This is a genomic window from Terribacillus halophilus, from assembly GCF_900101385.1.
Classification (GTDB): domain Bacteria; phylum Bacillota; class Bacilli; order Bacillales; family Amphibacillaceae; genus Terribacillus; species Terribacillus halophilus.
Genome location: NZ_FMZB01000016.1, coordinates 1 through 54,223, shown reverse-complemented (window position 1 = coordinate 54,223; position 54,223 = coordinate 1). Strand labels below are relative to the sequence as shown.

Below are 54,223 nucleotides of genomic sequence, written 5' to 3'. Positions count from 1 at the left end.
AGAAAAAACACCTCCAAGTATTATTTCGGATAACAATCATCCGTTTTCAACCTTGAAGGTGTTTTTTATTTGTCTCAGCCTATGGGGTCAGTCCCATGTCAGTTGGTTTTTTTTGCATGTTCTTTTATGATTTCAATTACACGTTGTTTTGCTTCTTGGCTTTCATAATGACTCATTGCACGCAAGATTTCATTTTTATGTTCTTTGAGATCCTGCAAATGCTGAATCAAGGACGCACTTGTCAAATCTTCTTCTTCCAAGACATCCGCATAACCTTGTTTCTTGAAGGAGCTCGCATTAAGCAGCTGATCTCCACGGCTGGCTTTCTTGGATAATGGCACCAGCAGCATCGGCTTGCGCAGCGCCAAGAATTCGAAAATAGCATTGGACCCAGCACGCGACAGTACAAAATCAGAAGCTGCGAACAAATCATTCAAACCTTCGTTCACATATTCGAATTGCACGTAGCCATCTTTTTTGATTGCCTCATCCAGCTGATCCTTACCGCAAATGTGGATGATCTGAAATTCTTGGAGTAAGGTGTCCAAACTGGAGCGGACTGCTTCGTTGATCACTTGAGATCCACCGCTTCCTCCCATGATCAGCAAAACAGCTTTATCAGGTGAAAAGCCCAGATTCTCCAAACCAACTCGTCGATTCCCTTGAATCAGCTCATCACGGACGACCGCTCCGACCCATTCTGCTTTCTTGGCAGAGACATGGGATACCGTTTCTGCAAATGTCGTCACTATTTTCTTGGCAAATGGCATCGCCAGCTTATTCGCCAATCCCGGTGTAATGTCCGATTCATGGATGACAGCAGGAATATGGCGCAGCCAAGACGCAAACAGCACCGGCACCGAAACGAATCCGCCCTTGGAGAAGATGACATCCGGCTTCACTTTTCCTATAATCCGATAAGCCTGCATGGTCCCTTTCATTACTTTGAAAGGATCCTTGAAGTTCTCCTTGGACATATAACGTCTTAATTTACCGGTAGAAATGCTGTGATATGTCACGCCTTCCATCGGCTCAATCAGATCACGCTCTATTCCTTTCTTTGAACCAATGTAATCGATCTTCCACCCTTCCTGTCTGAATACAGGAATCAAGGCCACGTTCACGATTACATGGCCGGCAGTGCCGCCCCCCGTAAATAGAATCCGTTTTTCCTTCATGTTGTAAATCCTTCCCTTTCCCATTAAAAGCACTTCTCTATTTAATATATCTGTAATTTATTTGTAATATAAACGAAACATTTTATCGCCTTCTCTATCCTAAAGGATATCTTAGAAAAAAGAAAGGGCTTTTTGGCATATGACCAATATATGCTTTTTTGGTTACATTATTTCCAGAAACCAAAAAAGAACAGCAGTGGAATCACTGCTGTTTCAGACAGAAACTTCGGTTTCCTCATTCGAGAAAAAGCGCTGCATGGCATAAAATACATCGGTTTTTTTACGCAGGACATAATATCTGAATTTGGGGTGTTCCATCTTGCGGAATATTTGCATCAGTGTGGAATGGCGATTATATTGGTTCACTTCCCCGTATCCGAACATACTTGATTTCTCAAGCAGCTGATTGATGAGACCGACACAGCGGCCATTATCAGAAGTGAGGTTATCCCCGTCCGAAAAATGGAAGGGGTAAATATTGTATGCCGATGGCGGGTATTTTTCATCGATCAGCTGTAATGCTTTTTTATAGGCTGAGGAACAGATGGTACCCCCACTTTCCCCTTTCGAGAAAAAGGATTCTTCGTCAACGACATTTGCTTCGGTATGATGAGCTATGAATTCAATATCTACCGTCTCATATTTTGTCCGGAGAAAGCGTGTCATCCAAAAGAAAAAACTTCTTGCGACGTATTTTTCCCAATTTCCCATACTGCCGCTAGTATCGAGCATTGCAAGAACGACGGCTTTCGAATCAGGTTTTTCAATTGTGTCCCAAGTCTTATAGCGTACATCTTCAGGATAGATTGGAGCGAATGCAGCAGTACCGCCAAGCGCATTTCGTTTGAATGCCTCGAGCATCGTTCTTTTTTTGTCGATATTCCCGACAAGCCCTGTCTTGCGGATATCGTGGAACGCAATATCCGTCACGATCATCTGCTTTTCATCTTTTTGTTCCAGGTTCGGCAGCTCCAGCTGACTGTAGAAATTCTCTTCCAGTTCTTCAAAAGATACTTCAGCTTCGTAATAGTCCTGACCAGGCTGATCTCCAGCTTCACCTTGACCTTTTCCGGGTGCTTTCTGCTGACCGCCGGCACGACCGAGGACATCACCGACTTTACTGCCGCCCTTTCCTTGGCCTGCATGCTTATTCTTGTCCTGACTATAACGGATTTTGTATTCATCCAATGATCTGATCGGTATCTTGATCAGATCCTTCCCATTTGACATGATAATATTTTCTTCCGTGATCAAATCGGGCAGCTTGTTCTTCAATACTTCCTGGACCTTCTCCTGATGCCGCTTTTGATCATCATATCCTTTTCGGTGGAGGGACCAGTCTTCTTCCGACACTGCAAAATGATTGGAATCGCTCATCTGCCAGCCTCCCTTAAGATAATTAGTCTATCTTATGCGGAAGTGCTGGCATTGATTAAACAAACTATAGAAAAGCGATAAATTATCTGAAAATTCCGCGAGAACGGATGTTTACACGAATATGCGGCTCAATTTTTATATTTTTGAAATCCTGCTCCCAATCAAGTTTCTTCCAATAGTCAGGATAGTGACCATAGATACTGCGACCAATTCCGAATACATCGCTATTTGCCTCTTGAATAATGCGGATAGTTTCCTTGGCCTGATCAGTCAATGCCTGTTCCAGGTTCTTTTTGACTTCAGGCAATTTACTTAAACTGAGATGATCCTGTGGGTATTCTTGGATCATTACCGTTACATCCATTGTAATGTCCGCTCTGACTTTGTTCTGTTTATCTGGTTTGGTTTTAATTTTACTCGAATAGTCCTCGATATTTATGGTTGTATTGTTATTCGTTTCAGGTTTCTCCCCATCAAATATTTTCACTGTGATTCGTGCCACCTTCCCCTTCACCCTCTTCATCAGCAAGAAGAGTGTCGTATGACCGAACGGGATATCCTTACCGGTATAACTTGATCCATGGAAAAGCGCCAATCCTTCATAAGATACTGTCTTGCCTCCGTCCCCGACTTGCAAGAGCGGTAAGGCAAAATCTTCCCCTTCCTCATAAAGCTCCGAACCTATCGCCTGCAAACTGGTCTCGAGCGTGTTCGTTGTCTCGACTTCCGATTCAATTATTCCTTCTATATATTCACTCGGACGTATCTCCGATTTAGGAACCACTTTTAGCGCTTGTTCTGCATTCCCCTTGACCACCACGGGTACTACATCGAGATGCATTCTTGGATCGCGGTAATAAGCATCCACATACGGATAAATATCCTGACGGGCAAGCTTATCTCCAAAAAGTAACACATCAAGCTGGGCCGGGCTGTAAGTAGAGGATAATCTCCTGTCGATATTCGTTCGTGCTTCGGAGGCTGTACTTCCGGTTGCCGTCAGGAATTGGGTTGATTCCTGCCCGGGTCCTTGGGCACTGTTCTGTACATTCGGTATGAGTATCGTATTCGTATAGACACCATCATCCGTCAGATCATAAGCAGCTGTAATGCCCAGTTTCACTTCCTTAAACTCCCTCATATCCCAGCAACCTGATAATATAAGCGTACAGCTTATCAGTATGATCGTCAGCTTTTTCATTGGGCTGCCTCCTTTTTCTTATCCTTGCGGCGCAAGAAAGATAGAAGGAATAATAAAATCGGAATATATATTGTGAAGTATTCCGTGATCACATCCTGGAAATCAATGATACTTCTGATATTCTCTTCATTAAGTCCTCCCCAAAAAGATACGGCAAGGACGATGATGGAAGCCGTATAAATATTCAGCATCTTCTTTTTAGACTTCGGAATTTGAGCAAAAGCCCTTTCTGCACCATACAGATAAGCTGCAAAAGCTGTCATGGCAAAAACGGTCCACAAGGAAAGGACAAAGATATCGATCCTTGTGATAATGACGGAATCAGCTGTCCGAAGCATATAAAGAACGGGCTGTGACACATGCTCAATCTGGTCTGAACCGAAATGTGCATAGGAAACGATGACTGTATACAAGTAGAAAAAGATAACGATCAAGTTGGTTCCGATCAGTGTTTTAGTTTTCTGCTTGATGCTGCCCTGTGTATACGGAAGGAACAGCAACAACAGCACATAACTGCTCAAAGAGTAGATGGTAACACGGATTCCTTCTATGTAAGCTGATAAGGAAGCCTGACCGATCGGCAGCAAGTAAATGAACTTCGCTTCCACGAAACCGAATAGAAACAACACGGAAATAACGAATAAAATCACCGCAAAGAAGGTGAATACCTTGGCAATAACGGTAAGACCACCTGAAATAGTATAGAGCGCACTAATGAGCAAGAGCAGGTAAAGTACCATGATCGGTGTTTCCGGAAGTAGCCATTGGTTGATCAACTCACCATAAGACGTGAGAAGGTATATAGCCACCACGAGAAAATATACATAATAGCCAAACCCCGCTACATTGCCCAGCGTTTTCCCAAAACTGCTTCTGAGAACATCGAACAGACCTTCACCTGGGTAGCATTTGTTTATATGCACCATCATCAGGACAAAGACAATGGAAATAGCTCCGCCAATCAATAGGGAAATCCATCCATCCGCTCCCACCTCTTTATGCAGGACAGTAGAAAGGTTCAGGATATCGACACCGACCTGACTTTGGATAAATATATAAGAAAGCTGCGATAAGGTGATTTTCGGATTCGTATCACTTTTTGCCATCGTCATCACTCAGTTCATTGGACTTGTATGGACGCGGTGATTGTAATTGCTCTGGCCGACGCTTCATCAAAAATTGCGGAACTCGTATGACAGTATCTTTTAAATCCCGGAACTGGATTGGTGTAAAATAGCTAAGTCCCAATGATTCCATCCGGCACAGATGAATGAGAACCATCAGTAAACCAAAAGCAATACCGATGAAACCAAGGATGGAGCTCAGGATGATCAATGGGAAAGTCAATAGCCTTAATGAATCACTCATTTCGTTCGATGGCACAACAAATGAGGCCAGAGATGTGAGGGCAATGACGATTACCATCAGATTGGACACTAATCCCGCTGTCACAATCGCATCGCCGATAACAAGACCTCCCACTATACCAATCGTGGATCCAATCGGGGACGGCAGCCGAATACCAGATTCCCGTATTAATTCGATGACGACCACCATCATGACTGCCTCGATGATAGGTGGATAAGCAATATCCCGTATGGCCCCCAATACCGGAGAAATAAGATCTTCCGGAATCACTTCGAAATGGAAGCCTACAACAGCAATATAAAACGACGGCAATGTTATCGCCAGGATGAAACTGAACAAACGAATCAAACGAATATAAGTTGCTACGAGCCATCGTGTATTATAATCATCCGGTGACTGATAAAAAGCAAAAAAGGTAACCGGTGCAATAAGACATGTAGGGTTATTGGCAAACAAGATTGCTATTCTGCCTTCCATCAATTGTGCGACAGTTTTATCCGGCCTTTCTGTGCTCAGGAACTGTGGAAAGATGCTATAAGTGCGATCCTCTATATATTCACTGAACGCCCCTGCGCTTAATAATGCATCATTGCTGATATTTTTCACCCTTGTTTCAAGTTCCTTCACCACATCCGGATTGACTACGCCTTCCACATAAATCAAGGCAATTTCAGACTCTGTATAATCCCCGACTGTCTGCTTCTTTATCGTCAAGCTCCGATGCTGGATGCGCCGGCGTATGAGGTTGATATTTTGCTTGATATCCTCATTGAATCCATCATGTGAGCCTTTGATGACCTTTTCATTCATCGGCTCCGTGATAGCCCGAGTCACATTCTGCTGGACATTGAAGAAATAACAGGTAGATTGACCTTCTATCAAATAAAGAGCCTTGCCTTCCAGAAGGGAAGATACGGCCTCGTTTAGATCCTTGCTTTCTTCTCGATCTTTAATTTTGGTTATATCCCCTTCCGTCTTCAGTAAGGGTTCGAAAATATAACGCTGGATCTTGTCCGGATCCGTTATATCATCCAAATAGACCAATGCTTGTTTATTACCTGGAAGCAGACGTATTTTAAGATCAGTCGAATTCCGTAATTCCTGTTGTAAATATTGAATATTCTTTTCCAGGGATGCTGTGGATCGATGCGGCGGCATCTTGTCTTCCCGTATAACTTTTTCCTGTACCGGCTGGTGTTTCTTTTGCTTGAAAAAACCCATGGCGACGCACCCCTCCAGTAATTCGATTTACATTAGTTTGTACAGCAGCAATAAAGATATGTGGAAAAAGAACATAAAAAAACCACCCTCCATCAAGAGGGTGGTCCAATGAATTTAACCTTCCAATAGTAGATCATATGGATCTTCAAGCAATTGCTTGATGCGTACAAGGAACTGTACTGCATCTTTTCCATCGACGATACGGTGATCATAAGACAATGCAAGATACATCATCGGGCGGATCTGAATCGTATCATCCGGCATCGCTATCGGACGTTTTTGGATAGCATGCATTCCAAGGATACCAACTTGCGGTGTGTTCAGGATCGGTGTGGAAACAAGCGATCCAAAGATACCGCCGTTTGTGATGGTGAAGGAACCTCCGTTCAATTCATCCAAGCTAAGCTCTTTGTTTCGAGCTTTCTTGCCCAATCGGGAAATCTCGCTTTCAATGCCAGCAAAGTCGAGTCGGTCAGCATCCCGTACGACCGGCACAACCAGTCCATCGTCAGTAGATACGGCAATACCCACATCATAAAATTTCTTGAGGACGATTTCATTATCCTGGATTTCTGCATTGATGTATGGGAATTCCTTCAACGCGCCAACGACTGCTTTTGTAAAGAAGGACATAAATCCAAGCTTCACATCGTGCTTTTCAAGAAACTTATCTTTGCGTTCACTGCGCAGCTGCATGACAGCTGTCATATCCACTTCATTGAATGTGGTCAGCATTGCAGATGTATGCTGTGCTTCCACAAGCCTGTTGGCGATTGTCTGGCGGCGCCGGGTCATTTTCACACGCTCGACAGGCTTATCGAATTCCGTTTTTTCCGACTGCTTCGGTTTATCAGCTTTTGCCTGTTTGGCAGGCTTTTCTTTCGGCTTTGCTGCCTCTTCGACATCTTCTGGACGAATCCTGCCAAATGGATCCCGTGCTGAAATCTCTTCCAAACTGATACCCAATTCACGTGCACGTTTACGAGCTGCAGGAGTGGCGAGTGTATTTTTGTTGGAAGCAGCAGGCTCAGCAGCTTCGACTTTCGTTTCTGCTTTTTTCTCATCAGCTGGAGCTTCTGCAACAGCTGCTGTTTCTGCTTTTGTCTCTTCGGCTGCAGAAACAGCAGCTTCACCGCCAGCTTCGCCATTCTCATCAACCGTTGCAATAATATCGCCTACTTCGACATCATCGCCAGCGTCCTTCAGCAATTCCTTGACCACACCGCCATACTCTGCGTTCACTTCCACATTTACCTTATCTGTTTCCAACTCCAGGACAGGGTCCCCTTTTTCAACGTGGTCACCCGGGTTGACCAACCACTCAGAAATTGTTCCTTCTGTAATTGATTCTGCCAGCTCTGGTACTTTTAGTTCCTTCATACGCTAACTCCTCCCTTGGACAGCTTTAAGGCTTGGTTAATGATCTGCTTTTGTTCTGTTTTATGGACAGCAGGCTTTCCGACTGCTGGTGATGCCCGATCCGGACGTCCGATATATTCAAGCGTTTGATCCTCTGACAGAATTACTTCGATTCTATCGCGAACAAATGTCCACGCCCCCATATTACGCGGTTCTTCCTGAACCCATCTCACTTCACTGATGGACGGGTAGTCTTTCAGGATTTGTTTGATCTTTTGGGCTGGGAATGGATAAACCTGTTCCAGACGGACGATGTGGAGCTCTTCGAATGAACCCGCTTCATTTTCCATTGCCTCTTCCAAGTCCACCATCACTTTTCCACTGCCTAATACGAGAGTTCTCGCTGTTTCGGATGTTGCCTCATTGTTAGGCTGAACGCGTAAGGAAGAAAAACTTCCTTCCGTGAATTCTTCCAGCTTACTTGCCAAACGCGCACTTCGCATTAAGCTTTTCGGCGTCATGAGTACGAGCGGTCTTGCCTCTTCCCTCCCGCCAAGTTTCGCTTGTCTGCGCAGAAGATGGAAGAGCTGAGCGGCACTTGTCACATTCGCGATGATCAAGTTGTTCTCTGCTGCCAGCTGCAGGAATCTTTCGACCCGCCCGCTTGAATGCTCCGGTCCTTGTCCTTCGTAACCATGCGGCAGCAGCATGGCCATATTCGACTTTTCTCCCCATTTAGCACGTCCTGCGGCAATGAACTGATCGAAAAGCACCTGCCCTGTATTGGCAAAGTCACCGAATTGTGCTTCCCATAGGACAAAAGCATCCGGATTATGCACGCTGTAGCCATATTCAAAGCCGATGACCCCAGCTTCTGATAATGGACTATTATGCAGCGCAAACGATTTCGCTTCGTCCAATCCATGTAGCGGGGAATAGGTCGCATCCGTTTCGACATCATGCAGTACCGCGTGCCGGTGGGCGAATGTACCGCGCTCTGAATCCTGACCTGTCAGTCTGATAGGAGTACCTTCCTGCAAAATGCTGGCATAAGCAAGTATTTCGCCGACAGCCCAATCTGCTTTCCCTTCTTCTTCAAAAGCCTGATGCCGTTTGGATAAGATTTTGATCAGCTTTTTAAAGACTTGGAATTCTTCCGGCCGTTTCTGAAGCTGTCTATTGAGCGAGAACAATGTATCCGCCGGGACACTGGTCTTGATCTCAGGCAGGTCACATTTCAATGCTTCCGGTTCCGGTTTCGGCATTTTTTCCTTCGCCTCTTCTTCCTTCATATTTTGGAAGATATCCTTCAAATGTTCACCGACTTGTTCGCTCAGCACTTCGTAACCTTCCTGCTCATTGATGACGTTCTCTTTTGCAAGCTTTGCAGAAAAGATTTTGGCTACGGTATCATGTGCATCGATATCTTGATAGAGGATCGGCTGTGTCGAACGCGGTTCATCCATCTCGTTATGACCGTAACGGCGATATCCGACAAGATCAATCAAGAAGTCCTTATGGAAACGCTGGCGGTATTGAAAAGCAAGCGATGCAGCCGCAACACAAGCCAGCGGATCATCAGCATTCACATGCACGACGGGAATTTCGAAACCTTTCGCTAAATCACTTGCGTATCGAGTGGAACGTCCATCCCTGCGATTCGTCGTGAAGCCAACCTGATTGTTAGCGATGATATGAACCGATCCTGCTGTACTATACCCTGGAAGAACTCCGAGGTTAAGCGTTTCAGCTACAATGCCTTCCCCGATAAAAGCAGCATCACCATGGATGAGGATACTAAGTGCCTTGGAAGGATCTTGTTCCGGATATCCTGGCTTGGAAGTATCATCCTGAGCCGCTCGAGTAAAACCTTCGACAACCGGATTTACGAATTCCAGGTGGGAAGGGTTATTTGCCAATGTGATTGTCGTGTGCTTCTCTTGTCCTTCATGGTGTTCTGCAACCGCACCGAAATGATACTTTACATCACCTGTCCACCCGCCATGCAGCCCTTTTGATCCTTCAGACGGGAGCAGTTCTTTCTCACCCGTGTGATTGAATTCAGAGAAAATGAGATCGAATGGCTTGCCTAAAACATGTGCAAGAACAGAGAGCCTTCCCCTATGCGCCATGCCCAGCATCACATCATTCGTATCAGCAAGGCATGCTTCCTTGATGATTGCATCAAGCATCGGCACCATCGCTTCAAGACCCTCGATGGAGAAACGTTTCTGCCCAACGAATGTACGGGATAGGAAGGATTCAAAGCCTTCCACATCTGTAAGCCGTTTCAAAATTTCCTTCTTATCAGCTTCGCTCCACTTCGGAATATAAGAGGCAGTCTCAATTTGTTCCTGAAGCCATTTACGTTCTTCGTTATTAGCCACATGATCATACTCGAAGGAAGTAGTTCCTGCATATCTTTCCTTCAATTGCTGTACGGCATCCCATGCCGTATGTACATCTTTTGGAGCGTCTTCCCAAACAAAGCTTGCCGGAATATCCTTTAAGTCCGATTCACCAAGCTGGAAATCCTCCATTTTCGTTAGTACTGCTGCTTCTTCGTGTTCCCCGCCTACTGGATAGATATCTGCTTCCAGATGCCCATAACGGCGAATAGCCTCCACAAGCTGAATTGCTGACGTAATTTTTTTAATTGATGTTTCGGAAAGTCCTGCGGATGGAACGCCTTCCCCTTGACGCTGTGACAACCGCGGCTCTCCATGTGTATCGAACAACTCTTTCAATGAAGCTTCCACTGATTCCGGATCTTGCCTGTATTTGTCGTATTGCTCCTCCACATAACCCATATTCGGTCCATGGAAGTTCTCCCAGAATCTTTCGCTAGATTCCTTTTGTCCCACGACTGTTCCCCCCAATAGAAGTAACTTTTTTAAATTAAGAAAAGACTAGGAAATTGGAAATTTATTTAAGTAGCTTGATGCGTTTTTACACTCTCAATATACCGTAACGAGACAAAAGTTACAACTAAAACAAGAAATTTTTTGAAACGCTTTCTTTATTGATATATAAGGGTTTATGCTAACGTATTTCATAAATATCATTATTTTGAAAGCGTTTTTACATTTTAGTTTCAGGAAGAAAAATTCTTTGCTTTTTTAAATTAAAAAAAGAGGATAATTGGAAAGTCTTTTTCCAATTATCCTCCAACTTCATTTGTTGCTTGTTCTTCTTTTATTGAACCAATACAATGCTCCCCCTAGAGCCAGAAGTACTGCACCAGCCAAAAGGTAGTTATATAGATGACTGGCTGTATCAGGCAGGATTCCGCCGAATGGTGTCGTTTTTTTGGAATCCCCAGGTACATTTGAAACATTTCCGGCAGTCGGTGTAATCGTATTACCCCCCTGCCCATTGCTGCCGTTATTTGTTGGTGGATTCTTACCGTTATTGGCAGGTGGATTTTCCTCATTGTCGCCAGGAGGGTTCTCTCCATCGTCGATGATTGGATCCTCTTGCCCGTTATCATCTCCGCCTGGCGGGTTTTCCGCCGGTGGTTCATTGCCATTGTCTCCAGGATCAGGAGCTCCCCCTTCCGTAGTGAAGGTCCAAAGGTCGGATTTTGTTTTTCCGCCATGTGCATCCTCTGCTATGGCATACCAAGCATACTCATGATCGGAAGTTAGTCCATCCCATGTTACAGAAGCACTTTCACCACTTTTCACATCTTCAGCTTTCCCAATTTCTTTTGTTCCGAAGACATTCACTTCGACATAGTTGGTTGCCACACGTTTTTTCTGAGCATCCAATTCCAAACCGATAGAGAATTCGTCTACACCAGGGAATTCCTCTTCGTCGTAGTAGTTGTAATCATCCATATACGGAGAGTAAGTTTTAACTTTTATTTGATCCGTTTCGGCATCAAATAAAAGAATACGCATATAACCTTGACCACCTTCAGGACCTGCCTGATAATCAGCCAGCATTTGGTATACTTTGCGATCTGTCACACCATCGCCATCATCATCGATTTCATCAACAAGCATGTCGGCAGCATGATAGTGACCGCAAAGAACCGCAAATACATTTTCATTATCCAGGACAAGCTCCTGATAGAGTTGTTCACCTATCGGATGACGGTTGCCTGATGACAGCAGATACTCGTGGAAGTTCAGAATAGCTTTTCTATCTGGATGTGCTTTCAGTACTGCATCGGCCCATGCAATACCTTCTTCCTCGATGCCCCAGCCAAGATAGACCATGATATAGTCATTGCCATTCGAGGAAATCAAATCATAATGTCCCCTGTTATTTTTGTATGAACCACCATACCAAGGCTTATCTTCGAAGCGGTCCGCTCCGAAATATTTGTAGTACTCTGTATAGTCGTTACTTTTCTGTTCCACATCATGGTTACCAGCAAGAACGCCGTAAGGAATGCCTGCATCATCTAATACCTGCATTGCTTTATCCGCAACTTCCCACTGGTACGGCTGGTCTGAGAAGTTCACCAAATCACCTGTATGGATGACATAGTCGATATTGTACTTGTCCTTATTTTCCGCAATCCAGTTCACTTGATCGTTGTAAATGTGCGGATAGCTTTCAGAATAATACTGCGTATCGGACATCCAGACGAAGGAATAATCATAATCTTCATCTTCGATCGCAATTTCATCCTGAATCAGGATATTGATCTTGTAATCCTTCACAAAGGCATCAACATTTACAGAACCTTGTAAATCAAAGTCCTCGTCCCCTGCCACTTTGTAATCGATTAGCTGCCAATCTTCTTCTTGGTGGTTCCATGCATACATGGAAACCTTTCGTCCTGGCAGGGAATTACCGCTCCAATTGACTTCAACGACATTTTTGTCGTCAACATCCTTGGAAACAGGAACCTCGAATCGATGATAAGGGAACTGCGTTTCACTGTCATTGATGAGATATTTGTCATCTACATCCGCAACCTTATCGATATCCTCGCTGCTGAATGCTTCTTCCCCTTCCGGCGCATAGTCGGATGGCGGTTCATAATCTGCAGCATTCTTGTAGGCTTTGATTTCACTATCCTGGCTTACTTTATATTTATGTCCTTGGTAGAAAGTAACGTCCATATCATCTCCGGTTGGATCCGTTACTTTCACTTCAAGCTCTGGATTCTTCCCTACATTGCCCGCTTCATCTTCCGGTTGGATCAGTTCGGGTGCAACAGGATGCTCGTCCGGAGTTGAGAAATTAATTGTGTGCACTTCCTCATTCCCAGCTTTATCAACAGCCCGTAGCACGAGCTTATGGTCACCCGCTGATAAAGTCGCAGAAGAAGTCTCATATGGAAGCTGGATTTCTTCCCCATCCAATTCGGCCGTAAGGCTATCCAGTCCGCTCAATGCATCTTCTGCACTTGCCTCGATCGTGAATGGCCCTTTGTAAGATTGCCCGTCTTCCATTGCCGTCTCAATAACAGGAACAGTGTTATCAACCGTCACAGATACTTTGTCGGATGCTTCTCCATCTTTTGCCTCAATCGTATGTGTACCGTCTTCGGTTTTCGTTGTATCCCAATCGTAGGCTTTCGCTTTGAATTTCTCCGGATCGATAGTAAATGTAAAGTCTTGAACCGGACGATAATTTCCGTTATCACCAATGTCAATCACTTGGTTAGGATCAGCAAATGCCGGATCGTACAAGACTGTGCCATCCCCCAGAACCAGACGAACATTTTTCGCATCGAAGTCATCCCTGTTCTCCGGGGATTCCAATTGAAATGGGGAAGCTTTATTTCCGGAATGGATACTGATTGTGTTTTCCCCAGCCTTCAGTGTATCCGGATCCACAGGAACTGTAATGGTTGTATACGTATCGATCCAATCATCAAATATGTGCAGAACTTCTCCGTCCTGTACAACTGCATTTTGGAAATACGTATTGATGCCATTCACATCAAAAGCAAAATACGCCTTTGTTTCCAATGCTTTGTCTGTCTGCGCAACTTCTTTTCCATCGATCAGCAGTGTAGTTTCCTGTTCGGTATCCGAGGTTGCTTTCAGCTTGTATGTTCCAGAAAGAAGCTGCCCTTCCTCCACATTCAATCGCGGACTTGTTTCCTTTTGGTCACGCTCAATATTGACTCGTTTTGTCTTGGTCTTTGTTTGATTGAATCCATCCGTTGCCGTTACATAGTACTCCACATAGTCCTTTGCGATCAGCTCCGGCGTGTAAACAGAATGGTGGTAATAGCCTGTCTGCTCATTCTTCGTGAGATCGACTTGCTTGAACTCGCCGTTTTCGTCAGTTCGATAATAAACCGTTACACGTTTCACACCTTTATCATCAGAAGCTTCGACCGTAAGCTGCAAATCTTCTGTTTGGTTGATGGTGTCTATTTCCGTCAGATCCTTCACTTCCGGTGCGACTGTGTCTTCTTCCACTTGTATAGGCTCACCTGGCACTTGGTCAGAGGTGACACTTCCAGGGGTACCGACAATGGTACCAGCGTTCAGCTTCAGCATATTTGTCGAACCATCAAGTGGATACTTGTAGTTGATTCCCATATTGGCAACCGTATCCTTGACACCGGTCACCTCGTTATATGTTGCCATCGCAATCGTATTGCCTGTCTTGGTAGCAACACCAACCCCACGCTGGCTGCCATTGGCCATACCGCCGGTTTGAACTTTGAACAAGTTTTCACCAAGTGTCAGATTCGTGCCATAATTTGCGTTGAAATCATCAGCTGTCAAATCATTATTGGAACCGTTGATAACCCAGAATACAGCTGTTTCACCAGGCTGGATGATTGGACTTTCATCAGGTCTCCAAGCAGTCACTCTCGTATCCGGATACACATATGCCAAATCATAGTCCTGCATATCGACCGGTGCTGTCGTATTGTTATAGACTTCGATGAATTCATAACCATCTGCACCGTTCACATTGGTGGAATCAGGAACCAACTCCGTGACCAGCAGGGAAGGAAGGGCTGTATAATCCGTATCCGGTTGCTTCACTTCCACCTTGAACGTATCTGTTTTGGAGCTGTTGAAACCATCAGATGTTTCGATGTAATATTCCAGTGTCCCTGCTTCCAGTTCAGCAGTCGGGATCTCCGCTTGATAGGATTCTCCAGTTTGCTGCATACTGAACTGCTCAAAGTCATTTGCGCCTTCTTTCTTGATGTAAAGTGTGACGTGCTGAATGAAATTCTCTTCGTTTATTTGCGCTTCAATGCGAAGCGGTGCGGGAATGGTGACGGTATTCACTGGCTCGTGTGTAATTTCCGGCGCAGTTTCATCCTTTTCCATCTTCACCGTTTCCGATGGAACTTGTCCTGCAATCAAACTGCCTGGAGAAGCTTTTAGCTGTAGCCCCACCTTTGTCATTTGTGCCGAACCCGAAGCTTTGTAAGTAATACCCTGATTCGGATACGTGTCATCGATTCCTTCTGCGTCATTGTAGCTGGCTGCTACAAGCTGCGCTCCACTGTCAGTTTGGAACGCAATCGTTCGGGCTGATCCATTTGCCATCCCGTCATTATGAATTTCAATAACTTGATTTTCTGTCAGATCAGTCTGATAATGGCTGTTGAAATCAGTTAATCCAAGTGATTGATTGGCACCATTCTTGATCCAGATTACGACTTTACCTTTAGGCTCCAGCGTGACAGCACGATCGATATCCCAATCTGTCTGCCTGCCATCAGGATATTGATAGGATAACTTGTAATCCTTGAGATCCATCGGCTGATCGGAGTTGTTATACACTTCGATAAACTCATATGCATCCGAACCATTGACGTTATCACTATCAGGAACTATTTCCGTGATGAGGACCGGCGGCTGCGTCTGCGAATCAGCTTCAACTATCGCTATATCCGTTTGCTGCAAACCACTTTCAGGAAAACGTAATGCGGAATCTCCGCTAACCGCCTCAATGCTGTATTGGAACGACGGGCTCCAAAGCACTTCTTTAGGAACGACGGCTTCCCAAGTTCCATCGCCTTTGTCTGTCATATCCACTTTCTGTTCCGCCATGCCTGGGGCTGTAATATAAGTAAGCACAGCGGAATCTGCGTTCCCGTTCTCTATGGAAGCACGAATTGTAAGATCACTGCTTCCATCAGCACTGGTGATCGCTTCATGGATTAGAGAGCGTTGTCCCTCTTGTGCCGTTTCTTTATTTGCTTCGGTTTCTTCTGTTGTTTGCTTTTCATCTTCGCCTTCATTTTCTGCAGCCTGCTGTTTTTCATCTGAAGCCTCGGCTTGCTCTTGCTGTTCTTGATCTTTTGTCTTGGCATCTGCTGCTTGCTCGTCCTCATCCGAAGGATCGTCCTTCACGTCCTGCTCCGGTGCATCCGGCTGTGGACTTTCCGTTGTATCTTCCCGTGTATCTTCTTTTTGGACTTGTTCTATTTTTTCGTTACCTGGTGATGGCGCTGCCAGGATGGTTGGTGTTTTCTGATCATTTGCGAAATGGATGCTTTCTGCCTGCTCCACATCCTGAAAGTGGAATACAGACACGGAAGTTTGATCGGTTGCAGTGTCGGTGATGGCTAGCTGCTGCTCTCCATCTTGGAATATGTAAGGTTCTGTTACATTAGTGAATGCCGCCCCGGTCAGCTCAGTTCCAAAATGATTATTGAAAGTTTCGACTGTAGCCTCATTGTCCAAAGCAAGTACGGCATAGCCTCCGGCTGGGATTTGCTCATCCGGCTCTTGGAATTCGAGCTTCTTATCATGGTCTGTTGTGTAGGTAAGCGCAAGCTCCTTCCAGGTTTTCGCTTCCTCTGTTCCATTATGTACTTCAATAAAAGAGAAACCTTCCACATCTTGTTTCTTACTTCCATACACTTCCGTGATCGAAACCTTGTTCTCACGAAGTTTCTCCTCTGCCTTTGCTACTGGAATGGATGCGGGCACGACTGCCTGCATGAGCAGCAAACATGCACTGAGACCGGCAGCCACTCGATATGAACGCTTCATATAGCTCCCCCTATCTTTTATTGGAATCGTCCTCCCGCATTCATTCTAGAACTTATGTATTAAGGTTTTATAAATAAGCTGTAAATTGTTGTCACAATACTTCGACAAAATTCATCAAATAGTTAACCATAATAAAATAAAACGACAATACATCGCTTTATTTCCTAAATCGGGTCGAGTAAGTAACAAGCTGTTCAACAAAATGTTCGCTTGCCGGGGAACGTACACTTCCTTCCCGCCAGGCAACGCCAATTTGCCTTTCTGTTGGTTCCATCAGGGGAATGCTTTTGACATGATGCATATGAAGCGTTTCCATGGATGGAAGCAGGGCAATTCCTTGTCCGGCAGCGACAAAGCCTAGTATGGTCATCATATCTTCACTTTCGAATGCTATTTTTGGTTCCAAACCGTACTTTTCCACTATCTGTTCAAACATCACTCTGGCACTGTACCCTGGCCGAATGAGCAGGAAAGGCTCTTTTTCTATTTGCTTTAATGCCAGCTGCTCTTCTTGTGCAAGCGGATGTGTATCAGAGACATATACATAAAGCTGGTCCGTCCATAGCTTCCGCCAGGCCAGTCCTTCCATTCCCTGATCCATATTACATATACACAAATCAAGCTTCCCTTCCCTTAACTGGTTAATCAGTTCTTCTGTCGAGCCTTGATTCAGAGAAAACTCCACTGATGGATAACGTTCTTTAAACTGCTTCAGCAGCCGTGGTATATGCTGAAGACCCTGCGATCTCATAAACCCGAGGGTGATCTCTCCATAGTGCGGATCCTTCATTTTACGTAAATGCTTCTCCGCCTTCTCCATCTCCCCCAGTATGTTGACTGAGTGCGTATAGAAAGCTTTCCCATAGCGGCTTTGAACAATTCCTCTTCCTCTTTTCTCAAAAAGCGGGACTCCAAGTTGTTCCTCCAGCTTCTGGATTGATCGGCTCAAGGCTGGCTGGGATATGGCCAAAGCTTTAGCTGCCTTTAGGTAATGCTCCCGCTCTGCTACTTCCTTAAAATAAACCAGTTGCTGCCATTCCATCAGATCACCCATAACCTTTCTGCATTGGTTGTATGTTTTTTATGCATTATACAACAGCATTTTACTATGATTAAATAAAATTACAACTAGAAATGAGGGAAGTATTATTATGGCTATTGAAATTATTTTAATTATGATTGCTGCCGGTCTTATCATCGGCTTTGTCGGGGCTGGCGGATCCGGATTCATCATCAGCATTTTGACAGTGCTGTTCGGTTTTCCGATTCATGTTGCACTGGGAACGGCGCTTGCATCCATGTTATTCTCTTCTTTCTCAGGTGCTGTCAGTCATTACCGCGAGGGTAATGTGACGATGCGGGCCGGCCTTATCATCGGAGTCTTCGGCGCAGTTGGCGCTTTCATCAGTTCCCACTTTTCCGGCATCATCCCGGAAGATATTTTGAACTACCTTACAGCCGGCATGCTCGTCCTATCCGGTGTGGTGCTTTGCATCCGCCTTTTACTAATGGGTAAACCTGCCGACAAAGAAAATACGCTGCGTGCATTCATTTACAAAAACAACGTTGTCTACTTCATTGTGGCTGCACTGCTTGGCATACTTACTGGAGCTCTGTCTGGATTATTCGGAATTGGTTCCGCCCCATTCATCCAAATCGGTCTTTTGATTCTACTGGGATTGTCCGCACAGCAATCTGCCGGTACAACGATGATGATCATTATTCCGATTGCTTTGGCAGGAGGCGTCGGTTATGCGCAGCTTGGTTTTTTGGACATCAAACTATTGCTGGAAGTAGTCGCAGGAACAATGATCGGTTCTTATATCGGAGCCAAGTTCACAAAGCGTGTCCGTCCAGTCTATTTAAAAACGGCAATGGTACTGCTGCCTATATTCGCTGGATTTTTGCTTTTATCCGCCTAACCATACAAATAAACCGCCAGGGAAACCCGGCGGTTTATTTTATCTGTTCAGCAAACTTCCTACATAGCGGAGAAGATCGTTTGCCGATGTGGAGTTATAGCCATACTCATCTATCAATGTTGCAACTACTTCATTCATCTTTTTCAGCTGCTGCTCATCCGGTGTTTTGGTCGATGTCGTAATTTTAACTATATCCTTCAAATCCGCAAACAGCTTTTTCTGGATTGCTTCCCGCAGCCGTTCATGAGATTGATAATCGAACTTTTTCCCTTTGCGGGCATAAGCCGAAATTCGGATAAGGATTTCTTCCCGGAATGCCTTTTTGGCATTTTCAGAAATGCCGATTTGCTCCTCGATCGACCGCATCAATTTTTCATCAGAAGGAATTTCATCCCCTGTAAGCGGATCATGGAGCTTTGTTTTATTGCAATAAGCTTCAACATTATCCAGATAATTATCCATCAATGTCTTGGCAGATTCTTCATAGGAATAGACAAATGCTTTCTGCACTTCCTTCTTCGCCATCTCATCGTATTCTTTCCGCGCTACTGCAATGTAGTTCAAATAACGTTCTCGATCTTCTTTTGAGATGGATGCATGACTGCTGAGACCATCCTTCAAAGAACGAAGTACATCCAATGCATTGATGGAACGCATTTCTTTTTTGATGATCGTACTGGAGATGCGGTTGATCACATAACGCGGGTCGATTCCACTCATACCTTCATCGCTGTGTTCTTTTTTGAGTTCCTGAATATCTGCATCACTGAAGCCTTCCAGAAGCTTCCCATTATACAGATGCATTTTCTTCAATAAGCTGATACCGCCTTGATTCGATTCCTTCAATCTAGTAAGAATCGTGAACATTGCAGCAATCTTCAGTGTATGCGGGGCGATATGAACATCCTTGATATCACTCTCAGCAATCATCTTCTGATAAATCTTCTCTTCTTCATCAACTTTAAGATTATAAGGAACAGGCATGACGATCATCCGGGAGTGCAATGCTTCATTCTTTTTATTTGAGATAAAAGAACGATATTCAGATTCGTTGGTATGCGCCACGATAAGTTCATCAGCACTGATCAAAGCGAATCGACCAGCCTTGAAGTTGCCTTCCTGCGTCAGCGAAAGCAGATGCCAAAGAAACTTCTCATCACATTTGAGCATCTCCTGGAATTCCATCAGCCCACGGTTGGCTTTATTGAGCTCCCCATCAAATCGATAAGCCCTCGGATCCGATTCCGATCCATATTCCGCGATGGTGGAGAAGTCAATGGAACCGGTCAAATCCGCAATATCCTGCGACTTCGGATCAGAAGGACTGAATGTACCGATACCCGAGCGTTTGTCTTCGGAAAAGAAGATCCGCTCCACGACAACATCTTCAATCCTGCCATCATATTCTTCTTCCAGCCGCATCAAGTTCAGAGGTGATAGATTTCCTTCTATCCGAATACCATACTCATCCTCAAAATCCTTGCGCAGATGAACCGGAATCAAATGAAGCGGATCTTCATGCATCGGACAGCCCTTGATAGCATAAACGGCCCCTTCATCTGTCAGTGTATATTCCTCAAGCCCTCGTTTGAGCAGGCTGACAAGCGTGGATTTACCTCCGCTTACAGGACCCATGAGCAACAGAATCCGTTTGCGTACATCCAGTCGCCTGGCTGCCGGATGGAAGTATTCTTCAACCAGCTTCTCAAGCGGCTCCTCCAAACCGAACAATGAGTCCTTGAAGAAGCTATAGCTTTTTACACCATCCTCCTCTTCAATGCCTTTATGCTTGATCATATTATATACACGGGAATGTGCAGATTGAGCAAGATAAGGACGGTCCTTCAATAAACGCAGATAATCGGCGAGCGTTCCTTCCCAGTGAAGTTTCTCTTGTTCCTGGCGATACTGCTGTACCTTATCCAATATATTCATCATTCATTAACCTCCCAGGCATTGTTAAACAAAAGGCGATTACCTTAATGTATGCCCGGGATTGAGCTATCATGCCAGCAATTCGCAAACGGTGTTTACGGCTTTTGCTTCCATCCTATTTCCATATGTGCTTCATTCGTGTATTCATTCATCATGACATCATCCAGCTGAACTGTTCTCATATCACTTGGAAATATATGCATGAGCTGCGCTAGTTTTTTAACGATTTTTTTCGGGTATGCTTCTGACATCTCCAACATCAGCTGGATGGCTTCCGTTGCTGGCAGCACTTCCCGATAGGTACGGGATAGCGTGAGTGCTGAAAAGGTATCGACCACTGCCAAGATTTGCAGGTCCACTCCCAGTTCCGGCAAATAGGCACCATCCGGATATCCTTTTCGATTCAGTCGTTCATGATGGCTTCTGGCATAGCGTCCAAGCAATGGTTCGCCCGCTTGGTTCAAAAGTGTCTCTCCTTTGACCGTATGTGTCTGAACGATTTCGTATTCCTCTTTCGTCAATGTGGATGTTTTATCCAGGATCTCCCTTGGTATTTCCAGTTTTCCGATATCATGGAATAAATATCCTGTTGCACACAGATCCAATTGGACGACATTCATATGATAAGCAAGCATGGTACCGATGACGAAAACATCCAAGGAATGAATGAAAGCATATGGATCACGCTGCTCGAGAAGATGCCAAAGACTGCTGCGTCCCATTGTCTTCAAGCTTTTTACGTAAAGATCCTTCAAGAAACGGATATTCTCTTCTTCATAGAGCAACTTACCGTAGCGATACTCGAATGCAATATAAGACAGGTTCGTGTAGAAATGCTTTTCCATGCTCCGCTTATATGTGGCTTGGTGATCGGTTTCTTTCTCTTGCAGCGCCTGAATCATCTGCTGAAGACGGTCTGACTTGCTGAATAGGTCAGCAGCAGCTTCCTCTTCGGTCTCGACAATGACAGACGGCACTCTGTTTTGTTTCAGCTGATCGAGTAATGCTGCCGTAATGACTGTCCCTTTCTCCACTCTTGTCTTATCCGCCAGAACGATATCATTGCCCATGATATCACCAAGCAGTATATCTTGGATGCGTTTTCGTTTTAAAATCAATTCCATTCTCCTTTTACAAAAAACTGCCGTATCTTACAGCCTGTGATTCCATTTAGCAACTGGCTGCCAAAGAATCCCTATCTCAGCCCCTCATGTTTTGCGCAAGTGCCTTTCAACAGTTGCCGTATATGTATGTAATCGATTCCTGGCTGTGTCTTGCTTCCAAATCGAGCAGCTTATTATATTCCTCTTTTGTTGGCAATAATTCCGCCATCTCCACATTCAGCGCGATGGCCAATTTACTGATGCCTACAAAAGATATATTCCGCTTTCCGTTTTCGATATCGGAATAGTACGAACGATTAAAACCCGCCATGCCAGCCAATTCTTCCTGTGTCAACATCTGTTCTTTCCTCAGATAACGCAGTTTATCCCCAAATGCGCGAAGCAATAACGTGTAATCTTTCACATTATTCATGCACTCCATTATACCGCCTCATATCAGTAAATCCACCGGATATAAGTGACATTAGTATATTGCTACCAAATAAAACCGGTAAAAGTACTACATTATCCCTAATTCATCTATGTCTAAACAACTAGTAAAAAAATAAACTGCACGCTAGGTGCAGTTTAAGATAGCTTATCAAAGCCTTGCTGACGAAGAGCTTCGTATATAATGATTGCAGCAGTATTGGAAAGATTCAAAGAACGGACTTTATCTGTCATATGAACCCGGAGACATTGCTCCTCTTTTCCTATCAGCAAATCTTTCGGAATACCGGTCGACTCGCGTCCAAAGACAAATAGAAGGTCTTGGTCGGTATCACTGAAATCATAATCCGTATAATGCTTGGTACCGAAGTTCTCTATATAATAAAAGACACCTTCTGGAAATCGTTCATATAACGCTTCTATACTATCGTAATAATGGATATCCACATCATGCCAATAGTCCAATCCTGATCTTCTCAGCATTTTGTCATCCGTCGAGAAACCGAGCGGACGAATCAGATGCAAAGTCGTATCTGTTGCAAGGCAGGTACGAGCGATATTTCCTGTATTAGCCGGTATCTCTGGCTGGAATAGTACGATATGTCTTGGCATATACTTTCACCTCTGCTTTTAACTTTCAACCTTGCTAGTATAGCATAAGCAGAGATCATACCCCAATCTGGAAAAATTTATAAACAACATTTTCTGTATAGGCAGGAGAATCAAGATAAGCCCAATGCCGCATCCTGCTGTTGGCTGTATGAGCATTGACCAGCGGCTCACCTTGTGCATTGCGGGCTACCACAATGGTATTATGATTAAAATTGCCATCCCCTTCAAAATCATAGCAAATCACATCTCCAGGCCGGAGCAGCCTTGCATCGGCTACTTCCTGACCGCGCAAACCTTGCGTCGAACCGCTCAAGTACCATCGCAAGGCATTTGCCACTGTGAAACTATAGCTCCAGCTTTGTCCGTTGAACCACCATCCCGAATTCCGATCCGGCTCTCCCCTCATCGGCGCCCCCCCTGCCCGCAAACACTGGGAAACATAATTCGTGCAGTCGACTTCAAATTTCTTATAAGCAGGATTATAGTCATTCCACCATCGTTCGGCATATTGTACAGCCGCACGTCTGTCATAGTTGAACTGGCGGTCAAAATCTTCATCATTGCTTTCATAAACGACTAGCCCCGGGACATGCGGCTGCACAGCATCCTCGATGCGTTCATCCTGAATGATCTGTCCGTCGCGCAAACGGGCTACATGCGTATGCACTTCCTCTTCATGATACGTCGCATGCTGCTTATGAATGAGGAAAGTTGCACATAGCCGATAAGTGATGATGTCTTCTTCCCCATCATGTTCTTCTCTCAAAATCATGCCTTCTCCGCGAATCTGCGCAACCTTTGCCCCGTCTTTCTCATGGGATGCAATCCGGTTGACGAGCCAATTTCCAGCTTTCTTCCCTTCGACTTCCTGTATCCAATAATCCGCCAGCTGTTCACTCTTCCCCATCTCTATCCCTCCTGTTCTTCCTCCGATATGACATAGCATATCCGCGCAGAAGGAGCAAGCCTCCCACGACAAATACAGATAATATAGTCATGAATGTCTCCATGCTCCCACCTCACTTGTATGTATGTAGAATCATGGCAGTATATGCTTCATGAGCTTGGCTGATTCCGTCCATGAAAGCGCAAACATTTTTAGTTACAAATGTGACGAATTTGTGTATCCTTATAAAAAAGGGGGAGAATACGATGTCTGATGTCTTGCAAACCATCTTGAGTCACAAATCAGTAAGATCATTTACGTCCGAACAACTTTCAGGGGAGCAAATCAGGGAACTCGTCTCCGCTGCACAAGCAGCATCCACGTCGAGCTTCCTCCAAGCATACTCAATCATTGGGGTAAGCGATCCTTTGGTGAAAAAGGAACTCAGCACTTATGCTGGCAGTCAGAAATACGTCGTTAAAAACGGCCACTTTTTCGTTTTTTGCGCTGATTTCTATCGCCATAAGGAAATGGCCAGCAATCTGCGGGCAGATATTTCCGAAACAATCCAAGGAACCGAAGCCTTGCTAATCGGTACGATCGATGCCTCATTAGCCGCTCAGAACCTTGCTATTGCCGCGGAATCGATGGGGCTGGGCATCTGCTACATCGGCGGGCTCCGGAATAATCTGGCCGGTGTTTCTGCTAGTCTGGGTGTTCCTGCACATGTACTGCCTCTGTTCGGGATCGCTGTCGGATATCCAGAAAAAGTGAGCGAGAAAAAACCACGGCTGCCGTTTGAAAGTGTCTATCATGAAAATAGATACAATGTGGATAAGGGCATGCTCAATGCTCAGCTGGAAGAATACGATCGTACCATCCAAGCTTATTATGTGGAGCGCCCCGATAACAGCCGGGAAACAACGTGGACCGAGCAGGCTACTGATAAATTGCGGATACCGAAGCGAGTTTATATGAAGGATTTCATTACACAAAAGGGTTGGGCAAAACATTAAGAAGGCCGCAGCAGCGGTCTTCTTTCATGTAAATGTGATCGTTCCAAAATTGCCCCCCCTAATGATGTAAGTGGTCAATGAGCTAGCTGAAGCTGTTATCCAGATCTGCTTGCTCTCCGGAGCATAGTGTATTTGATCAACACAGCTGGATAAGGCAGTGATATTATCCCTAATATTTCCCGGAGAGACGCTCATGCTTTTCGTAACACCCATCGTTTTGGCTGCCCTTCCCTGTACATAAAGCCGCTTTCAGGGTCAGTCGTCCTTTCCTTGAATTCCTTCTTCTCTGTCATCCAATTGCTGATTTAAAACTTTTTTCTGTTTTGTGCGTTCTTCCTGGATTGTATTGTCCTATTCTACCAAATAGGAACGAGTAGATTCCTGCACTTCCTTCTTGATAAATTTTCGTCTATTCACATTGGCTGTTAAGTGAGTTGGAGTCAGTAAATAAGACACGACTTCCGGCCATGCGGTATGGGTATCTTGAATGAACTTGATTTTTTAATAGAGTAAAGCCTTTGCAAGAAACGGGCCAGTTAACGGATTAACGCCAACGGAAGCATTGCCCTTATTTTGTAGAGATCCCCGATAGATGCCAGCCAATAATTCACTCCATTATCTTCTCCATTAAGATGTGGTACTATTATTTTCAATAAACATCAAGGTGGGTAACCAATGAACAAAACAGATCGATTGTTAGCGATCGTGCTGGAGTTGCAACGTAAAGAAGTTGTGCGTGCCGAAGATTTGGCCACTCGATTTGAAACCAGTACGCGAACCATCTACCGCGACATTCAAGCGCTAAGTGAAGCAAGTGTGCCGATCATAGGCGCTCCCGGAAAAGGATATTCCTTGATGGAAGGCTATTTCCTGCCGCCGATCAGTTTCACGGTACCCGAAGTTGTGAGCTTGCTGATTGGAACGGACTTTATCGAACAACAATTTGATGATGATTACCGTATTAGGGCGCAAGCTGCTCGCGGCAAAATCAAGGCTATTCTACCGGAGAGCGTTCGCAATGAAACGTCTCGTGTACGTAAGGCTATCCGTTTGCTCATCTCCGATAAACAGGTCACGCCATCAAAAGAAAAAGAATATTTAAAAAGTATTCGCCGAGCGATAGTAGACGAACGAAAGATCAACTTTCACTATGTAAAAAGACTTACTGATTCCGAAGGTAAACGACATAGTGTTCGTACGGTGGCTCCCTATGGATTGGTGCTCGTTCAAGGCTCGTGGATGCTCGTTGCCCGGTGTGATCTGCGCCAAGACATTCGCCATTTTCGATTGTCCCGAATGTCGGAACTGATCGATCTGGAGGAACGATTCGAACGACCGGCGCATTTTAACTTAAGGGAGTATACCCCTCCGGATGATCGGCATTTGCGAATTCGACTCCGATTTAACCATGACATCGCAGATAAGGTGAAGCAATCAAACAATCATTACATAGAGGATATGGAAGAGCATCAAGACGGATTGCATGTGGTCTTACGCGTTCGTCAACTGGACGAATTGCTGCAATGGGTGCTTGGCTGGGGAGCCGGCGTGGTTGTATTGGAGCCTGAATCATTCCGAAATCGGATTCGTGACGAAGCCCAAAAAATGTTGAAACGCTACTGACATACTGTTGTCAGTAGCGTTATTTTATAATTGGTCTCAGTGAACATAAAGAGGTGAGAGATCAATGCGACGTATATCTGGTTTCGGTTCAGGAGGACACTGCCAATCAACATCCAGAAATTCATTCATTTCACTATGAATCAATTGAGCAGCCAGGCAAGGAAAGGTGATCGTAGAATCAAATGGGTAAGTTCTTGAACGTTTACAACAAAAAATGAAGTGATACGGTATTGTATCATTTACTATTGGAAGGATGGTATTTTGTGAATTTTGCTTCTGTGCGCATTATTACTGACGATGTGGATCGTCTTGTCAATTTCTATGAGAAAGTCTTCGGTGTTTCAGCAGAGCGCCCCGCGCCCGTCTTTGCCGAACTCGTTATGCCATCGTGCACCCTGGCGATCGGCCACTCGCAGACAGTACCACTTTTCGGTGAAGGTTCAGCAGTGGCGGCTGACAATCATTCTGTCATCATAGAGTTCCGTGTCCACGATGTCGATGCCGAATACGAACGATTGCAGCCGTTTATCGAAGAATGGGTAAAGGAACCAACCACGATGCCGTGGGGAAACCGTGCTATACTGTTCCGTGATCCTGACGGCAACCTCGTTAACCTCTTTGAGCCAGTAACCGAGGAAGCAATAAAACGGTTCAGTGGCAGGGATTGACGGATAGTTGAAGTAAGATCCCGATTTTGGGTGACTGGTTGTGGTTGCGATTTGATGCCATGGTTAACTTCTGGTATTTCGGTAATCACTTTAGGAATTAGTATTGCAACGATTACCATTGAAGCAAAGAAGTTCCGTACTGCAAAGCCTAAAGACTAAGGGCTGCCATAAAGGCAACCTTTTTCTCTTTAGGATTAACTCGTTTATTATCAAAATAACCGGAACCGTTAAAACACTTGTAGCCAATCCGTATTTACAAAGCATCACCTAAGAAAGCAGCCATTGCACCCGCTTTTGCGTTAGAGACTAATTTCTTGGTCTCTTTTTTTTTCGTTCTCTTACTACATCATCGAGATCTTTCTGTATTTTGCTCGTTCATGCTGCTCAATTGCATTTGATTGCTCTCTTGCAGCTCTGCCAGTTTCTCGACTGTTTGGCTGTTGGTTTCTTGCAGCTGGTTTTGCCTTTGCCTAGCAGTTCGCTTTGCCGATCCAAGATGGAAATCATGTCGCTCATGTTCTCCTCGCTGGCAGTCGAGACTTTCTCGACAGCCTAAGGAGCAAAGTGCTCCTTAATGTGTTTCTGCATATTGCTGCTCGAACTGCAGCCCTTTTTCCATTTCTTCGCGAACTTGTTCCTCCCGCTCTTTAACCAGCGCATTTCGAATGGCCTCATATCCTTCAGGCAATCCGATTTTGCCAATCGCCCAAGCCGCTGTTCCACGAATGACAGGTCGTGGATCTTGTTCCATAAGCTCTATCAGATCTGGCACAGCTGATGTACTCTTATAATGTCCAATTGCCAAGATTGCATTTCGCTGGATCGGTTTCTTGCCACGCCACGAGCCGGAAATCAAGCCAAATTTTGCTTTGAATTCTTTATTGGACATTTTAAGCAAAGGCTTCAGGAGCGGTTTCACTATTTCTGGATCTGGCTCCATCTCTTCATGTAAATGAAAGTCCATTCCCTTATTCTTTGGACAGACAAGCTGACAAGTATCACAGCCATAGACCCTATTTCCGATTTTGGAACGAAATTCATCAGGCAGGAAATCTTTTGTCTGAGTAAGGTAGGCAATACAGCGCTGGGCGTTCAGCTGGCCGCCTTGGACAAGAGCCCCTGTGGGACAGGAATCTATACATTTCGTACATGTACCGCAGCTATCTTCTACCGGCTCATCCGGCAGGAATGGTATATTGGTGATCATTTCACCAAGGTACACATAAGAGCCAAATTCAGGTGTGATGACAAAGCTGTTTTTCGCACTGAAACCAATACCTGCCCGTTCTGCTACAGCACGATCGGATAACTCTCCCGTATCAACCATCGAGCGATAGGTGAAGCCGTCCACCCTTTCTGCCAGAAATGCAGCCAGTTTATTCAGACGGTCCCGCAGCACCTCATGATAATCCATTCCCCAGGAGGCACGGCAGAACAGCCCACGCGGTTCTTCCTTCGTACTCTTTGGAGCGTTCGGCAATCTGGAAGGATACGCGAGTGCAATAGCAATTATGGATTTAGCGGAGGGCATGAGCTTCTTCGGTTCGGTCCGTTCTTCAATCGTCCCTTTTTCAAAGCCAGACTGATAATTGTTTTCCTGCTGCTGTTTCAGTCTTTCCTTTAATTCTTGAAAGACATCTGCCGTTGTGAACCTGATTTTGTCCACCCCGATGGTCTTGCTGTATGCAATCAGCTCCTGCTTCAGCTTTTCTGCATCCATTCTACTGCCTCCTTCCTTATATCATTATTTCCATATTATACATAGTAAAAACGCAATGCCTCGTTACGTTTAAAACGAGACACTGCGTTGGCTCAGGGGTAATGAACAAGTGCATGAAGAGCTAAATGAATACCCCGGTTTATTAATAGTATGTTAGGTAGTATAACAAGGTTTTTACATGCGCGCAACATTCTATACAAAATTCGACAAATTTCTTTTCCGCCACTGGCTATCAGCTCTGCTATACTGGATGTTAATAAAGGGAGGTATGGATATGAGCTTATTTGATCATGTGCTGACACAAGATGGATTAATTGCGAAAGAATCACTTTTATATCCCTTCGAAGAAAGAGGCTTGCAATTCGGTGACGGCGTATATGAGGTCATCCGAATTTATCAAGGAAAGTACGACCTGCTGGAAGAACATATCGACCGGCTATTCCGTTCCGCTGAAGCTATCCGGCTCGAGGTACCATTTATGAAAGATGAATTGATTACTTCGCTCCAAAAGCTGACGGACCGAAACGACGTACAAACGGATGCCAAACTATATCTACAAGTCACCCGCGGTTCAGCTCCTCGTGAACATAGCTTCCCCGATGTTCCGAGTAACTTCTATGCTTATATCGAACAAAGTGACAGACCTGTCTCCCTGCTTCAGCATGGCGTACGTGCAATTCTGGCAGATGATATCAGATGGGATTTATGTTACATCAAAAGTCTTAACCTGCTGCCAAACATATTGGCAAAGCAAACAGCTAAAGAAAAAGGGGCCTTCGAAGCCATCCTTCATAAACAAGGCATTGTTACCGAAGGCTCGTCATCAAATGTATTCATGATCAAGGGACAAATTCTCTACACGCATCCAGCAGCTGATAATATCCTGCATGGCTGTGTCCGGAAAAAGGTATTGGCACTCGCATCCAGAGCCGGGCTGCAAGTGGCGGAAACAGCTTTCACAATCGATCAACTGCTTCACGCCGATGAAATATTCATCACCAGTACAACCAGCGAAATCATGCCGATCATTGAAGTAGAGGGGAAAACTATCAGCAACGGTGTGCCAGGCGATAAAACCCGTGTCTTGCAGCGCGCCTATGAGAATGAAAGCGGCATACATGCGACAGCATTTGCATGAACAAAAGACCAAGAGGCAGAGGTCAATCCTTCGCCTTTTGGTCTTTTTCCCCTCGAAAGCTTGTATTCTTTCAAAAATTGACGCTCCTTCTCCGTTTGAAGCAAAAAAAAGACAGCCTCAGCTGCCTTATGTCAGTATTTCCTTGATCTTGTCTCGTTTCCAGAAACCGATCAAAGCACAAATCAATATAATCAATAGAATAATAGCGAGATACATATAATTAAAGGATACGATACTTGACCCAACCAATGCATAAGTCATCGTTCCCGGGAGCACGCCCACTATACTGGCGGCCATATATTGCTTGAATTTAACATTTGTCAGACCGGCAACATAACTGACCAGATCATAATTGAAAACCGGCAGTACACGCATGACCAATACATAGAAGAATCCTTCATCATGCAATTTCTGCTTGATTTTCTCCACTCGTTCACCTAAATCCTTATCCCCGAATCGTTCGGAAAAGAAGTGCGCAAGAAAATATGCGACGATTGCAGCACCAGCGGAACCAATCAAAATGAAGATTGTTCCCTTGATAAAGCCAAAGGCCAAACCGCCGGCAATCGATAATACAGAGGACGGGAAAAAGATGACGGGTTTAATTGTATATATTCCCATATAAATTAACGGGGAAATGATCCCGAAAGAAACTATCCATCCTTGAATTTCCTCAGGTGAGAGGTTGATATGTTCCCGGACAAACCAAAACAGAAAAAGTACAAGCAGCCCGATAGCCATGCTCTTGACAACTTTTTTTCCTTTCATGATGAGCCTGCCTTTCCCTCGGTATAGTCCAGTCTGTTTCATTGTAGCATAAAAGTCCGTTACCGCTAGTATATGAAGCTCTGCACGGAGAGGTTCGAAGATAAAGGTAAAAACTGCATATAGGAATACTTATTCCCTATCTACTTCTTGGCTGATTAATGGTAAAATGAATTTTATGTGCATATGAGAGCAGATAAAAAGCGCTGAAGAGGGTTCAGAAATGTTGGATTACGAAGAAGCCCAGGAATGTTTTCCTGATCTTCGGGTCTTTTTGCTTCTGACTTTCAGAGCTGGAAATTAGACAAGGAGCGTAATAGAGTGGACAATGCATGGTTTGAAGTCAGAAAAAGCGGCCCGCTGACTGGGGAAGTCACAATACCTGGTGCCAAGAACAGTGCACTTGCACTGGTAGCAGCAGGCTGTTTGACAGATGAGATAATTACATTACATGATATTCCCGCTATACGGGATATTTTATTGATAAAAGACATTGCCGAGGATATCGGTTTGAATATGAAGGAAATAGAAAAAAACACATATGAGCTGACCGGAAGGCATATTACATCCGGAAAACTCGATTTGGCAAAAACGTCAGATTTCCGAGCTTCATATTATTTTGTCGGAGCTTTGCTGCATAAGGTCAAAACCGTCCAAATCGGTTATCCAGGCGGAGATGATTTTGGTTCGCGCCCAATCGATCAGCATGTGAAGGCACTTTCCGCACTTGGTGCGGCATTCGAGTTCAAGCAGCAATATTATGAAGTCACTTGTGAGAAACTCACAGGCGCAGAGATCACGTTCGATGTCATCACATCCGGCGCTACGATCAATGCTATGCTGGCTGCGGTCAAAGCTGAAGGGCGGACAACTCTGCATAATGCTGCCAAAGATCCGGAAGTCGTGGACTTAGCTAATCTCCTGAATTTGATGGGAGCAAAAATCAAAGGCGCCGGCACGGAGAAAATTACCATTGACGGTGTAGAATCCCTCCATGGCGGAATCGAGCATACGGTAATCCCGGACCGTTTGATTGCTGGAGCATTTTTGATGGCTGCAGGTGTGACAAACGGACGTATCACGGTTAAAAACGTCATTCCTGAGCACTTGGCAAGCTGCACAAACAAGTTGATTGAGCTTGGTATGACAATCACAGAAGACGATGACTCGATGACAGCTTCCGGCACTGCACTGCAAGGTACACGCATCCAGACTGGCATGTATCCTGAACTCGCCACCGATCTTCAGCAGCCGCTGACCACATTGCTGACTTTGGCTGCTGGTCCTAGTACGATTCTAGATAAAGTGTATCCAAACCGTAATGGGCACGTTGGGGAACTGAAAAAACTTGGCGCAGACATTCACGTAGTCGAGCATCAGATTGTCATCAATGGCGGAGCCAAACTGAAAGGCGCAACGGTAAAGGCACATGACGTGCGCGCGGGTACTTCCTTGATACTCGCAGGTCTCGCTGCCGATGGGATGACCAAGATCACAGATGTCAAACACATACAACGCGGGTACGAAGATATCGTCGGGCTGTTCACACAGCTTGGTGCCGATATCACCCTGCATCAGCCCGAACATCAGGTACAGCATTGACCTGGACCGCTCTCCCATTCAGGGTGAGCGGTTTTTTATGATTGGTGAAACGTGCTTTTGGGTATTATGACAGTGTTAGGAGGAGAATTCGATGCGGATCACCATCTTGGCAGATACCCATATGCCTCGTATGGCAAAGTCATGGCCGGCAGCATTGCTTCCTTATCTGGAACAGACTGACCACATCATCCATGCAGGAGATTTCCAGGACACCCGTGTTTTGGATTCACTTGCCTCTTTCGCCCCCGTTACAGCTGTTTCTGGAAACATAGACAGCCCTGAATTGATTGATAAATTGCCTAAAAAGCAGCTGCTGAATTTTCATGGTCTCAAAATCGGTCTGACTCATGGACATGGAAAAGGAAAAACGACTGAACAGCGGGCGAGAGCGGAATTTGACAAGGAAGCAATCGATCTGCTGATTTATGGACATTCCCATATCCCTGTTCATAAGAAAGAATCGGATCTTGTCGTGTTCAATCCAGGATCTCCAACGGATAAACGGCGACAGGCGCAATTCTCGTTCGGAGAGCTCATTGTGGAAAAAGATGGTATATGGTCCCTTGGGCATATTTTCTATAGAGATAAGAAAGGATGAAAAAAATGGATTTCACAGAAAAAGTCGTGGTTGTAACCGGCGCCGGAAATGGAATCGGAAAGGCTGTTGCCCTTGCGTATTCCCATGCAGGTGCAAAAGTGGCTGCAATTGACTTGGAACAAGCTGCTGTCGAACAGACTGTTCAGGAAATGGCGGGTGAGGGACTTGCCCTCCAAGCAGATATACGGCTTCATAAAGAAGTGAGACAACTCATGAAGCAAGCCTTCGACCATTTCGGTCAAATTGATATCCTGATCAATAATGCTGGTATCAGTGCATTTAAAAATATGTTTGAGCTATCGGTCGAGGAATGGGACTCTATCATTAATACCAATTTGCGCGGTACCTTCCTGGCAAGCAGGGAAGCAGCAACATATATGAAAGATAGCGGAAAAGGCGGCTCGATCGTTAATATCGCCTCGACTCGTGCAACGATGTCAGAGCCGGACACCGAGGCTTATGCTGCAACCAAAGGCGGCATCACAGCCCTCACGCATGCACTGGCAATGTCCTTGCAGAATGACTACATCACTGTGAACAGCATCAGCCCCGGCTGGATCGAAACAAAGGAATATGACAGCCTCCGTCCTGTCGATCATGATCAGCATCCATCCAAGCGGGTCGGGACACCATCTGATATTGCAAGAGCGTGTCTATTCCTTACATCAGCGGAGAATAATTTCATCAACGGCGAAAATCTTGTAGTAGATGGCGGCATGACCAGGAAAATGATGTATGAACATTAAAAAGACAATGCCCGCGGGCATTGTCTTCTTTTTTAGCCTCTTCCTGCTTGGAAGCTCGGATATTTGGTCATACCGCCATCGGCAAATAATGTAATACCTGTTACATAGCTGGATTCGTCAGATGCGAGCCAAGCAGCAACTGCCGCAATTTCCTCGGGCTTACCGATATACCCCATCGGAATCATACTTTCCACGTCGGCTTTCTGCTTTGGATCCGCGAACTTCTCTGCATTGATCGGCGTATTGATGGCACCCGGTCCGATATTGTTCACTCGGATTTGCCTTGGGGCATACTCAAGCGCCAATGTTTCCGTCAAAAGCTTCACGCCGCCCTTACTCGCTGCATAATGCGCGAACAATGGCCAAGGGATAACTTCATGGACACTTGACATGTTGATGATATTCCCTTTGACGTTGTTTTCGACAAAATACTTCAATGCCTCTCGCGATCCCAAGAAAGCACCTGTCAGATTCGTTCCGATGACACGATCCCAGTCTTTCAATGGCAGTTCATGGGATGGGACTGGATTTTCGACACCGGCATTGTTAATCATGATATCAAGTTTACCGAATGAATCGATAGCTGTCTGGACAAGTTTCTTAACATCCTCTTCTTCCATTACATTACCTTGAATGGCTACCGCATCACTGCCGCTGTCCTTGATTTCTCGGACAACCTCATCCGCCTTTTCGCCATTATTGTAATAATTTACGACAACCTTCGCACCTTCCTGGCCGAAACGCTGCGCCATAGATCTCCCCAGACCAGTGGAGGCACCTGTGATGACCACTACTTTTCCTTGCAAACTTGGATACATAAGAAACACTCCTCATTCATGATTTTGTATAACCTAAGAGGAACCCAGCAACAACGATCAGGACAATCCCGATACTGATACTGATTAGCTGTCCCCTTGTTTTCTTCTCACCTAAGATGAAGATACCGCCCAGTGTGGAAATGATGATGCCCATCTGGGATAAGGAAAAACTTGTTGCGACCCCGACACGAGGCTGCGAAATGAACAGGAACATATTCCCTGTAGCCCATATCAGACCAGGGATTATATTCTTCACTGTGTACAAATCATACGGCTTGTATTTCACCGTCAATATGATTCCGCCTGCCACCATGCCGACAGCTTGCGGGAATAAAGCAGTCCAGCCATCCACTCCAAACAGCCTGGCGATGACAACATATACAAGATAGCCGACAGTCGAGATGGCAATGAATACCAGCCCTTTACGGAAAGCCCCCCGACTCCCCTCGTCCTCTTGCTCTCCCTTGGCGCGCCTTGAAGTAAGTATTGCCCCAACGATGATCAACAATAACGCCAGGATTCCGAGAATAACAGAACGGGTTGTATTCCATTCTCCAAATACAATCACGCCAAACAATGATGTGGAAACAAGCTGGGCGCCTGTCGAAATCGGCATTGTCCTGGAAACACCGATCGCATGGATGCTTTTCAGCTGGAAGGTTTGGCCAAGCGACCAGAACAACCCAGATATGAATCCAATTAAAAAGATGAATCCCGTCAATTCCGGGCGAACGAAGAAATACAAAACGATGGAAAGCAGCAGTGCTCCAATCGTCGTACCGAGAATCTGATGATAAGGGCTTCCGCCAAGCTTGACATTGAATAATACGATACTGCCCCAAAACAAGGCAGGCAGGACGGCAAGAAGGATGTCCATCACGTCACTCCATTTCAATTATGCTTAACCGTAGTATGACGGACTGAATGGCATCTTATGCATAAAAAAATCCAAAGCGTTTACGCTTTGGATCAAACATGCTGGAGTACCGCAGGACGGTCCAGCTCGTATAATCTTCGATAATGCAAGGATTCCTGCAGCAATTGTGCATGCGTTCCGCGCATTTTGATTTTTCCTTCTTCCAGGAAAATAATCTCATCCATCTGTTCCATTCCGACTAGATGGTGTGTCACCCACAGTAAGGATTTGCCGGTCAAACTATTAAAAATCGTATCCAGCAATTCACGTTCCGTGATTGGATCAAGCCCTACAGTCGGCTCATCCAGCATGACAATCGGCGTATCCTGGAGCAGCACCCGCGCCAGCGCAATACGCTGACGTTCGCCGCCAGAAAATCGCTGCCCGGTTTCCTGCATGGATGTCTGATACCCTTCAGGCTGACTGGCTACTAAATCATGCAGTTTGACTTGTTTCATAACAGCTTTCACTTGTGCTTCCGTTGCTGTTTCATTTGCCAAAAGCAGGTTATTGGCGACACTTGTATAGAAAAGATATGGATTTTGATTCAATACAGAGACAAGCTTTGTCATATAAGGGCGAATGGAAGATGCTTCATATCCATTGATTCGTACAGATCCGGAATCCGGCACAAGCATCCCTTGCAGAAGCTTGAGCAGGGTAGATTTACCCGCACCACTCTTTCCGATAATGGCAATCTTCTTACCTTGCGTCAGTTCGAGTGATAAGTTCTTGATGACACTATCCTGTTCCTCATACCCAAAACCCACTCTATCCATCGTCAACTGAGCATTCTCAAACGAGCCTTGATAGGATACAGCCTCTACAGCTGTTTCCTGATCTGATTCCAGCTCGGTGACCCGATTGAGTGATTCCTCATACCGAGGATATTTTTCCACTGCATTTGAAACGGGTAAAATCGCTTCTGATAATGGAATGATGACAAGCACAAAAGCAGCAATGAAGACATCCGCTATTCTATCATCCGTAAACAGACTTGCTCCAAAAGCAAGCATTGTGACAAGCATGGCTGCAACAACAATCTGTCCGATGAATTCCCGATAATAGGACCAGTTCTTCGACCGTTTATCAGCTTTGTCCTGTGTTTCCTGACGCTGGAAGAAGCGACTGAAGAAATGCTGTTTTTGTCCGCTCAGCAGCCAGTCATGGATACCAAGGAAACCATCTGTCACATATTGATAAAGCTGATCTTTATCCTTCTTGTAAGCCTGATTGGCTGCACGCATGTGCAGAAGCGAGAAGATCGGCATAACGACAACCAGCACAAAGAAGTAAATCGCCATGAGCAAGGCAAATCCAACACTGAAGTAACCAAGTGCACAAATACTGATCACATATAAAAGAACAGCAGATGCAGTAGGCAGAATTGTACGCAAGTACAAATCCTGCAGACTTTCAATATCCTCTGCCAATATACCGAGCACCTCTCCGGTTTTCATCGACTTGCTCGTTGCTGCTTTCGGCTCAACTAGATGATAAAGCCTGGTCCGCATCTTTGCCAGCACACGGAGAATGAAATCATGACTCACCAGTCGTTCGGAATAGCGGAATACCGAGCGCCCAAGCCCGAATGCCCGGACAAGGACAATCGGAACGTACACGAGCAGGATATTCTCAGGACGAAGTGAAGATTTAGAAATCAAAAAGCCAGATGTGAACATCAATGCCGCAGCTGATCCTACCGTCAGCATACTAAGCAGCAGAATGGTCAGCATGCGATATTTATATTGTTTAACATATGGCATGATCCAGTCACGATGCTTCATGATTATCCCCCATTTGTGCTTCCAGCAAACGGACATATAAGCCATCGTTTGCCATTAATTGTTCATGCGTGCCACACTCTGCAATTCTGCCGTTATCCATGACAACAATAAGATCCATTTCCTGCATCCAATGAAGTCGATGAGATGCGAAGAACAACAATTTATTTGCAGCAAGCTCCTCGATTACTTCTTTCAATTCATATTCTGTTTCAATATCAAGCTGCGCTGTCGGTTCATCCAGCAGCACAATCGAACGGTCACTCAAGAATGCCCGCGCCAACACAACACGCTGCGCCTGACCGCCGCTTAAGCTGCGGGCTCCTTCTCCAATCAAGGTGTCGGATCCTTCAGGCAGGTTATCGACAACTTCTCTGAGACCTGCATAATCAATCGCTTCTTCTACTCGATCATCTGATGCTTCCGGCGCATAAAATCTTACATTGTCCTTGATGCTGCCTTGGAATATGAATGGATGCTGCGGAATGTATGCAGTCTGTTTCTGCCACGCTTCAGCTGTGAAATCCACAGGCTTCCCGTCCAATTCCATTTGACCTGAAACAGGATCAATAAAACCACTGAGCAGGTCAATGAAAGTCGATTTCCCTGCACCGCTTGCTCCGATCAATCCTATTTTCTGGTTCCCTTTGATTTTCAGCTCTATATCTGAAAGCGCAGGGTGATTATTGTCGTACGTAACCATCACATCGTTTAAGACAAGTTCACTATTTTCTGTCCAGGTACCCGCTTCATTGCCCTTGTGCTTTTCATCAGCCAGCTTGATGACAGCAAGCATTTGGTCCCCAGCATCCTTCCCATCGAGCGTCGCATGATAATCATTCCCCACCTCACGGATCGGGAGGAAATATTCCGGTGCCAACAGCAGGATCATCAAAGCAGGTTCAAGCAGAAGTGTGCCATCAATCAACCGCAGACCGAGTGTTACAGCTACAAAAGCAATCGCAAGCTGCGTGAAGAGGTCCAGCGCAAACGAGGAAAGGAACGCAATCCGCAATGTACCTAAGGTAGATTTGCGATATTGCCCGCTCACTTTTTCAATTGTCTCACCATGCTCCTTGCTCCGACCGAGGAATTTCAACGTTTCCAATCCTCTTAGCGAATCAACAAAGTGATTGGAAAGCATACGGTATGCTTTCCACTGACTGTCCATTTTCTTCTGTGCAGCCAATCCCAGCAGAATCATGAAAGCAATCAATATTGGAATGGTAACCAACAAGATAACTGCAGAGATATCATCGTGCATCCAAATATAAATCAGTACCAGCCATGGCGTGATCATATTGGAAACAAGCTTCGGCAAAAACAGCTCCAGATAGTCCCGCAGCTTACCTGCTCCCTCCAGTAAAAAGGTAACCAGATTGCCGGTTCCTTGCTGTCTGGTGTATCGTGGACCCAGCTTGAATACACTTTCCAAAAATGCTTTTCGCATATCCTCGACAGTTGCTTCTGCGAAGCGGAAACATATTTTTTTAATGATGAGCTGCAAAAGCTGTCTAGCAAGAAAGGCTGCTATAAAGCAGCCTATAAGTGGTATTTGTGAAGTAAAACTTTCGCCATGGAATAGGTGCGTGATGGCCTCCGCCAGCCATTTCGCCTGAAAGATAATGGCCACAGCTTGCATAAGCGTCAATGCGGAGAGCCCTAGCAGCACCGTTTTTATTCCTTTGTACGCCATTAAATTTCTGCCCATTAGTATTCCATATGCTCCTTATGATCTACACGTTTACGGAAAACGTAGTAGCTCCAGATTTGATAGCCTAATACGAATGGCAGCAATGCCAAACTGATATAGGTCATGACTTTCAAAGAATAATCTCCTGATGATGCTGTCTGCACGGTCAAGCTATACGCTTCACTGATGGAACTGATCATTACCCGCGGGAATAGTCCGATAAACACGGAAGCAATCAGCAAGATCATGATCAAGCCAGACATCAAGAATGCCCAGCCATCACGTTTACGTGTGATGAAATAGCCGGATGCGATATAAACAAGAATACCGACCATGAATAGATACTCTAAAATATTGCCATGTACACTGAACATATCTGTATTAAAGAATGTCATTCCAAGGAATGCGACCAATAAAACCGCGTTGATTGGCAGCAAGTTTTTAGCAGCACGGCGACAGCGTTCCCGTAATGTGTCCATCAAACGTAGTGTTCCGAAGATAAGACCGTGCCATACGCAAAGCATTGTCAATGTCACTCCGCCAAGTACTGTATAGACGTTGATGACATCGGACACACCAGCGTGCATGTGCATATTCTCATCAATTGGTACACCTTGGATCAACGCAGTGAACATTATACCGAAAGTCAGCGGCGGAATGATACTGCCAAAGAGAATCACCCAATCCCAAGTCTTGCGCCACGTCGGGTGCTCTGCTTTGCCGCGGAACTCGAACGCGACCCCGCGCCCGATCAAACCGAACAAAATGAAAGCAAAGCAAAGATAAAAACCACTAAGCATGGACGCATACCAGTTAGGGAATGCTGCGAACATCGCACCAATAGCTGTAATTAGCCATACTTCATTCGCATCCCAGTATGGACCGATCGAATTGATGAAAGCGCGTCGCTCCAAATCATCTTTAGCTACGAACTTACTTGCAATCCCGACGCCGAAGTCGAAGCCTTCCAGAAAGAAGAAGCCAACGAACAAGACAGCGACGAGAATGAACCAGAATTCATTAAGAGAAAGCATGTTGACCCTCCTTCGTAAACGGATCCGCTATCGGATCTGTTTTTTCGATATCGTGCTCCGGCCCTTTCTTGATTTCACGAACGAACAAAGTAATCATGACCGCGAACAAGATCAAATACAAAGCAGAGAAAGTGATAAGGGAGAACAGGACTTCACCTGCTGTGACCCCAGCACTGACCGCATCCTCCGTTTTCATATAACCGAACACAACCCATGGCTGGCGACCGATTTCCGTCATGATCCAACCGGCAGAGTTGCCGATGAACGGGAAGCTGATTGCAATGATCATCAAGCGCAAATACCATTTGCTATTGACGAGTTTCTTGCGGGCATAAAGATACGCACCCCAGATGGATAAAGCAAGAACTGCTCCGCCTAATACCGTCATGACACGGAAACTCCAGAACGTGGTTTTGACTGGCGGAATATAATTACCCGGACCATAGAGTTCGGTGTAACGTTCCTGGAGCGTATTCATCCCTTCCACTGATCCGCTGAACTCACCATAAGATAGGAAACTCAATAGATACGGGATTTTAAGTTCACCTGTATTTTCCTTCGCTTCCGTATCAATATTGGCTAATACTGTCCAAGGTGCAGGGTCGGCACTGTCTTCCCAGAGACCTTCACTGGCAGCCATCTTCATCGGCTGTGTTTCTACCAAGTAAAGTGCTTGCTCATGTCCGGATAATGCAATACCGATACCACTGATCAACGCGACGACTATGGCTACTTTAAAGGAACCTTTATAAAATTCAACATGTTTTTTGCGTAAAAAGGCAATGGCACTGATACCGATGATGAACAATGCACCGGTCGCAAATGAACCGAAGACCGTATGCGGGAATTCGACCCACAGCTGTCCATTCGTCAGGATTGCCAAGAAATCATTCATTTCAAGTCTGCCGTTTTGCAGCACTTCTCCCACTGGATGCTGCATGAATGAGTTCGCAGACAGAATGAAGAATGCGGAGAAAATCGTACCTAGGGAAACAAGCCAAATACATAGTGCATGCAGCCATTTCGGCAGACGATCCCAGCCAAAAATCCACAAACCTAGGAAAGTCGATTCCATGAAAAACGCTAATAATGCTTCTATTGCAAGCGGTGCACCGAAGACATCCCCTACGAAACGGGAATATTCCGACCAGTTCATTCCGAATTGGAATTCTTGCAGGATACCGGTTACGACACCGACTGCAAAGTTGATCAGGAACAAATGCCCCCAGAATTTCGCCATTTTTTTGTACTTATCATCTTTTTTGACAACATACAGAGTCTCCATGATTGCAATGATGAATACCAATCCTATACTCAACGGAACGAATAGGAAGTGGAACAATGTCGTTGATGCAAACTGGATACGCGAAAGCTCTACAACATCCATTTTGCCGCCTTCTTTCTTTATCATAATTTTACCGGAAACTATGTGAAATTAGTCACATGGTCCTGTTACATTTAGTATACTCCCGCTTTCCTATTTGCGATTGTGAAACATTGAACAATTTGTGGCATAATCGTAACAGCTTTGTTAACAAATAAAAAAATCCCTTCAGAAAGGGATTTTCAAGTAGCTGATATGAATTTATTTTGACATTACTTCTTGCGTGCAGCGGCTAATAAACGATTAATCGTCTTATTTGCAGCTTCCGGTAAATCGAACGTGAGTGCCTGCTTTAAGTATCGAGGATCTGCGAAACCATTACGGTGAAAATAATCTTCCATTAAATCTCTCTTACTTTCCTTACCTGGTAACAGCCAATACATAACATACCAAGCTTCCATGCTTCCAAGCGGCAATAGTCCATCCTTTGTTTGTTCCGTGACAGCAGTGTATGGCATCCGAACAACACTTTTTTCATATAAAACAGCAAAGTCAGTCATCAAATCCACCTGTAAACCATCCGACATCTCGAAGGTTGTACAAGCCCTCGTTAAAAAGCGACCCTGAGCAGGCTTGTCTTCGTATTTGACTGCTCTTTCTTGAAGCACTTCCTTCGCTGTAGCAAACAGCTCTCGTTCTACTATTATATCGACATCATTCGGAGATACAGGGAGTCCTTTCAGGTGTAGGAGCAGTGAACCGCCGATGGAATAGGGAACATCCCGGGCCTCCAGCAATTCTAGAACCGGTTTAAAATGCAATGGATCGCCTTCCTTCCATTGGATTACAGATCTTTGATATACCACACATCACATGCATAATGTTCCGTTTGGCTTAATGGTTTGTCCATCCGCTGGAATCCCTTTTTTAAATAAAAACGGTTTGCAGCAGCCATATTGCTTAATGTTTCCAGATAGCAGCGGCTATAGTGCTGGCTGGCAAAGGACAGGGCTGTCTGCAATAAATCATCAGCTATTCCTGTTCCTCGAGTTTCTTTTGCTGCATACATTTTTTGCAGCTCACAAACATCCGGATGCCCGGGAACAGGTCCGATTCCGCAGCCGGCAATGATTTCTCCTTCTTGTTCCACAACCCAGTATCTCGAACCGGGCTTTTGATACAAGGAATGGAAACGGCCAAGATCAGGATCACTCCAAGCTGTACCGGGCTTATCGGCACCAAATTCTTTCAAGCAAGTCCGAATCAACTTCTCGACTGGCAGATTGTCTTTTTCTGCTATTTCTCTGATGTTCATTCTTTTACCTCTCAAGCTTCTCTTTCAAAAATCAATTCTATGCTGGCTGCCATACCGTCATATCCCGGAATTGGGTTCATGCTATGTAAACGCCAGCCGTTTCGTGCATATTCTTGGACAACTTTCCGGTAATCTGACTTCATTTTCCCAGAGAGCGCCTTCATCTCAATCGTTTCAAATGCATAATTCATCATATTTGTTTCCCCCTTTCCTTTCTTACGGATAAGAGCTTCAAAAGGTTTCCTACAGCTTCTTCATCAAATAGTATTGGGTACAGCCAACAGGATGATCTTCCACTTTCCCGAACACTGCGTAACCGTACTTTTGATAGAAAGCGGGTGCCTGGAAGCTGAAGCTATCCAATTTGATAAGTCTGGCACCTTTTTGTTTGGCAAAATTCTCCGCTTCGGCCAACAGCTTTGCGCCAATACCTTCTTTCCGCATAGACTTCTCCACCCAAAGAAAATCGATATAGAGATGCTGCCAATAATACATACAGGTGATACCTCCGATGATATCCCCTGTATCATCACGCACTGTAAATGTAGCAGTTTCTTTATTTGATTTTGCTTCTTCCGGAAGCTGCCCAACATTATATTCAATCAGTCTTTGCCGGATATATTCCCTAGCCTCTTCACTGCTCTCCTGTTTGATTCTCAATCTTGCTTCCTCCTTTGACGAAGCATCGCTCGGTTACACATCCTGGTTTTAAAAGAGCGATTTCTCCACTTAACCCCTCCTTATTTTACCATTACCTGGATACCAAATGTCGCTGAATAACGAAGGAATACTTCTAAATAAATAAACCGAACTTCCGAGCAAAATCTAATTTGATTTGCCCTGAAGTTCGGTTTTTCAATAAGCTAAATTATTCTTGTCCCGTCCTCTTTACAAACGTTTCTCGCTTCTCCAAATTAAGTCCTGCATATAAAAAAGATCTCATTAGAATTCGGATCTTTGTTATCATTTTGGTAACTTTTCCTTTGTTAATTATCGTGAAATATTAAAATTCTTTAATTAGTGGTGTTGTGCCTGCACTATTAAATACTTTTAAATATAGCTTTATTTTAGTACATAACTTTAACCTTATAAGTATTTAGACTATCTAATTCTTCTACAGATAAGGGTTGATCAAGAATGATATAGTCTATGTCTGAACAACTTAAACTTTGGTTTAAGTATTTCTGATTTAACTTATCATGCGTGACCATTAACACTAATTCTTTTGATCGTTTTCGAAATGAATGCTTTATAAGTGCCTCTCCTTCTGTTGTTTCGCTAGTTCCTAAAGAAAAATCAAACCCTCTGCATGAAACAAATGCAAGATCAACATGATAGGTTAATGCATCATTAAACGCCCTAGAGCCATTAACTGTGAATCGTTTGGGGGCAATTGAGCCACCAAGGATATTAACATCCGCCGAAGTATATTCAGTTAATAAACTTGCGGTAATAACACCATTTGTTATAACCTTTAAACCTTTGAATTTATGTAAATGATTAACCAAATGAAGGACTGTCGTGCTGGAATCCATAAACAGACTCATATCGTCTTGTATTAATTCCACAGCAAGCTTGGCTATCTTTTCCTTTTCTTTTTCTTCGTTAAATTTATCGACTTTCATAAGATATGGTATGTCAATCTTATGACGATCGATAATTACGGCACCGCCGCGTGTTCTACGAATTAATCCTTTGTTTTGTAACTCTATTAAGTCTCTTTTGATTGTAGCTTCACTATAATTAAGTAAGTCCATTAAATCACTTGTCTTTATAAAGTTTTCCGATTTTAAGTAATTGATTATTTTATCTTGTCTCTCTTTTTGAATAGAAGTTGGCATTTAAATTCCTCCATTGTAGAAGAGGCATGGGTGAATTATACCCATACCTCCTGGACCAATTTAATACAAATCAGCCTTGCCCAATGTATTTAATACATGTAACTTCTGCCGTACTACACTTTTAACCTTCTCATTTGGCTGCATATACACTTGGTTCGGTTCATAAATATCAGAATCTTCAGTTAATACTTTGCGTATTTCTTTAAAAAATACACTCTTTAAATCGGAGGATAAGTTTACCTTAGATACACCATAATCAATAGATGCTCTTACTTCTGAGTCAGGATTACCAGAGCCGCCGTGTAAAACGAAAGGAATGTCAATTCGTTCATACAGTTCTTTTAGTAGCGGGAGATTCAGTTTAGGTATCACATCTTTGGGATATAATCCGTGTGACGTTCCTATTGCAACTGCTAAAGTGTCAACGTTAGTTCTCTCCACAAAATCTACGGCTTGATCCGGATCTGTATAAATAAAAGATTCAGCTCCCCCTTCATACGAACCATTATTTCCAATCGTGCCCAGTTCCGCTTCAACAGACACACCGACCGCGTGAGCTAAATCTACTACTTTCTTTGTAATCTTTATGTTTTCCTCATAGTTAGAAGTAGATGCATCAATCATAACGGATGTATATCCATTTTTTATAGCCCTCATTACATCATAAACACTGCCTCCATGGTCGAGATGAATAACGACAGGAATTTTACTATACAACGCATATTCTTTCACAGCTGCAATAAAGAAATCTCCTAAATATTCGATTTCATTAGGGTGTATTTCAATTATTACAGGTGAGCGCTGTTCTTCGACTTCGTCCATAATAGCTTTTAACATATCAAAACTACAAATATTAAAAGCAGGTACAGCAAACTTATTCTCCTTAGCCACTTTTAATAGATCCTTCATTGTATATAACATTATTTATGCGATACCTTCTTTCTCTGATTGAGTTTTATTTGTTTTTTCTCCTTTTGCTGTCACTGGTTTCTTTAGCAGTCCAACCGTAATTGCTGTGACGAATGATCCTGCTACTAAAGAAAAAATATACATTGGTAAATTATTTATAACATTAGGTATAAACATGACCCATATTCCTCCATGCGGAGCCAAAGATGTCACTCCTGCTGACATCGATATAGCAGCAGCAACAGCTGAGCCCGCCATCAAACTAGGAATTACTCTCAGTGGATCAGCTACTGCGAACGGTATGGCACCCTCTGTAATATAAGAGGCTCCTAATACCCAACAAGATTTACCAGACGTTCTCTCCTCTTTGTTAAATTTATGTTTAAATAAAACAGTCGCTAATGCCAGACCTAATGGCGGTGTCATTCCCGCTATCATACATGCGGCTACTGGCGCATTAACTCCTGCTGACATTAATCCGACAGAAAATGTCGAGATGGATTTGTTAATAGGTCCCCCCATATCAGCTGCCATCATCAAACCAATCAACAACCCAAACATAAGTCCAGATGTTGTTCCGAGCCCATTCAAAAATGCTGTCAACGTACTTAAAAGCCACGAAATTGGAGTATCGATTAAAAATACCATTGACATACCAACTATTGTTATTGCTACTAAAGGAACCGCTATGAGCTGGTATATCGCTTGAACGGATTTTTTCATATTTATTCTATTTGCCAGGATATCAGTAACGTATCCTGCTAAAATACCACCTATCATACCGCCTAAAAACCCAGATCCTCCAGCTATAGCCAAAGTACCCGCAGTTAATCCAGGAGCAAATCCTGCTCTTCCAGCAATAGAAGATGCTATTCCAGCAGCTAAAGCCGGAATCATTAATGCAAAGGCAGTATCTCCACCTATTTTTGATAAAGCTCCAGCTATTATATTATAACTATCACTATCAGGATCCGATGCCTCAATTCCAAAGGCAAAGCTCAGTGCAATTAAGATACCTCCTGCGATGACAAAAGGTAGCATGTAATTTACGCCGCTCATGAAATGATTATATAGGCTCTTCTTCTTTACTTCCTTATTTTCGTTTTTACTACTCTCATTATGAATGAAGGTACCTATGCCATTTATTGCCTCATCTATCACTTTATCGGATTCTTTTATAGCTCTTGAGGTAGAGACTTTCTTGATCTTTTTACCAGCGAATTTATCCATGTCAACATCCTTGTCAATCGCTAAAATGATAACATCTGCTTCTTCTATCTCTTGTGAGGATAAAACATTTTCAGTCTTGGCTCCCTGGGTTTCAAATTTTGCTTCATGCCCTTTCTTTTCTGCAGTGATCTGAAGTTTTTCAGCAGCCATATAGGTATGAGCAATTCCTGTAGGACAAGAAGTCACCCCAACAATTTTCATTTTATTACCCTCCCATATTCGTTAATATAAGTCGTAATTCTTCTCCATTTTTTGCTTTTTTAAGTTCAGACCTTATCTGCTCACTCATTAATTTCCTGGCTAGTAAGCTAAGTGTATCTAAGTGCAAATCATTCGCTTTTTCTGGAACTGCAATCATGAATACACATTCCACCAATGATCCATCTAGTGCATGATAGTCATTTAACCCACTAGTATGAGCGAAAGCAATCACTGGTTGTTTGACCACTTTACTTTTTGCATGGGGAATGCCAATCCCATCTTCAATACCAGTTGATGATTCCTTCTCCCTTCTTTCCAGATCCTTAACAAATCTCCTCTTATTTGTTAGATATCCATTTCTTTCAAGGGTTTCAGCCAAACAAGTAAATAATTCCTTTTTAGTTTGAATGTCACAGTTAAAAACAAAATTACGCTTATCTAACATAGACGTGAAGTCCATCTCATTCCTCCTCACCGGTTTGAAAGCGCTTTCTTTATTGGATTTGATATTACCACTGTGAACTATTTAATTCAATACAATGAACGATAGTTGACATTATGGCTTTTTTGAATTGATTAAGTTCACCAATTTGCGTGAAATCGGTCAATTATTTAAGCGATAGATTGTCCTTTTAAACATAAAAAACCGTTCTTCAATACGAAAAACGGCATTTGATTTTATATATATCCAATGCAATATCTTTAATGTATACAAGATTCTTTACTTTGTTCATGTAAGTCATCTAGACTAAAAAAGCGCACTGCTCAAGCAGTGCGCTAATACTTAATTGGCTTTCTTATATGTTTTTGTCTCGGTTTCTGTTTCTGGCACATTTGCAAATCGGTTTCCGTCCCGTTTGACCATTTTCATCCAAGATGCAAAACATCCAATAACACAAACTACCGCGAACACAATCAAGAGATAAATCATTTGTGCACCTCACCATAGTCATTTGACTATGATTATGTCATGGATTTGCACAGCGGGAAAGCATTTGTGACTCTATTCACAAATCTTTCAAATTTACCGGACACATTCTTGTCACATCAGCCGCTGATTTTAACCAAGTACCTGCCTCGGGCATTTCCTTCCAATAACTTCGGTAATGCTTCCGGTAATTGATCAAGCGTCAATTCTTCGAGTACGAAACGCTCTAAATCACCTGGTTTGAAAGCAGTAGCCAGCTGCATCCAAATTTTTTCACGAGTTTGTTTCGGACAATAAACCGAATCGATTCCAAGTAAGTTGATGCCGCGCAGGATGAATGGATAGACAGTCGTTGGCACGTTGCCTCCAGCTGTCAAACCGCTTACAGCAGCAGACCCGTTATACTTAAGCTGGCTGAGGACTGATGCTAGTGGCTCTCCGCCTACTGGATCGACTGCAGCTGCCCATCTCTGACTGGCAAGCTGCTTGAGGTTTCCGTCGTAGACTTCATCCCGGGAAATGATTCGGTCTGCTCCTAGTTCTTTCAGATAATCCTCTTCTGTCTGTTTGCCGGTACTCGCTTCGACCTCGAAACCAAGCTTGGAAAGAATCGCTACTGCAAAACTCCCGACTCCACCTGTTGCGCCGGTAACGAGCACCGGACCGTTCTCTTTATCCAGACCATTTTCCAACAAGCGCTGGACTGAAAGTGCAGCCGTAAAACCTGCAGTACCCATGATCATTGCTTCCCTTGTGGTCATCCCTGCCGGCAGCGGTACGATATAATCCGCAGGCACCTTGGCGTACTCGCTATAACCTCCGTGACGGGAAACTCCGATTTCATAACTCGTTGCAATGACATGATCACCTTGTTTGAAGCGCTCATCTTCAGAAGACACAACTTCTCCAGCCAAATCGATCCCCGGAACGATCGGGTAAGACTTGACTACATTTCCATTTGGTATCGTCGCCAGACTATCCTTATAGTTGACACCAGAATAATGTACCTTGATCAGTACTTCCCCAGCCGGCAATTGATCGACTGTCAGTTTTTTCACTTGTACAGAGAAATCTTCTCCCTGCTTTTCTGCAATTAATGCTTTGAATGATCCTTTCATCTGCAAAACCCCTCCTACTATATATCTCATACTAATCTTTTTCATATTCAGATACAATTTATGCGCATTTGATCCAGAATCTTATACCCTTTCCATATCTCAATCAAAACGATAAATATTCTTTTGAATTCTTGTCAAGTAATATGGCAAGGCATAGTGCAGTATGATATAATCTCGTGGTCTATCAGTAAAGAAACAAATACTTGAAGGGGGTTATCAGATGAAACAGATTAAGAAGCACTTCCTCAGAGACCTGGTATTCCTCATAGCCGGTTCCTTTCTGTTCGCTCTGGCAGTAAACATTTTTGCCATCCCGAGTGAGCTGGGCGAAGGCGGTGTTACAGGTATCACTATCATCTTATTCTATGCACTGGGCTGGGCGCCGAGTGTCATGAACCTGATCCTGAATGGGCTTTTGCTCATCATAGGATATCGTTTTCTCGATAAACAAACCGTTTTCTATACAATCATTGTAATCCTATTGAACTCTTTCTTTCTTCATTTAACCGAGAACTGGGAGATTGCTTCAGACCAAGTACTTGTGAACGCAGTCTTCGGCGGCGTATTTGCCGGTGTCGGGATCGGACTTGTACTTAAAGTCGGCGGAACGACAGCAGGTACTGCGATCCTTGCCCGGCTGGCGAATAAGTATCTGGACTGGAATACAAGCTTTGCCTTACTTTTCTTCGATTTGATCGTCGTGGCAGCCTCATGGTTCATCATCGGCACAGAGAAACTGCTGATTACGGTAATCATGCTGTACATTGCCACTAAAGTGATGGAATTCGTCATTGAAGGATTGAATCCGAAGAAAGCAGTCTTCATCATTTCCAATCAAAAAGATATGATTGCCCAAACGATATCCACGCAGCTTGACAGAGGTGTCACACTGCTGGAAGGACGCGGGTATTATACGCAGAACCAGAAAGAGATATTGTATGTTGTCATCAATAAACAGGAATTGCTTCCATTGAAGAAAATTGTCCGCTCTATCGATACAAAAGCATTCATCACGTTGTACGACGTACGAGATGTATTTGGTGAAGGATTCATGGATATTACAAAATGAATAGAGCGTACTCAAGATCTGGGTACGCTTTTTTCTTAGGGCTTTTTGAAGCATCGTGCGTTTGCATAGGACTGGCATTGTATGCCCAGAAAATCTATAATGAAGTATGGATTATAAAATGTACCAAGAAGGAGTACGGAATCATTGGATAAGATAGAGATCGGCGGCCTTCAGTTTGGTTGGGAACTGGAAAAAGGCAGATTCACATATGAAAATGAAGATGCGGTACTTTTTTGGATTTCCAGTGCCATGAGAGAATTTTTTGATACGATCGAGGAAATCTCGGGAGAAGAAGTCTCCAATCTTGTTTTTGAAACGACTGGATACAGGCAAGGGGTCGTTGTAGGGAATTACTTTCAAAACAAACCGGATGTCGGTCTTCAGAAAGCTGCAGAACTGATTACGAATACATATGCATCAGCGGGATGGGGCAGAACGAAAATCACAAATCTGGATCCTGAAAAACGTACGCTGACAGCAGAGCTGATCGACAGCTGGGAGCACAAAATAAATGTGGCACAAGGTAAGACCGCAGGCGGCCTCTTCCTTCCTGCTCATTATGCCGGTATCTTCAGCGGCATGTTCGGAACGAATATTTGGTACAAGGTAGAACGTTATCAATTGGAAGGTCATGAAAGTACTATCATCCACTATTTCCCTTCAGAGATTACTGTTGCAGAAAATATCCACCAGCTGGCCCGAAAAAAAGAATCACAGCAGATTATGGAGTTGGAAGCAATTGTCGAAGATAAAACCAGAGAATTGAAGAATCTTGTACGCGATTTGTCATCTCCGATCATTCCAGTACTTGACCATGTCGTTGTCGTCCCGCTGATAGGGAAATATGACGAAGAGCGATCTGAGGAGCTGCTCTTTAAAACACTGGAAAACTTGCCGGCATATAAAGCAAGGTACTTGCTGCTTGATTTAACAGGACTGGATAAAGATATCGGCCAGTACACAGCAAACCTGATCAGCAAGGTTGGTTCCGCTGCATCCATGATCGGAACAAAGACATTGCTTGTGGGGATTTCTCCGGATCTTGGTTTGAAAATATCCAACTCTGGAATCTCGCTGGCCTCCTTTGATTGTTTTCAGACGTTACAGCACGGTATCCATTATGCGCTTGGGCAAATGGGTAAACAAATCATTTAAAATAGCGAACCTCCCCTTTACTTGGGGAGGTTCTTTACTTCAAGTATCATTCGAACAAAAGGATACAGCGAACCATTTGTCTCCTGCTTGAAACTTTCGGTGCAACGGAATCCGATCCGCTCGTATACAGTGATAGCCCGCTTATTGAATACTGCTACCGATAGATAAATTCTTTTCGCCTCGTATACACTTATGATGTAATCGACTAAAAAAGCAACAAATTCCTGCCCATAACCTTTTCCTGTTAGATCCGGACGCATGCCAAACCCAATTTCTGCTTCCCCATGATTTGATGCTATCTCGCAGAATCCGACAAGCTCCTCCGCTTTTTTAACAGCAAAAACCTTTCCAACTCTTGCTTTTGGATTGAGAAACTCCACCATATCCTCTTTGTCTTGGTCCATATTATAAAAGGCATAGATGCCCTTGTATTTCCAATGGTTTACAATCAATTCAGCTTGTGATTGAGTCATCGATACAATTTTATACATTGTCATACCCTGTGCTTCCGAGCTGCTTGCCATTCTGCCATGACAGCTCGCTCACGTCTTCGATTGTAAGTACTGCATATCAGATAGATTCCAATCATCGCGCCCATTACAAGCAACAGAATAAAAGCAATGATGGCAACGGTATAAAAGGATAACGCCGTCATAAGTTTGTTACTCCTTCTTCATTTAATTACTTCCATTATAGATAGAAACCTCTCGATTAACCAAGAATAACTTTAATCTGAAATCACAAAAACCCGGCTGATTGCCGGGTTTCGATCATTTATTCACTTTTTCTTCTGCTTGTTTGATTTCTTCTTCAGTCGGAGTGATTGTATTTGCCACCCATTCTTCGCGGTATGCATGATCCAATGCACTCAAGCCTTTTTCCTCGTCGTCTGTTTTGGCATCCGGGCTCGGCAGCTTGTCTTCCCGCTCTTTATCCTGCAGATTCGAACCTGTCACCTTTTGATCAGCGTTCTTCTTGCGTTTCAAATAAGAAAAGGTACCTGCTGCTGCGGCTAGTGCAACTGTTCCTCCTGCGATCCATCCGATATTTTTCTTCATTGTTACTTCCCTCCACTCATTTGTGTTCGGTTGTGCTCTCGTTATATATTCCTTGTTTGCGCTTGCTTCAAACTATCAAGCTTCCTGCTTCAGTTCAAACTCGACAAGATTCTCCCCAAGGACACTGAGTGTGATATGGTTGTCACTCATGTTGATATAGCCATATTTAGAGCTCGATGTATCTGTGATACTCTGCCTGAGATTACCTGGCACTTTTCGCTCGCCATTCTTATAGCATGTATAGATATGATCGATCGTCACATCAGGTATATGCAGGACATTTTTCAAATAGTAGACTGCCACTGTATTGAACTTGATATTGGAATTCACTTCATATCGCTCCAGGAAATCACGGAATGGTTCCACCCCGCTCTTGCCCAGGAGATCCAAGTCTTTCACCATGCTATAGGAGTCTTTGTTCCGGCGAATCGGACGCTTTTTGATGGATTGAACTCGATTGGGGTCGACGACCGATATATGCTGTACTGTTTCTGGTTCCGGTTCTTCCACAGCTGCTGCTTCCAATACATGCTCCCCGAGATAGCTCTTCACCATGATATCGAAAACCTTGCCTTGCAGATTCTCCGGAAATTTTTGTATTACTGTCGATATACGTTCCATTTCCGCTACTAATTCCTCGTAAGAAGTCGTCATGATTCCCCTCCCATAGCCTTTTTCTATTTGTTTCTCTATTATTCGCACTATTTCCTGCATGAATTTCAATTTTTTCTATATTGAAAGATTCTTATAGTCACCATTCCACTATCCTTATCTTTTCACACCTTCTTTACATAAGGCTTTTCTATGTAAGAAGAAGAGCAGTCATTGCTCCTCTCCTCCCGATTCTTCGGCTGCTTTTTGTTTATCCCATAGCCGGAAAAATGGGTAGTAAATCAGAAACGATAAGGTGAGAATGATAACTTGTAATATTGCCCCCGATATACTGCCTGTAATCAGATATCCCTGTAAAATAGGCGGCATTGTCCAAGGAGGTACGATTCCGATTGGTTTTGCCACAAGACCCCAATCCATGGCTAAATACGTAATGAGTACCGAGATAAGCGGTGTCACGATGAAGGGGACAATCAATAGCGGGTTCATGACGATAGGCATCCCGAACAATACCGGTTCATTGATATTGAATATACCTGGCCCGATACTCAACCTGCCAAGCTGTTTCATCTGCTGGCTTTTCGCGAACAATAACATTGCCAGTACCAGCCCGAGCGTCGTTCCAGAACCCCCGATGAAGACGATATCATTGATTTCATTCGTAACGATATGCTGCACCGGTTCGTCCAGCTCAAAGGATTTAGCATTCTCAGCTGTCAATGTCAGCCAAATCGGCCCTGTCACCGCTCCGACAATTGTCGCTCCATGCAAACCAGTACTCCATAGCAAAGTAATCAACAGGAAAATGATCATTGTACCAACAAGACTCGTTCCGATTGATGTGAGCGGTTTTTGCAGCAGCACAGTAATGACATTATGGATGCTGCCGAAAGAACCGACATTCTCTACCAACAGACGGATCACCCAGATTGCGATGATGGCAAAAAATCCTGGTATCAATGCAGTAAAGGAGCGTGCAACAGCTGGCGGTACGCCATCGGGCAGCTTGATGACCAAATTTCGCTGTACAATCAATCGATATATCTCCGTACACATTAGTGCAATCAGCATCCCGACGAACAATCCCTTGCTTGTGAACATTGCCGTTTGATAGGCAGTCTCGGTGATGTCGACGCCTTCTGGTGTCTTGCCGATAATATAAGTCACATATGGTGTACCTACAAAGAATGCGGATAAAGATACAGCTCCAGCCGCAAGCGGATCCACTTTGTATGATTCAGCCAAACGGTAGCCGATCCCAAAGACTGCAATCAACGTCATCAATTCAAATGTGCCGCGATACGGATAAAGCAAGCTTTCCTTTAGCTGGGGCCGATCAGCCAGGAAATCCATATATGACTGAATTGGGAAATTAGCAAGGATCAAAAAGAATGAGCCGATGATGATAAGCGGCATCGATAAAATAAGGCCATCACGAAGTGCATTCAAATGGCGCTGCTGTGCCACCTTTGCAGCAGCAGGCATTACTTTTTCCTCCAGTAATCGATTCACTTTACTCATGACTGTACCCCCTCAACGGATTTACAGTAGTTTATGTAAGCGTTTACAATCCGGTGATATTTCCGCCCAATTATCTGCTACATAACTCCCTGTTTGCTGGGTTAAAACATGCTGTTTCACATTAACTAGGGTTTCTACGAATTTTTTAGAAAGGAAAAAAGCCGGGAAGCAATTAGACTAACCTAGTCAAATGGGACATAAAAAAACACCCTTCAAGTGGTACACTTAAACTAAGTGTCAATTTGGAGGGTATTTTTTATGCAGAAA

At 44.2% G+C, this 54,223-nt stretch carries 46 protein-coding genes; 10 read left to right on the top strand and 36 right to left on the bottom strand.

Annotation, left to right across the window (positions count from 1 at the left end; all coding sequences use genetic code 11):
- Window positions 1-98: 98 nt before the first annotated feature.
- The 9 genes from BLQ53_RS18020 to BLQ53_RS17980 form a co-directional block, all read right to left on the bottom strand.
- The gene (locus BLQ53_RS18020; protein WP_093728703.1) at window positions 99-1,178 is read right to left on the bottom strand and encodes an undecaprenyldiphospho-muramoylpentapeptide beta-N-acetylglucosaminyltransferase; all 1,080 of its coding nucleotides are present in this window, start codon (window positions 1,176-1,178) and stop codon (window positions 99-101) included.
- Between the two features lie 213 nt (window positions 1,179-1,391).
- Window positions 1,392-2,555, bottom strand: a complete 1,164-nt coding sequence (yhbH, locus tag BLQ53_RS18015) for a sporulation protein YhbH (protein WP_093728698.1) — start codon at window positions 2,553-2,555, stop codon at window positions 1,392-1,394.
- Between the two features lie 82 nt (window positions 2,556-2,637).
- Window positions 2,638-3,756: a Ger(x)C family spore germination protein gene (locus BLQ53_RS18010; RefSeq protein ID WP_093728697.1), complete on the bottom strand. Its 1,119-nt coding sequence runs from the start codon at window positions 3,754-3,756 to the stop codon at window positions 2,638-2,640.
- Window positions 3,753-4,862: a GerAB/ArcD/ProY family transporter gene (locus BLQ53_RS18005; protein ID WP_170829770.1), complete on the bottom strand. Its 1,110-nt coding sequence runs from the start codon at window positions 4,860-4,862 to the stop codon at window positions 3,753-3,755. Before BLQ53_RS18005 ends, BLQ53_RS18010 begins: the two co-directional genes overlap by 4 nt.
- A complete protein-coding gene (locus BLQ53_RS18000; protein WP_093728695.1) occupies window positions 4,849-6,345 on the bottom strand; it encodes a spore germination protein in 1,497 nt (498 codons plus the stop codon). The genes BLQ53_RS18005 and BLQ53_RS18000 overlap by 14 nt, the downstream gene beginning before the upstream one ends.
- Window positions 6,346-6,459: 114 nt before the next feature.
- Window positions 6,460-7,725: a 2-oxoglutarate dehydrogenase complex dihydrolipoyllysine-residue succinyltransferase gene (gene odhB, locus BLQ53_RS17995; RefSeq protein WP_093728694.1), complete on the bottom strand. Its 1,266-nt coding sequence runs from the start codon at window positions 7,723-7,725 to the stop codon at window positions 6,460-6,462.
- A complete protein-coding gene (locus BLQ53_RS17990; RefSeq protein ID WP_093728693.1) occupies window positions 7,722-10,568 on the bottom strand; it encodes a 2-oxoglutarate dehydrogenase E1 component in 2,847 nt (948 codons plus the stop codon). Before BLQ53_RS17990 ends, odhB begins: the two co-directional genes overlap by 4 nt.
- Window positions 10,569-10,877: 309 nt before the next feature.
- A complete protein-coding gene (locus BLQ53_RS17985) occupies window positions 10,878-16,646 on the bottom strand; it encodes a lamin tail domain-containing metallophosphoesterase family protein (protein ID WP_093728692.1) in 5,769 nt (1,922 codons plus the stop codon).
- 157 nt (window positions 16,647-16,803) lie between these two features.
- Complete coding sequence (locus tag BLQ53_RS17980; RefSeq protein ID WP_093728691.1) at window positions 16,804-17,700, bottom strand: LysR family transcriptional regulator; 897 nt, start codon at window positions 17,698-17,700, stop codon at window positions 16,804-16,806.
- 97 nt (window positions 17,701-17,797) lie between these two features.
- Between BLQ53_RS17980 and BLQ53_RS17975 the strand changes: the two genes are divergently transcribed.
- Complete coding sequence (locus BLQ53_RS17975; protein ID WP_093728690.1) at window positions 17,798-18,568, top strand: sulfite exporter TauE/SafE family protein; 771 nt, start codon at window positions 17,798-17,800, stop codon at window positions 18,566-18,568.
- A gap of 39 nt (window positions 18,569-18,607) precedes the next feature.
- Here BLQ53_RS17975 and BLQ53_RS17970 read toward each other — a convergent pair whose 3' ends face one another.
- The 5 genes from BLQ53_RS17970 to BLQ53_RS17950 form a co-directional block, all read right to left on the bottom strand.
- Complete coding sequence (locus BLQ53_RS17970) at window positions 18,608-20,503, bottom strand: PrkA family serine protein kinase (protein ID WP_093728702.1); 1,896 nt, start codon at window positions 20,501-20,503, stop codon at window positions 18,608-18,610.
- A 95-nt stretch (window positions 20,504-20,598) separates the two neighbouring features.
- On the bottom strand, window positions 20,599-21,621 hold the full coding sequence (locus BLQ53_RS17965) for an HD-GYP domain-containing protein (protein ID WP_170829769.1): 1,023 nt from the start codon (window positions 21,619-21,621) through the stop codon (window positions 20,599-20,601).
- 112 nt (window positions 21,622-21,733) lie between these two features.
- On the bottom strand, window positions 21,734-22,048 hold the full coding sequence (locus tag BLQ53_RS17960) for a helix-turn-helix domain-containing protein (protein WP_212733375.1): 315 nt from the start codon (window positions 22,046-22,048) through the stop codon (window positions 21,734-21,736).
- Between the two features lie 146 nt (window positions 22,049-22,194).
- Complete coding sequence (locus BLQ53_RS17955; RefSeq protein ID WP_093728688.1) at window positions 22,195-22,668, bottom strand: tRNA (cytidine(34)-2'-O)-methyltransferase; 474 nt, start codon at window positions 22,666-22,668, stop codon at window positions 22,195-22,197.
- A 55-nt stretch (window positions 22,669-22,723) separates the two neighbouring features.
- The gene (locus BLQ53_RS17950) at window positions 22,724-23,575 is read right to left on the bottom strand and encodes an amidase domain-containing protein (protein ID WP_093728687.1); all 852 of its coding nucleotides are present in this window, start codon (window positions 23,573-23,575) and stop codon (window positions 22,724-22,726) included.
- A gap of 245 nt (window positions 23,576-23,820) precedes the next feature.
- Between BLQ53_RS17950 and nfsA the strand changes: the two genes are divergently transcribed.
- The 3 genes from nfsA to BLQ53_RS17935 all read left to right on the top strand — a co-directional run bounded on the left by nfsA (window position 23,821) and on the right by BLQ53_RS17935 (window position 26,861).
- Window positions 23,821-24,570, top strand: coding sequence for an oxygen-insensitive NADPH nitroreductase (nfsA, locus tag BLQ53_RS17945; RefSeq protein ID WP_093728686.1), 750 nt, complete (start codon window positions 23,821-23,823; stop codon window positions 24,568-24,570).
- 675 nt (window positions 24,571-25,245) lie between these two features.
- Window positions 25,246-26,193: a helix-turn-helix transcriptional regulator gene (locus BLQ53_RS17940; RefSeq protein WP_093728685.1), complete on the top strand. Its 948-nt coding sequence runs from the start codon at window positions 25,246-25,248 to the stop codon at window positions 26,191-26,193.
- Between the two features lie 263 nt (window positions 26,194-26,456).
- Complete coding sequence (locus BLQ53_RS17935; RefSeq protein WP_093728684.1) at window positions 26,457-26,861, top strand: VOC family protein; 405 nt, start codon at window positions 26,457-26,459, stop codon at window positions 26,859-26,861.
- Between the two features lie 571 nt (window positions 26,862-27,432).
- Here the strand turns inward: BLQ53_RS17935 and queG are convergent.
- A complete protein-coding gene (queG, locus tag BLQ53_RS17930; protein WP_093728683.1) occupies window positions 27,433-28,581 on the bottom strand; it encodes a tRNA epoxyqueuosine(34) reductase QueG in 1,149 nt (382 codons plus the stop codon).
- Between the two features lie 274 nt (window positions 28,582-28,855).
- On the opposite strand from queG, the gene dat reads away from it, so the two are divergent.
- Window positions 28,856-29,719 (top strand): D-amino-acid transaminase, encoded by an 864-nt coding sequence (gene dat / locus BLQ53_RS17925; protein WP_093728682.1) that lies wholly within the window; start codon window positions 28,856-28,858, stop codon window positions 29,717-29,719.
- 126 nt (window positions 29,720-29,845) lie between these two features.
- On the opposite strand, the gene BLQ53_RS17920 is transcribed toward dat, so the two are convergent.
- Entirely contained in the window at window positions 29,846-30,487 is a 642-nt protein-coding gene (locus BLQ53_RS17920; protein ID WP_170829768.1) for a TVP38/TMEM64 family protein, read from the bottom strand.
- Window positions 30,488-30,805: 318 nt separating this feature from the next.
- Between BLQ53_RS17920 and murA the strand changes: the two genes are divergently transcribed.
- The 3 genes from murA (at window position 30,806) to BLQ53_RS17905 (ending at window position 33,430) form a co-directional block, all read left to right on the top strand.
- Window positions 30,806-32,086 carry a UDP-N-acetylglucosamine 1-carboxyvinyltransferase gene (murA, locus tag BLQ53_RS17915; RefSeq protein ID WP_093728680.1) on the top strand — a complete coding sequence of 427 codons (1,281 nt, stop codon included), beginning with the start codon at window positions 30,806-30,808 and terminating at the stop codon, window positions 32,084-32,086.
- A 91-nt stretch (window positions 32,087-32,177) separates the two neighbouring features.
- Window positions 32,178-32,684 carry a metallophosphoesterase family protein gene (locus tag BLQ53_RS17910; protein ID WP_093728679.1) on the top strand — a complete coding sequence of 169 codons (507 nt, stop codon included), beginning with the start codon at window positions 32,178-32,180 and terminating at the stop codon, window positions 32,682-32,684.
- Between the two features lie 5 nt (window positions 32,685-32,689).
- Window positions 32,690-33,430 carry a glucose 1-dehydrogenase gene (locus BLQ53_RS17905; RefSeq protein WP_093728700.1) on the top strand — a complete coding sequence of 247 codons (741 nt, stop codon included), beginning with the start codon at window positions 32,690-32,692 and terminating at the stop codon, window positions 33,428-33,430.
- 32 nt (window positions 33,431-33,462) lie between these two features.
- Here BLQ53_RS17905 and gdh read toward each other — a convergent pair whose 3' ends face one another.
- From gdh to BLQ53_RS17830, 15 genes are all read right to left on the bottom strand, one after another.
- Complete coding sequence (gene gdh / locus BLQ53_RS17900; protein ID WP_093728678.1) at window positions 33,463-34,248, bottom strand: glucose 1-dehydrogenase; 786 nt, start codon at window positions 34,246-34,248, stop codon at window positions 33,463-33,465.
- Window positions 34,249-34,264: 16 nt separating this feature from the next.
- Window positions 34,265-35,125 (bottom strand): GRP family sugar transporter, encoded by an 861-nt coding sequence (locus BLQ53_RS17895; RefSeq protein ID WP_093728677.1) that lies wholly within the window; start codon window positions 35,123-35,125, stop codon window positions 34,265-34,267.
- A 92-nt stretch (window positions 35,126-35,217) separates the two neighbouring features.
- The gene (cydC, locus tag BLQ53_RS17890) at window positions 35,218-36,951 is read right to left on the bottom strand and encodes a thiol reductant ABC exporter subunit CydC (protein ID WP_244499395.1); all 1,734 of its coding nucleotides are present in this window, start codon (window positions 36,949-36,951) and stop codon (window positions 35,218-35,220) included.
- A complete protein-coding gene (gene cydD, locus BLQ53_RS17885; RefSeq protein ID WP_093728676.1) occupies window positions 36,938-38,659 on the bottom strand; it encodes a thiol reductant ABC exporter subunit CydD in 1,722 nt (573 codons plus the stop codon). Before cydD ends, cydC begins: the two co-directional genes overlap by 14 nt.
- Window positions 38,659-39,675 (bottom strand): cytochrome d ubiquinol oxidase subunit II, encoded by a 1,017-nt coding sequence (gene cydB / locus BLQ53_RS17880; RefSeq protein ID WP_093728675.1) that lies wholly within the window; start codon window positions 39,673-39,675, stop codon window positions 38,659-38,661. The genes cydD and cydB overlap by 1 nt, the downstream gene beginning before the upstream one ends.
- Window positions 39,662-41,062, bottom strand: a complete 1,401-nt coding sequence (locus BLQ53_RS17875) for a cytochrome ubiquinol oxidase subunit I (protein WP_093728674.1) — start codon at window positions 41,060-41,062, stop codon at window positions 39,662-39,664. Before BLQ53_RS17875 ends, cydB begins: the two co-directional genes overlap by 14 nt.
- A gap of 209 nt (window positions 41,063-41,271) precedes the next feature.
- A complete protein-coding gene (locus BLQ53_RS17870) occupies window positions 41,272-41,820 on the bottom strand; it encodes a nucleotidyltransferase family protein (RefSeq protein ID WP_093728673.1) in 549 nt (182 codons plus the stop codon).
- A gap of 23 nt (window positions 41,821-41,843) precedes the next feature.
- Window positions 41,844-42,314 carry a GNAT family N-acetyltransferase gene (locus BLQ53_RS17865; RefSeq protein ID WP_093728672.1) on the bottom strand — a complete coding sequence of 157 codons (471 nt, stop codon included), beginning with the start codon at window positions 42,312-42,314 and terminating at the stop codon, window positions 41,844-41,846.
- An 11-nt stretch (window positions 42,315-42,325) separates the two neighbouring features.
- The gene (locus tag BLQ53_RS17860; RefSeq protein ID WP_093728671.1) at window positions 42,326-42,508 is read right to left on the bottom strand and encodes a DUF4177 domain-containing protein; all 183 of its coding nucleotides are present in this window, start codon (window positions 42,506-42,508) and stop codon (window positions 42,326-42,328) included.
- Between the two features lie 49 nt (window positions 42,509-42,557).
- Entirely contained in the window at window positions 42,558-42,974 is a 417-nt protein-coding gene (locus tag BLQ53_RS17855; RefSeq protein WP_093728670.1) for a GNAT family N-acetyltransferase, read from the bottom strand.
- A 407-nt stretch (window positions 42,975-43,381) separates the two neighbouring features.
- Complete coding sequence (locus BLQ53_RS17850; RefSeq protein ID WP_093728669.1) at window positions 43,382-44,155, bottom strand: DeoR/GlpR family DNA-binding transcription regulator; 774 nt, start codon at window positions 44,153-44,155, stop codon at window positions 43,382-43,384.
- Window positions 44,156-44,215: 60 nt separating this feature from the next.
- Window positions 44,216-45,076, bottom strand: coding sequence for a ketose-bisphosphate aldolase (locus BLQ53_RS17845; RefSeq protein ID WP_093728668.1), 861 nt, complete (start codon window positions 45,074-45,076; stop codon window positions 44,216-44,218).
- Window positions 45,077-45,079: 3 nt separating this feature from the next.
- Window positions 45,080-46,495 carry a PTS fructose transporter subunit IIC gene (locus BLQ53_RS17840; protein ID WP_093728667.1) on the bottom strand — a complete coding sequence of 472 codons (1,416 nt, stop codon included), beginning with the start codon at window positions 46,493-46,495 and terminating at the stop codon, window positions 45,080-45,082.
- A 4-nt stretch (window positions 46,496-46,499) separates the two neighbouring features.
- The gene (locus tag BLQ53_RS17835; RefSeq protein ID WP_093728666.1) at window positions 46,500-46,955 is read right to left on the bottom strand and encodes a PTS sugar transporter subunit IIA; all 456 of its coding nucleotides are present in this window, start codon (window positions 46,953-46,955) and stop codon (window positions 46,500-46,502) included.
- A gap of 587 nt (window positions 46,956-47,542) precedes the next feature.
- Window positions 47,543-48,541, bottom strand: a complete 999-nt coding sequence (locus BLQ53_RS17830) for an acrylyl-CoA reductase family protein (RefSeq protein WP_093728665.1) — start codon at window positions 48,539-48,541, stop codon at window positions 47,543-47,545.
- A 220-nt stretch (window positions 48,542-48,761) separates the two neighbouring features.
- On the opposite strand from BLQ53_RS17830, the gene BLQ53_RS17825 reads away from it, so the two are divergent.
- Window positions 48,762-49,610 (top strand): YitT family protein, encoded by an 849-nt coding sequence (locus BLQ53_RS17825; protein ID WP_093728664.1) that lies wholly within the window; start codon window positions 48,762-48,764, stop codon window positions 49,608-49,610.
- Between the two features lie 144 nt (window positions 49,611-49,754).
- Window positions 49,755-50,765 carry an STAS domain-containing protein gene (locus BLQ53_RS17820; RefSeq protein ID WP_093728663.1) on the top strand — a complete coding sequence of 337 codons (1,011 nt, stop codon included), beginning with the start codon at window positions 49,755-49,757 and terminating at the stop codon, window positions 50,763-50,765.
- Between the two features lie 17 nt (window positions 50,766-50,782).
- Here BLQ53_RS17820 and BLQ53_RS17815 read toward each other — a convergent pair whose 3' ends face one another.
- The 5 genes from BLQ53_RS17815 to celB all read right to left on the bottom strand — a co-directional run bounded on the left by BLQ53_RS17815 (window position 50,783) and on the right by celB (window position 53,956).
- Complete coding sequence (locus BLQ53_RS17815) at window positions 50,783-51,262, bottom strand: GNAT family N-acetyltransferase (RefSeq protein ID WP_170829767.1); 480 nt, start codon at window positions 51,260-51,262, stop codon at window positions 50,783-50,785.
- Window positions 51,259-51,420, bottom strand: a complete 162-nt coding sequence (locus BLQ53_RS19030; protein WP_170829766.1) for a hypothetical protein — start codon at window positions 51,418-51,420, stop codon at window positions 51,259-51,261. The genes BLQ53_RS17815 and BLQ53_RS19030 overlap by 4 nt, the downstream gene beginning before the upstream one ends.
- Before the next feature lie 115 nt (window positions 51,421-51,535).
- Window positions 51,536-51,823, bottom strand: coding sequence for a hypothetical protein (locus BLQ53_RS17810; RefSeq protein WP_093728661.1), 288 nt, complete (start codon window positions 51,821-51,823; stop codon window positions 51,536-51,538).
- 75 nt (window positions 51,824-51,898) lie between these two features.
- Window positions 51,899-52,477: a hypothetical protein gene (locus tag BLQ53_RS17805; protein WP_093728660.1), complete on the bottom strand. Its 579-nt coding sequence runs from the start codon at window positions 52,475-52,477 to the stop codon at window positions 51,899-51,901.
- Window positions 52,478-52,645: 168 nt separating this feature from the next.
- On the bottom strand, window positions 52,646-53,956 hold the full coding sequence (gene celB / locus BLQ53_RS17800; protein ID WP_093728659.1) for a PTS cellobiose transporter subunit IIC: 1,311 nt from the start codon (window positions 53,954-53,956) through the stop codon (window positions 52,646-52,648).
- Between the last annotated feature and the right edge of the window lie 267 nt (window positions 53,957-54,223).

What these genes read in the sequence shown, in the direction of transcription:
- BLQ53_RS17970 (WP_093728702.1), bottom strand. Translation starts at nt 20,503, where the DNA reads ATGAATATATTGGATAAGGTACAGCAGTATCGCCAGGAACAAGAGAAA.
- BLQ53_RS17975 (WP_093728690.1), top strand. Translation starts at nt 17,798, where the DNA reads ATGGCTATTGAAATTATTTTAATTATGATTGCTGCCGGTCTTATCATC.
- BLQ53_RS18010 (WP_093728697.1), bottom strand. Translation starts at nt 3,756, where the DNA reads ATGAAAAAGCTGACGATCATACTGATAAGCTGTACGCTTATATTATCA.
- cydD (WP_093728676.1), bottom strand. Translation starts at nt 38,659, where the DNA reads ATGGGCAGAAATTTAATGGCGTACAAAGGAATAAAAACGGTGCTGCTA.
- nfsA (WP_093728686.1), top strand. Translation starts at nt 23,821, where the DNA reads ATGTCTGATGTCTTGCAAACCATCTTGAGTCACAAATCAGTAAGATCA.
- BLQ53_RS17960 (WP_212733375.1), bottom strand. Translation starts at nt 22,048, where the DNA reads ATGGAGTGCATGAATAATGTGAAAGATTACACGTTATTGCTTCGCGCA.
- BLQ53_RS17905 (WP_093728700.1), top strand. Translation starts at nt 32,690, where the DNA reads ATGGATTTCACAGAAAAAGTCGTGGTTGTAACCGGCGCCGGAAATGGA.
- BLQ53_RS17830 (WP_093728665.1), bottom strand. Translation starts at nt 48,541, where the DNA reads ATGAAAGGATCATTCAAAGCATTAATTGCAGAAAAGCAGGGAGAAGAT.
- BLQ53_RS17985 (WP_093728692.1), bottom strand. Translation starts at nt 16,646, where the DNA reads ATGAAGCGTTCATATCGAGTGGCTGCCGGTCTCAGTGCATGTTTGCTG.
- BLQ53_RS17875 (WP_093728674.1), bottom strand. Translation starts at nt 41,062, where the DNA reads ATGGATGTTGTAGAGCTTTCGCGTATCCAGTTTGCATCAACGACATTG.
- BLQ53_RS17865 (WP_093728672.1), bottom strand. Translation starts at nt 42,314, where the DNA reads ATGAACATCAGAGAAATAGCAGAAAAAGACAATCTGCCAGTCGAGAAG.
- BLQ53_RS17895 (WP_093728677.1), bottom strand. Translation starts at nt 35,125, where the DNA reads ATGGACATCCTTCTTGCCGTCCTGCCTGCCTTGTTTTGGGGCAGTATC.
- yhbH (WP_093728698.1), bottom strand. Translation starts at nt 2,555, where the DNA reads ATGAGCGATTCCAATCATTTTGCAGTGTCGGAAGAAGACTGGTCCCTC.
- queG (WP_093728683.1), bottom strand. Translation starts at nt 28,581, where the DNA reads ATGGATGCAGAAAAGCTGAAGCAGGAGCTGATTGCATACAGCAAGACC.
- BLQ53_RS17920 (WP_170829768.1), bottom strand. Translation starts at nt 30,487, where the DNA reads ATGAAAGGAAAAAAAGTTGTCAAGAGCATGGCTATCGGGCTGCTTGTA.
- BLQ53_RS17955 (WP_093728688.1), bottom strand. Translation starts at nt 22,668, where the DNA reads ATGCCAAGACATATCGTACTATTCCAGCCAGAGATACCGGCTAATACA.
- BLQ53_RS17950 (WP_093728687.1), bottom strand. Translation starts at nt 23,575, where the DNA reads ATGGGGAAGAGTGAACAGCTGGCGGATTATTGGATACAGGAAGTCGAA.
- BLQ53_RS17850 (WP_093728669.1), bottom strand. Translation starts at nt 44,155, where the DNA reads ATGCCAACTTCTATTCAAAAAGAGAGACAAGATAAAATAATCAATTAC.
- BLQ53_RS17845 (WP_093728668.1), bottom strand. Translation starts at nt 45,076, where the DNA reads ATGTTATATACAATGAAGGATCTATTAAAAGTGGCTAAGGAGAATAAG.
- BLQ53_RS17940 (WP_093728685.1), top strand. Translation starts at nt 25,246, where the DNA reads ATGAACAAAACAGATCGATTGTTAGCGATCGTGCTGGAGTTGCAACGT.
- BLQ53_RS17810 (WP_093728661.1), bottom strand. Translation starts at nt 51,823, where the DNA reads ATGAAGAAAAATATCGGATGGATCGCAGGAGGAACAGTTGCACTAGCC.
- dat (WP_093728682.1), top strand. Translation starts at nt 28,856, where the DNA reads ATGAGCTTATTTGATCATGTGCTGACACAAGATGGATTAATTGCGAAA.
- BLQ53_RS17840 (WP_093728667.1), bottom strand. Translation starts at nt 46,495, where the DNA reads ATGAAAATTGTTGGGGTGACTTCTTGTCCTACAGGAATTGCTCATACC.
- celB (WP_093728659.1), bottom strand. Translation starts at nt 53,956, where the DNA reads ATGAGTAAAGTGAATCGATTACTGGAGGAAAAAGTAATGCCTGCTGCT.
- BLQ53_RS17805 (WP_093728660.1), bottom strand. Translation starts at nt 52,477, where the DNA reads ATGACGACTTCTTACGAGGAATTAGTAGCGGAAATGGAACGTATATCG.
- BLQ53_RS17825 (WP_093728664.1), top strand. Translation starts at nt 48,762, where the DNA reads ATGAAACAGATTAAGAAGCACTTCCTCAGAGACCTGGTATTCCTCATA.
- BLQ53_RS18005 (WP_170829770.1), bottom strand. Translation starts at nt 4,862, where the DNA reads ATGGCAAAAAGTGATACGAATCCGAAAATCACCTTATCGCAGCTTTCT.
- cydB (WP_093728675.1), bottom strand. Translation starts at nt 39,675, where the DNA reads ATGCTTTCTCTTAATGAATTCTGGTTCATTCTCGTCGCTGTCTTGTTC.
- BLQ53_RS17835 (WP_093728666.1), bottom strand. Translation starts at nt 46,955, where the DNA reads ATGGACTTCACGTCTATGTTAGATAAGCGTAATTTTGTTTTTAACTGT.
- cydC (WP_244499395.1), bottom strand. Translation starts at nt 36,951, where the DNA reads ATGAAGCATCGTGACTGGATCATGCCATATGTTAAACAATATAAATAT.
- BLQ53_RS18020 (WP_093728703.1), bottom strand. Translation starts at nt 1,178, where the DNA reads ATGAAGGAAAAACGGATTCTATTTACGGGGGGCGGCACTGCCGGCCAT.
- BLQ53_RS17860 (WP_093728671.1), bottom strand. Translation starts at nt 42,508, where the DNA reads ATGATGAATTATGCATTTGAAACGATTGAGATGAAGGCGCTCTCTGGG.
- BLQ53_RS19030 (WP_170829766.1), bottom strand. Translation starts at nt 51,420, where the DNA reads ATGACGGCGTTATCCTTTTATACCGTTGCCATCATTGCTTTTATTCTG.
- gdh (WP_093728678.1), bottom strand. Translation starts at nt 34,248, where the DNA reads ATGTATCCAAGTTTGCAAGGAAAAGTAGTGGTCATCACAGGTGCCTCC.
- BLQ53_RS17815 (WP_170829767.1), bottom strand. Translation starts at nt 51,262, where the DNA reads ATGACAATGTATAAAATTGTATCGATGACTCAATCACAAGCTGAATTG.
- BLQ53_RS17910 (WP_093728679.1), top strand. Translation starts at nt 32,178, where the DNA reads ATGCGGATCACCATCTTGGCAGATACCCATATGCCTCGTATGGCAAAG.
- BLQ53_RS18000 (WP_093728695.1), bottom strand. Translation starts at nt 6,345, where the DNA reads ATGGGTTTTTTCAAGCAAAAGAAACACCAGCCGGTACAGGAAAAAGTT.
- odhB (WP_093728694.1), bottom strand. Translation starts at nt 7,725, where the DNA reads ATGAAGGAACTAAAAGTACCAGAGCTGGCAGAATCAATTACAGAAGGA.
- BLQ53_RS17980 (WP_093728691.1), bottom strand. Translation starts at nt 17,700, where the DNA reads ATGGGTGATCTGATGGAATGGCAGCAACTGGTTTATTTTAAGGAAGTA.